This is a genomic window from Enterococcus sp. DIV1304_2 (genome assembly GCF_050555445.1).
In the GTDB taxonomy this organism is placed as follows: Bacteria; Bacillota; Bacilli; order Lactobacillales; family Enterococcaceae; genus Enterococcus_B; species Enterococcus_B pernyi.
In genome coordinates this window covers 2158427-2216097 of sequence record NZ_CP187851.1, presented here as the reverse complement: position 1 = coordinate 2216097, position 57671 = coordinate 2158427, and the positions used below count along the sequence as shown (strand labels likewise).

At 39.6% G+C, this 57671-nt stretch carries 52 protein-coding genes, 1 tRNA gene and 1 other annotated feature (2 of these 54 running past the window's edge); of the genes, 40 read left to right on the top strand and 13 right to left on the bottom strand.

Features of this window, described 5'->3' with window-relative positions; all coding sequences use genetic code 11:
- The 3 genes from IGJ14_RS10210 to IGJ14_RS10200 all read right to left on the bottom strand — a co-directional run.
- Nucleotides 1-520 carry the 5' end (the start) of a 2-hydroxycarboxylate transporter family protein gene (locus IGJ14_RS10210; RefSeq protein WP_195476052.1) on the bottom strand. Its footprint begins 803 nt before the window's first position, so the window shows 520 of its 1323 coding nt (coding positions 1-520); its start codon is at nucleotides 518-520; its stop codon lies beyond the left edge, outside the window.
- Nucleotides 521-784: 264 nt separating this feature from the next.
- Nucleotides 785-2425 carry a malolactic enzyme gene (locus IGJ14_RS10205; protein WP_195476053.1) on the bottom strand — a complete coding sequence of 547 codons (1641 nt, stop codon included), beginning with the start codon at nucleotides 2423-2425 and terminating at the stop codon, nucleotides 785-787.
- Nucleotides 2426-2765: 340 nt separating this feature from the next.
- Nucleotides 2766-4160 carry a PLP-dependent aminotransferase family protein gene (locus IGJ14_RS10200; protein WP_195476071.1) on the bottom strand — a complete coding sequence of 465 codons (1395 nt, stop codon included), beginning with the start codon at nucleotides 4158-4160 and terminating at the stop codon, nucleotides 2766-2768.
- Nucleotides 4161-4252: 92 nt separating this feature from the next.
- Here IGJ14_RS10200 and IGJ14_RS10195 point away from each other — a divergent pair, with 92 nt between their 5' ends.
- Together IGJ14_RS10195 and IGJ14_RS10190 are read left to right on the top strand one after the other, a co-directional pair.
- On the top strand, nucleotides 4253-5212 hold the full coding sequence (locus tag IGJ14_RS10195; RefSeq protein WP_195476055.1) for an ornithine cyclodeaminase family protein: 960 nt from the start codon (nucleotides 4253-4255) through the stop codon (nucleotides 5210-5212).
- Nucleotides 5213-5219: 7 nt separating this feature from the next.
- Complete coding sequence (locus IGJ14_RS10190; RefSeq protein ID WP_065096798.1) at nucleotides 5220-6002, top strand: PhzF family phenazine biosynthesis protein; 783 nt, start codon at nucleotides 5220-5222, stop codon at nucleotides 6000-6002.
- A 202-nt stretch (nucleotides 6003-6204) separates the two neighbouring features.
- Here the strand turns inward: IGJ14_RS10190 and IGJ14_RS10185 are convergent, their stop codons facing one another.
- Entirely contained in the window at nucleotides 6205-7308 is a 1104-nt protein-coding gene (locus tag IGJ14_RS10185) for an alpha-hydroxy-acid oxidizing protein (protein ID WP_010734816.1), read from the bottom strand.
- A gap of 239 nt (nucleotides 7309-7547) precedes the next feature.
- On the bottom strand, nucleotides 7548-8315 hold the full coding sequence (locus tag IGJ14_RS10180) for a DeoR/GlpR family DNA-binding transcription regulator (protein ID WP_065096796.1): 768 nt from the start codon (nucleotides 8313-8315) through the stop codon (nucleotides 7548-7550).
- Between the two features lie 171 nt (nucleotides 8316-8486).
- Here IGJ14_RS10180 and ulaG point away from each other — a divergent pair, with 171 nt between their 5' ends.
- From ulaG to IGJ14_RS10125, 11 genes are all read left to right on the top strand, one after another.
- Nucleotides 8487-9548, top strand: a complete 1062-nt coding sequence (ulaG, locus tag IGJ14_RS10175) for an L-ascorbate 6-phosphate lactonase (protein ID WP_195476057.1) — start codon at nucleotides 8487-8489, stop codon at nucleotides 9546-9548.
- A 170-nt stretch (nucleotides 9549-9718) separates the two neighbouring features.
- Nucleotides 9719-10174, top strand: coding sequence for a PTS sugar transporter subunit IIA (locus tag IGJ14_RS10170; protein ID WP_065096794.1), 456 nt, complete (start codon nucleotides 9719-9721; stop codon nucleotides 10172-10174).
- A 182-nt stretch (nucleotides 10175-10356) separates the two neighbouring features.
- Nucleotides 10357-11847: a PTS ascorbate transporter subunit IIC gene (locus IGJ14_RS10165; protein WP_195476058.1), complete on the top strand. Its 1491-nt coding sequence runs from the start codon at nucleotides 10357-10359 to the stop codon at nucleotides 11845-11847.
- 15 nt (nucleotides 11848-11862) lie between these two features.
- A complete protein-coding gene (locus tag IGJ14_RS10160) occupies nucleotides 11863-12174 on the top strand; it encodes a PTS sugar transporter subunit IIB (protein WP_019722445.1) in 312 nt (103 codons plus the stop codon).
- Complete coding sequence (locus tag IGJ14_RS10155) at nucleotides 12175-12816, top strand: 3-keto-L-gulonate-6-phosphate decarboxylase UlaD (protein ID WP_019722444.1); 642 nt, start codon at nucleotides 12175-12177, stop codon at nucleotides 12814-12816.
- Between the two features lies 1 nt (nucleotide 12817).
- Complete coding sequence (locus tag IGJ14_RS10150) at nucleotides 12818-13669, top strand: L-ribulose-5-phosphate 3-epimerase (protein WP_195274438.1); 852 nt, start codon at nucleotides 12818-12820, stop codon at nucleotides 13667-13669.
- Nucleotides 13670-13838: 169 nt separating this feature from the next.
- The gene (locus IGJ14_RS10145; RefSeq protein WP_010734825.1) at nucleotides 13839-14909 is read left to right on the top strand and encodes an ABC transporter permease; all 1071 of its coding nucleotides are present in this window, start codon (nucleotides 13839-13841) and stop codon (nucleotides 14907-14909) included.
- Nucleotides 14910-14924: 15 nt separating this feature from the next.
- Entirely contained in the window at nucleotides 14925-15593 is a 669-nt protein-coding gene (locus IGJ14_RS10140) for an ABC transporter ATP-binding protein (RefSeq protein ID WP_034687532.1), read from the top strand.
- 17 nt (nucleotides 15594-15610) lie between these two features.
- On the top strand, nucleotides 15611-16186 hold the full coding sequence (locus tag IGJ14_RS10135) for a TetR/AcrR family transcriptional regulator (protein WP_066026381.1): 576 nt from the start codon (nucleotides 15611-15613) through the stop codon (nucleotides 16184-16186).
- 531 nt (nucleotides 16187-16717) lie between these two features.
- Nucleotides 16718-19306 carry a glycosyl hydrolase family 18 protein gene (locus IGJ14_RS10130; protein WP_065095679.1) on the top strand — a complete coding sequence of 863 codons (2589 nt, stop codon included), beginning with the start codon at nucleotides 16718-16720 and terminating at the stop codon, nucleotides 19304-19306.
- Nucleotides 19307-19652: 346 nt separating this feature from the next.
- Entirely contained in the window at nucleotides 19653-21935 is a 2283-nt protein-coding gene (locus IGJ14_RS10125; RefSeq protein WP_065095680.1) for a glycosyl hydrolase family 18 protein, read from the top strand.
- A gap of 127 nt (nucleotides 21936-22062) precedes the next feature.
- Here the strand turns inward: IGJ14_RS10125 and IGJ14_RS10120 are convergent, their stop codons facing one another.
- Together IGJ14_RS10120 and rnhC are read right to left on the bottom strand one after the other, a co-directional pair.
- Nucleotides 22063-22962 (bottom strand): N-acetylmuramoyl-L-alanine amidase, encoded by a 900-nt coding sequence (locus IGJ14_RS10120; RefSeq protein WP_065095681.1) that lies wholly within the window; start codon nucleotides 22960-22962, stop codon nucleotides 22063-22065.
- Between the two features lie 82 nt (nucleotides 22963-23044).
- Complete coding sequence (gene rnhC / locus IGJ14_RS10115; protein ID WP_065095682.1) at nucleotides 23045-23959, bottom strand: ribonuclease HIII; 915 nt, start codon at nucleotides 23957-23959, stop codon at nucleotides 23045-23047.
- A 205-nt stretch (nucleotides 23960-24164) separates the two neighbouring features.
- Between rnhC and zapA the strand changes: the two genes are divergently transcribed.
- From zapA to IGJ14_RS10075, 8 genes are all read left to right on the top strand, one after another.
- On the top strand, nucleotides 24165-24599 hold the full coding sequence (gene zapA, locus IGJ14_RS10110; protein ID WP_010734832.1) for a cell division protein ZapA: 435 nt from the start codon (nucleotides 24165-24167) through the stop codon (nucleotides 24597-24599).
- Nucleotides 24600-24628: 29 nt separating this feature from the next.
- The gene (locus IGJ14_RS10105; RefSeq protein ID WP_065095683.1) at nucleotides 24629-25177 is read left to right on the top strand and encodes a CvpA family protein; all 549 of its coding nucleotides are present in this window, start codon (nucleotides 24629-24631) and stop codon (nucleotides 25175-25177) included.
- A gap of 109 nt (nucleotides 25178-25286) precedes the next feature.
- A complete protein-coding gene (locus tag IGJ14_RS10100; RefSeq protein ID WP_019722436.1) occupies nucleotides 25287-27647 on the top strand; it encodes an endonuclease MutS2 in 2361 nt (786 codons plus the stop codon).
- Nucleotides 27648-27732: 85 nt separating this feature from the next.
- The gene (trxA, locus tag IGJ14_RS10095) at nucleotides 27733-28047 is read left to right on the top strand and encodes a thioredoxin (protein WP_010734835.1); all 315 of its coding nucleotides are present in this window, start codon (nucleotides 27733-27735) and stop codon (nucleotides 28045-28047) included.
- 266 nt (nucleotides 28048-28313) lie between these two features.
- The gene (uvrC, locus tag IGJ14_RS10090; protein ID WP_065095684.1) at nucleotides 28314-30092 is read left to right on the top strand and encodes an excinuclease ABC subunit UvrC; all 1779 of its coding nucleotides are present in this window, start codon (nucleotides 28314-28316) and stop codon (nucleotides 30090-30092) included.
- A 142-nt stretch (nucleotides 30093-30234) separates the two neighbouring features.
- A complete protein-coding gene (locus tag IGJ14_RS10085; RefSeq protein ID WP_019722434.1) occupies nucleotides 30235-31134 on the top strand; it encodes an ABC transporter ATP-binding protein in 900 nt (299 codons plus the stop codon).
- Entirely contained in the window at nucleotides 31127-32389 is a 1263-nt protein-coding gene (locus tag IGJ14_RS10080) for an ABC transporter permease (RefSeq protein ID WP_010734838.1), read from the top strand. Before IGJ14_RS10085 ends, IGJ14_RS10080 begins: the two co-directional genes overlap by 8 nt.
- Before the next feature lie 253 nt (nucleotides 32390-32642).
- A complete protein-coding gene (locus IGJ14_RS10075) occupies nucleotides 32643-34541 on the top strand; it encodes a fructose-1,6-bisphosphatase (protein WP_019722433.1) in 1899 nt (632 codons plus the stop codon).
- Between the two features lie 96 nt (nucleotides 34542-34637).
- On the opposite strand, the gene IGJ14_RS10070 is transcribed toward IGJ14_RS10075, so the two are convergent.
- Nucleotides 34638-35357, bottom strand: coding sequence for a gamma-glutamyl-gamma-aminobutyrate hydrolase family protein (locus tag IGJ14_RS10070; protein ID WP_019722432.1), 720 nt, complete (start codon nucleotides 35355-35357; stop codon nucleotides 34638-34640).
- 218 nt (nucleotides 35358-35575) lie between these two features.
- Nucleotides 35576-35623: a sequence feature (sodium ion sensor (DUF1646 type); this cis-regulatory element may regulate processes involved in with the transportation of sodium ions), on the top strand.
- Nucleotides 35624-35731: 108 nt separating this feature from the next.
- Here IGJ14_RS10070 and IGJ14_RS10065 point away from each other — a divergent pair.
- From IGJ14_RS10065 to IGJ14_RS10020, 10 genes are all read left to right on the top strand, one after another.
- Complete coding sequence (locus tag IGJ14_RS10065; protein WP_019722431.1) at nucleotides 35732-36055, top strand: hypothetical protein; 324 nt, start codon at nucleotides 35732-35734, stop codon at nucleotides 36053-36055.
- Nucleotides 36042-38036: a V-type ATP synthase subunit I gene (locus tag IGJ14_RS10060; RefSeq protein WP_195339221.1), complete on the top strand. Its 1995-nt coding sequence runs from the start codon at nucleotides 36042-36044 to the stop codon at nucleotides 38034-38036. Before IGJ14_RS10065 ends, IGJ14_RS10060 begins: the two co-directional genes overlap by 14 nt.
- Before the next feature lie 23 nt (nucleotides 38037-38059).
- The gene (locus IGJ14_RS10055) at nucleotides 38060-38530 is read left to right on the top strand and encodes a V-type ATP synthase subunit K (RefSeq protein ID WP_010734843.1); all 471 of its coding nucleotides are present in this window, start codon (nucleotides 38060-38062) and stop codon (nucleotides 38528-38530) included.
- Nucleotides 38531-38546: 16 nt separating this feature from the next.
- Nucleotides 38547-39131 (top strand): V-type ATP synthase subunit E, encoded by a 585-nt coding sequence (locus IGJ14_RS10050; protein ID WP_019723170.1) that lies wholly within the window; start codon nucleotides 38547-38549, stop codon nucleotides 39129-39131.
- Between the two features lie 14 nt (nucleotides 39132-39145).
- Nucleotides 39146-40132, top strand: coding sequence for a V-type ATPase subunit (locus tag IGJ14_RS10045; RefSeq protein WP_062804879.1), 987 nt, complete (start codon nucleotides 39146-39148; stop codon nucleotides 40130-40132).
- On the top strand, nucleotides 40122-40433 hold the full coding sequence (locus tag IGJ14_RS10040; RefSeq protein ID WP_019723168.1) for a V-type ATP synthase subunit F: 312 nt from the start codon (nucleotides 40122-40124) through the stop codon (nucleotides 40431-40433). Before IGJ14_RS10045 ends, IGJ14_RS10040 begins: the two co-directional genes overlap by 11 nt.
- A 20-nt stretch (nucleotides 40434-40453) precedes the next feature.
- Entirely contained in the window at nucleotides 40454-42235 is a 1782-nt protein-coding gene (locus IGJ14_RS10035; RefSeq protein WP_019723167.1) for a V-type ATP synthase subunit A, read from the top strand.
- Nucleotides 42228-43604: a V-type ATP synthase subunit B gene (locus tag IGJ14_RS10030; RefSeq protein ID WP_019723166.1), complete on the top strand. Its 1377-nt coding sequence runs from the start codon at nucleotides 42228-42230 to the stop codon at nucleotides 43602-43604. Before IGJ14_RS10035 ends, IGJ14_RS10030 begins: the two co-directional genes overlap by 8 nt.
- Before the next feature lie 7 nt (nucleotides 43605-43611).
- A complete protein-coding gene (locus IGJ14_RS10025) occupies nucleotides 43612-44247 on the top strand; it encodes a V-type ATP synthase subunit D (protein WP_010734849.1) in 636 nt (211 codons plus the stop codon).
- A gap of 374 nt (nucleotides 44248-44621) precedes the next feature.
- The gene (locus IGJ14_RS10020) at nucleotides 44622-45968 is read left to right on the top strand and encodes a TrkH family potassium uptake protein (RefSeq protein WP_019723165.1); all 1347 of its coding nucleotides are present in this window, start codon (nucleotides 44622-44624) and stop codon (nucleotides 45966-45968) included.
- 83 nt (nucleotides 45969-46051) lie between these two features.
- On the opposite strand, the gene gloA is transcribed toward IGJ14_RS10020, so the two are convergent.
- Complete coding sequence (gloA, locus tag IGJ14_RS10015; RefSeq protein WP_010734851.1) at nucleotides 46052-46426, bottom strand: lactoylglutathione lyase; 375 nt, start codon at nucleotides 46424-46426, stop codon at nucleotides 46052-46054.
- Nucleotides 46427-46559: 133 nt separating this feature from the next.
- Here gloA and IGJ14_RS10010 point away from each other — a divergent pair, with 133 nt between their 5' ends.
- Entirely contained in the window at nucleotides 46560-47003 is a 444-nt protein-coding gene (locus tag IGJ14_RS10010; protein WP_019723164.1) for an NUDIX hydrolase, read from the top strand.
- Between the two features lie 70 nt (nucleotides 47004-47073).
- On the opposite strand, the gene yidA is transcribed toward IGJ14_RS10010, so the two are convergent.
- The 3 genes from yidA to IGJ14_RS09995 are packed head-to-tail and all read right to left on the bottom strand — an operon-like array spanning nucleotide 47074 to nucleotide 50085.
- A complete protein-coding gene (gene yidA / locus IGJ14_RS10005) occupies nucleotides 47074-47883 on the bottom strand; it encodes a sugar-phosphatase (RefSeq protein ID WP_010734853.1) in 810 nt (269 codons plus the stop codon).
- 14 nt (nucleotides 47884-47897) lie between these two features.
- Complete coding sequence (locus IGJ14_RS10000; RefSeq protein WP_065095691.1) at nucleotides 47898-49268, bottom strand: HD domain-containing protein; 1371 nt, start codon at nucleotides 49266-49268, stop codon at nucleotides 47898-47900.
- A complete protein-coding gene (locus tag IGJ14_RS09995) occupies nucleotides 49252-50085 on the bottom strand; it encodes a lipoate--protein ligase family protein (protein WP_019723162.1) in 834 nt (277 codons plus the stop codon). The genes IGJ14_RS10000 and IGJ14_RS09995 overlap by 17 nt, the downstream gene beginning before the upstream one ends.
- Nucleotides 50086-50338: 253 nt before the next feature.
- Between IGJ14_RS09995 and IGJ14_RS09990 the strand changes: the two genes are divergently transcribed.
- The 4 genes from IGJ14_RS09990 to IGJ14_RS09975 all read left to right on the top strand — a co-directional run bounded on the left by IGJ14_RS09990 (nucleotide 50339) and on the right by IGJ14_RS09975 (nucleotide 53070).
- A complete protein-coding gene (locus tag IGJ14_RS09990; protein ID WP_019723161.1) occupies nucleotides 50339-50770 on the top strand; it encodes a DUF1934 domain-containing protein in 432 nt (143 codons plus the stop codon).
- A gap of 76 nt (nucleotides 50771-50846) precedes the next feature.
- Complete coding sequence (gene rpoE, locus IGJ14_RS09985; protein ID WP_019723160.1) at nucleotides 50847-51458, top strand: DNA-directed RNA polymerase subunit delta; 612 nt, start codon at nucleotides 50847-50849, stop codon at nucleotides 51456-51458.
- A 280-nt stretch (nucleotides 51459-51738) separates the two neighbouring features.
- Entirely contained in the window at nucleotides 51739-52137 is a 399-nt protein-coding gene (locus IGJ14_RS09980; protein ID WP_010734858.1) for a hypothetical protein, read from the top strand.
- Nucleotides 52138-52440: 303 nt separating this feature from the next.
- Nucleotides 52441-53070: a hypothetical protein gene (locus tag IGJ14_RS09975; RefSeq protein WP_019724552.1), complete on the top strand. Its 630-nt coding sequence runs from the start codon at nucleotides 52441-52443 to the stop codon at nucleotides 53068-53070.
- A 108-nt stretch (nucleotides 53071-53178) separates the two neighbouring features.
- Here the strand turns inward: IGJ14_RS09975 and IGJ14_RS09970 are convergent.
- Nucleotides 53179-53250, bottom strand: a tRNA-Arg gene (locus tag IGJ14_RS09970).
- 59 nt (nucleotides 53251-53309) lie between these two features.
- Between IGJ14_RS09970 and rpoN the strand changes: the two genes are divergently transcribed.
- The 4 genes from rpoN to IGJ14_RS09950 form a co-directional block, all read left to right on the top strand.
- Nucleotides 53310-54638: an RNA polymerase factor sigma-54 gene (gene rpoN / locus IGJ14_RS09965; protein ID WP_195339223.1), complete on the top strand. Its 1329-nt coding sequence runs from the start codon at nucleotides 53310-53312 to the stop codon at nucleotides 54636-54638.
- Between the two features lie 152 nt (nucleotides 54639-54790).
- Complete coding sequence (locus IGJ14_RS09960; RefSeq protein ID WP_171844984.1) at nucleotides 54791-55882, top strand: sugar-binding transcriptional regulator; 1092 nt, start codon at nucleotides 54791-54793, stop codon at nucleotides 55880-55882.
- Between the two features lie 40 nt (nucleotides 55883-55922).
- Nucleotides 55923-56924, top strand: a complete 1002-nt coding sequence (gene gap, locus IGJ14_RS09955) for a type I glyceraldehyde-3-phosphate dehydrogenase (protein WP_010734862.1) — start codon at nucleotides 55923-55925, stop codon at nucleotides 56922-56924.
- A gap of 106 nt (nucleotides 56925-57030) precedes the next feature.
- Nucleotides 57031-57671 carry the 5' portion of a phosphoglycerate kinase gene (locus IGJ14_RS09950; RefSeq protein ID WP_010734863.1) on the top strand. The gene runs 550 nt beyond the window's last position, so the window shows 641 of its 1191 coding nt (coding positions 1-641); it begins with the start codon at nucleotides 57031-57033; the stop codon falls past the right edge of the window.

The following is a 57671-nucleotide window of genomic DNA, read 5'->3' as shown; positions in this document are numbered from 1 at the left end:
AATTAGCGAAGCCATTACCAATCAACATTCCCACTAGTCCAACCGCAAAAAATGAAACAACCATAGAAATAAGTGCAACAGGGATAAAACGAACGGAAGCTTTCATCAATAATTTACGGTTCATTCCTAGAATACTTCCGGTAATCAAAGCAGCGATATAAAAGTCTAAAAAGCCCATGTTGTTGACAAAGTTTTCAGTTGATTTCACGACATAATCAGGTAAAATGCCAAAGGTTGCGATAGCTGCGGAAGCGAAGATCGCAAAAACAGAGCCACCACCTAAATAACTTTTGACGATTGGGATTTTTGTACCGATAAAATGGAATAGATTCCCAAAAATGACGAGCACGGCGATAGGACCGATCATATTTGTTGGTAATTTACCTAATGCCATCGCAATGATCAAAACGAGAACCATGATCAAATAGATAGGTAAACTGACCCCACTGATTTTTGTTTCCCAAAAACCTTCTTTGTTTGTCTTAACGACTGTAGAAGTCGTTTGTTCTTGATGTAACATTCTTACAGATCCTTTCCTTGATTAACGTAAGAGGAGTTCCCTATGAGTTGGAAAATAATCTAAAGCTATTCCTCAACTGGCTCCAGTATTTCTTGGCAAAAAACACCCCTTGGATCAATTCGTTGAAAAATAGTTGGTTTTCCTATTTCTCGGTGAACGAATGATCCAAGGCTTCGATGTTTACCATGCGTATTTTTTACTTTAAGTCTCGTTTTGCTCAGAACTGTTTTAGTAACGAAATATTGTGAAAGAGACTAGCGTGAATTAAGCTTCTAAATCTTGATATTCAGGCACCCATTTAGCTGCTTCGACAGCTGCTTTGATGTCAGTGATTTCTTCACGGTTCAATTGTTGATCCACGACTGATTGAGCGACTGTTTCCGCAATTGTTTGTGAGAATTCAGTGATTCTTGCAACTGATGGTAAAATAGCTGCCCCTGGTTTTGTGACATCAACGATACCACCTAATGCACGACTTGCTTGTGAGATGATCTCAGCGTTGACACGAGTAGCTGTTGAAGCAATCAAACCAAGTCCTAAACCTGGATACATCAATGCGTTGTTTGCTTGTCCGATTTGATAAGTCACGCCATTGTATTCCACATCATCCGCAGGGATACCTGTTCCGACTAATGCTTTTCCATCTGTCCATTCAATCAAATCTTTTGCTTTTGCTTCTGCTAATTTTGTTGGGTTAGACAAAGGCATGATGATTGGTCGTGGGGTATGGCTAGCCATTTCTTTGACGATTTCTTCTGTGAATGCCCCTGGTTGAGTAGATGTACCAATCATGATTGTTGGGTGAATTGCTTTGACAACAGTTTCTAAATTAGTCAATTCTTCACTATTGGCAAATTCTGAACGTTTACGTGCAAAAGGAATTTGTCCAGGTGTCAAGCCTTCAGTATCTTCGAATAATAGTCCTTGTTTATCCACTTGATAGAAGTGTTTACGTGCTTCTTCTTCTGGTACACCTTGACGGATCATTTCATCTAATAAGATATTCGCAATGCCGACTCCAGCTGTTCCAGCTCCGAATGTTAGGATCGTTTGATCTTTCAAGGATTCACCAGAAATATTCAATCCGCCGAGTACGCCAGCTAGTACGACGATCCCTGTTCCTTGGATGTCATCATTGAATGTCGTGATTTTGTCTTCATATTTTTCTAAGATCGTTGCGGCATTGCCACGACCAAAGTCTTCCCAGTGTAACAATAATTCAGGGAATAGTTCTGTAGCAGATGAAACGAATTGGTCGATGAATTCATAGTAAGAATCACCTTCGACACGCGCATGTTTGTTTCCTAGATATAACGGATTATTCAATAACTCTTCATTGTTTGTACCAGCATCGATCGATACAGGTAATACTTGCGCTGGATTGATACCAGCAGCTGCTGTATAAACCATTAGTTTTCCAATTGCGATGTCAACACCATTAACTCCCCAGTCACCCATTCCAAGGATACCTTCTGCATCTGTAACAACGATCAAACGAATATCACGACCAGCTGCGGCATTTTTCAAGCTTTCTTTGATCAATTCTGGTTCATCGATCGAAAGAAATGCAGCATCTTGTGGTTTTAAGAAAATTTCATTGTATTGTTCGATTGCATCTGCAACTACTGGATCATATACTACCGGCATAAATTCTACTAAATGTTGTCCCATCAATTTATAGAAAAGTGTGCGGTTTGTATTGAATAAGTTCATTAAGAAAATACGTTTTTCTAAATCAGTTTGTTTGCTTAGGTATTGGCCATATGCTTGCACAGATTGTTGTTCTAATGTTTGGACTGTGCTAGGAAGCATTCCGGCAATCCCGTATTTTTTACGTTCTTCTTTTGTAAAAGCAGTTCCTTTATTTAAAAATGGATTATTTAATAAGTTTAACCCTGTTAGCATGAATGATTCCTCCTAAGTTTTAATACATACGAAGTATAGGATTCACTCAGGGCTATAGTCAAAATAGGTAGTTATGATAAATTTTATTTATATGACAATAGAAAAAAGAGGAGAGTGGGACATTAGTTCTCTCCTACCACCTAAAACGAATAAACGGCGGAAACAGAAGTAACCTCTTCGGAAATAAGGCGCCATCCACAAAAATTTGAAGAACAATTTTCGGGGATGGCGCCTTATTTCTCGAGGCTGAACACTTCCGTCCCGACCTCTTCTTCGATGGGGATTCGAGCAGTTAAAAACAAAAAGAATGAGTTGGATCATTTTGATTTTATATGATAAGTCATCGTTGAAAGTACACGATTTCTTTTTTGACGATTTCAAGACCTTTCGTTAATACTTCCAAAGGATTAGAGGATAAAGCAATTCGAATAAAAGGATCATGTTGCGGTTGTGTCGTAAAACGATGTGAATGATAGACACGAATCCCTTTATTTAAAAAAGCTTGTTCGATCGTTTCTGGAGACAGATCATTTCGAACAGGGAGATTTCGATAAAAAGGAAGTGGATTGGTCGGTCGAGGCAAGTTGAAAAGTGTATCGAATCGTTCATTTGCTTGTTTTGTATAGTTGGATTTTGTTTCGAGTATGTCCTGTGCGGTTTCTGAACATAAGATTTGCGTGACAATCTCAGCATCTAAACTTGCGGTTTTGACATTGATATTGAAAATCGCCTGTTGGATGTTTGGTTTGTACTTTTCGGGAAATACTAGAAAGGCAACACGCATGCCTGCACAGATAAACTTGGTCATTCCGGCAAGATAAATGGTTTGTTCAGGAAGTAACTGCTGGAATGAGGGAATGGGTATTTTTTGATTATAGGTAGTCAAAAAAGAATGGATGTCGTCTTCGATCACGATCAATTGTTGCTTTGTAATGACTTCTTTTAGCTGTTGCCTCCGTTTTGCAGATAGTTGAAACCCAATAGGATTGTTACATGAAGGCATCAGAAAAATACCGTGGATTGCTTTTTTCCGACATTCTTGTTCAAGTAATTCGGGAAGCATACCCTCCGCATCAAAATCAATCGGCACGATTTCCATATGGTAAAGGTGAGCAAGCTCAATAAAATTTGAATAAGTATAGCGATCGACTGCCAAACGATCTCCTGGAGAAAACAAAGCAGCTAGCGTGATCGCCAAGCCGTTTTGGACACCTGAAACAATAGCAATCTGTTCCCTTGAAGCATAGACACCTTGTGTTTCCAACCATTTTTTGGCAATCGTCAATTGATAGGTTGTCCCTAATGGTTCACGGTAGCTAAGAAGTCCGTTCGTCGCATGATTTTGTGAAACAGCTTGAATAAAAGGAGTGATCATTTCGTTGCATTCATCAAATGAACTGACTAACCCAAAATCAATGACATGATCAGGTACTTGATCAGAAGAAATAGTGATGGAGGTAAACGCATTTGGGGAAACAAATGTCCCACTCCCGATACTTGTATAGAGTAACCCTTTTTCTAGACCCAACTTATAAGCTTGACCAACTGTTGTGAAATTGATGTCTAAAAAATCAGCTAGTTCTCTTTGGGAAGGTAACCTTGTATTTTTTTGTAATTTATTTGATAAGATATCAGCTTCTAGCTGCGTGATAAGTGATTGGTAGATTGGGCGATGTAACTTTTTTTTATCTGGACGCCAAGTCAGTGGATAATTCTCATAAGAGTTGATCGACATACTCGTTCCTTCTTTCAAAAATTGTATTCCATACAATTATATCATTGAATGTATTGTTTTCGGGCGCTAGGATAGAAAAAAGGAGGGGAAATATGCAAATCATCGATAGTCATAAAGTAATCACCCATTTTAGTTTTACAGAAGCAATCAACGTAATGGAACAGTGTTTTAAAGATTTTCAAGTCGGAAAGATTTCTCAAGAGAAGCGAATGGTCCAACAATTACCAGATGGCGAGGAACAAAATATCTTTGCGATGATGCCCGCTTATTTAGGAAGAAACCGGTACTTTGGTTCAAAAATAATCACGGCTTTTCCAAGCAATCACAAACAAAAGCTACCATCACATTTAGGTGAAATCATGCTCTTCGATTCAAAAAACGGGCAACCAGTCGCAATGATCGATGCGAATGCCGTGACTTGGATACGAACAGCAGCAGTTTCAGCATTAGCCACAGATTATCTAGCAAAGCCATCAGCAGATACACTCACATTGATCGGAACTGGACAACAAGCAGTTTCACATCTAGCCGCAATTACCTGTGTCCGAAAGATTCACCGTGTGTATGTCTATGATTTAGATGAAACACGACGAAAACAATTTATCTTAGAACAGCAAACTAATTATCCAAAACTGCGTTTTATTGATTGCTCGACATTGGCTGAAGCGACTATAGAAGCAGATATTATCTGTACTTTAACACCTAGTAAACATGCTTTTTTATCAAAAAAAGAGGTTAAACCAGGCACACATATCAATGCAATCGGAACATTTACACCAGATACCCGTGAATTAACAAGTGATTTGATGGCATCTGGACAATTGTATGTAGATGATTACCAAGCGGTCAAAAGGGAAAGTGGCGACTATTTGATCCCCTTGTCAGAAGGGAAAATTGATCAGACAAACATTCTCGGTTCTCTAGGTGAATTAGTCACCCAGCAGAAGACAGGGAGAACAGACGAACAAGCGATCACGATCTTTGATGCGGTTGGCTTAGCAGTGGAAGATTTATGTTGTGCCGAATATATTTATCAAAAAGTAAAGGAGTAGTTTATAAATGAATTTACCCTATTATGTAGTTGACGCCTTCACCAATGAAGTGTTTAAAGGAAATCCTGCTGCGGTCTTTGTGTTAGATGAATGGCTACCTGATGATACCATGCAAAAAATCGCCATCGAAAATAACCTATCCGAAACAGCCTTTACCGTTAGAAAAGAGAAAGGTTATGAATTACGTTGGTTTACCCCTGATCGTGAAATCGACTTATGTGGTCATGCGACCTTGGCAACCGCATTTGTATTGTTCCACTTCTATGGTATCAGTGAATCCATGATTTCATTTTCAACGCAAAGTGGGAACCTATTTGTCACAAAAAAAGAGCAAAAATATGCGATGGATTTTCCGAGTATTTTACCGCAACCAATTGCTATATTACCAGCATACGAACAAGCAATCGGCACAAGAATAAAAGAGGCTTATCTGGCAAGGGACTTATTTTTTGTTTTAGAAGACGAAGAGACAGTGGCAAAGCTGACGCCTGATTATACTGCAATGAGGGAATTAGAAGAAGGCGTCGGCGTGATTGTCACAGCGAAAGGAAAGAACGAAGATTTTGTTTCTAGGACCTTTTTTCCAAAACTAACGATCAATGAAGATCCAGTGTGTGGCTCGGCTCATGCGAATTTGATTCCTTACTGGGCACAAAAGCTTGGAAAGGACGACTTGGTTGCTCAACAACTTTCTGCCAGAGGTGGGTTCTTGACTTGCAAGTGGTTAGGTGAACGCGTGATGATCAGTGGCGAAGCAACCTTGTTTGCAAAAGGTGAAGCGTACATTTAGAAAATCCATCCAACCAGGTAGGATACAGAGTGCAATAAATAGCATACAGCTCTGAAAAATAAGCAAGAAGACCCGAAATTTATTCAAATTTTTGGGTCTTCTTGCTTACTTTAAAGGTTTTTTTTTGATGTTCGTTTATTTGGATTCAAAAGTGCGAGATGACTATGGAAACTGCGCTTGTTTTATTTGAGATTTTCTCAACTTAGAAGAAACGATTTTCCCGTAATGTCACATTTTTGATATCTTCGATGGTTTGCGTCCCAGCTAATTGCATGACCATTTCTAATTCTTTTTTGAAGAAGTCGAATACTTGTTGGATGCCTGTACTTCCACCGAGAGCTAAACCGTAAATGGCAGGACGACCGATCGCGACTAGATCGGCACCAGAAGCAATGGCTTTAAAGACATGCTGACCACGACGAACACCACTATCAAAGACGATAGGGACACGTTTGTCGACGGCTTCTGCTACATATTTCAAAGAATCAAAGGCTGCTGGCCCACCATCTAATTGACGACCGCCATGATTCGATACCCAGATGCCATTTGCCCCCGCATCTAATGAACGATAAACATCGTCTTCTGATTGCACACCTTTTACATAAACGGGTAAGTCAGAATGAGCGGCAATAAATTCCACATCTTTTGGACTTAACTTTTGTTTGGAGGATTTATAAACTGCGTCCATCGTTTGTCCAACCCCTGATTGATAGGCTTGAACGATCGGCATTGGCAAAGGAAAAGTGAAGCCATTGCGAAGGTCGGTCTCTCGATTCCCACCAACGGTTGCATCAGCTGTCAAAACGATTGCTTTTGCGCCATTACGTTTGGCCATCTCTAGAATATCTAAATTGATCCCATTGTCTTTACTCATGTAAAACTGGAACCATTGTGGTGCATCTGGACCACCGGCCTCGCGGATTTCTTCTAATGTACAGGAAGCGTAAGAACTCGCCGTATAGATCGTATGAAAATCGGCAACTCCTTTAGCTGAAGCTTTTTCTGCATGTGTATGAGCTAAACCATGAGCTGCAATGGGCGCCATGATGATTGGCGCAGTTAATGTTTCTTGGTCAAAGTAAGTCGTTGTATCTGGAATTTCCACGTCTTTTAAAACATGAGGAATAATCAATTGATGATTGAATGATTGCACGTTTTCTTGATACGTAAAGAGATCTCCAGCACCACTACTGATATAGCCGTATCCGCCAGTAGGAATCACTTGAGCTGCCGCCATTTCTAAGTCTTCTGTATTAATAAAACTGATTTGACCTTCTTGTGAGCCAGCTTGATAAATCATTTCCATAAAACAAACCTTCTTTCGTAGTATCGATCAATAAATAATATTGAATTTGTCAGCGTTTACATTTTTATACTACGCCTTGTTTTTAAAACAGGCAAATAATCTGTTTTATTTTATTTAACTGAACGAAGAGTTACCGCTATGCAAGAGTATAGTCACGCTTTGAATACTTGACTAAAAGAAGAAAATTGAATGATAGCTGTTTTTTATCTGTTAGCAACTTTGATGAAATTTACTTTCTTTTACAAACTTACTCGAATAACAGTGACACCTAGTTGTTCGATTTTTTTGGCAAGTTTAGGTGAACAATGCTGATCGGTGATCAAATAATCAAAGGCAGAGATATCGGCAATCTTAAACTGTGAAGTCCGGCCAATCTTACGATGGTCTGCAACAAGGATACGACATTTGATACTCTTTTTGATCATCCATTCGTTGATTTTAGATTCGTTTAAAATTTTTGTCGTCACACCATTCTCTAAATCTACTCCGCTACATCCAATAATACAGACATCTGCATTCATATCTGCTAATGTGCGAGCGGCAATATCTCCTACCAAGATTTCTTTCGGTACGCGTAATTCGCCACCAGTGAGAATATACGTATAATTTCCTTGTCTGACACAAGAAACGACCTTTAAATTATTCGTTACGACGGTGACATGATTCGATTCTAAATAATCGAGTGTAGCTAAGGCAGTGGAACTTGAATTGATAAATACGGTGGCATAGTCTCCAATATATTGACTAGCACAACGAGCAATTTGATGTTTGATCCACGTTGGTCCTGAAAGATCGAAATTTGTTTGATTGTCATAGTTGAAGAGGCAATAGCCATGTTCACGAATAATCTCATTTTTTTCTTCTAATAATCTAAGGTCTCGACGAATAGTGCTGAGTGATACGTGAAGCTTTTCAGACAGTTCAATCGTGGTCATTTTTGTGTACCTTTGTAATAGATCAAGAATTTCATTACGTCTTTTTTTAATCGTCAACAGAGAATTTTTCATTGTTATCCTTCCTTTTCAATCAATTTGTTTCTCTATATGACTAATTATAGCTAAACGAGCATAAAAAAATGGAAACGATCACATAAAGTAATAACAGTCATATAAAGCTATTCCAATCATTTTGATAGCGCTTTATCATTTATATATACCTAATAAAGAGGAGGATGGCACATGAATATAACAGAAGTAACAAAGGAAAGTTGGTTGCGTTCGACTTTTCCAGAATGGGGAACCTATCTGAACGAAGAAATCGAAATGGAACAAGTAAAAGAAAAAAGCGTATCTATATGGTGGCTAGGATGTACAGGTATATGGCTGAAGTCACATGAAGGTACAAATATCCTTTGTGACTTATGGTGTGGGACAGGAAAACGAACACACGGGAATGGACAGATGAAAAAAGGCCACCAGATGATGCGTATGAGCGGTACAGAAAAGATGCAACCGAATTTACGAACGCAACCTTTTGTGATCGATCCATTTGCGATCAAAAATGTGGATGCATTAGTGGTGACACATATCCATTCCGATCATCTGGATATCCACACTGCCGCAGCTGTTCATCAAAATTGTCCGGAGGCGCTATTTATTGGCCCCAAAGCAGTAGTGGAAACATGGCTCTCTTGGGGGATACCACAAGAAAAGACCCAAGTAGTCAAACCCGGCGATATCGCTTTGATCAATGAAGTAGAGATCGTTGCGTTGGAAGCCTTTGATCGGACGGCATTGATCACACATGATGATCCTAATGTGCAATTAAAAGATCAGTTGCCACAAGAAATGGATACGATCGCTGTCAATTATCTTTTCAAAACATCGGGAGGGAACATCTATCACGCAGGGGATTCGCATTATTCCAACCTTTTTGCCAAACATGGCAATGAACATCAAATCGATGTTTGTCTAGGTGCATATGGTGAAAATCCGCGTGGTATCACTGATAAGATGACCGCCAGTGATTTGTTGAGAATGGCAGAATCGTTGAGAGCTCAAGTCGTGATCCCAGTCCATTATGATATTTGGTCAAATTTTATGGCTGATCCTAGCGAGATCACTCAATTATGGCGCATAAAAAAAGATCGATTGGCTTATCAGTTTTCCCCTTATATTTGGCAAGTAGGTGGGAAGTATACGTACCCAGATAATAGAAAAGACTTGGCATTCAATTTCGATCGTGGCTTCCATGATGTCTTCACCCAAGAAAATGATACGCCGTTTCCATCATTTTTGTAGAAGCCCAAGAGAGATATGACAATAAATCAGCTGAACTGAGAATTTTTTAACAAAAGCAAAAGCGAGGAGGGAGAACGTATCAAAGCAAGTGAACGTAAGACAAAGTCATCTCTTGATAAGAATGGGCTATTGTCAAACAACGGGTTGACTGCTTGATACTGTTTGTAAATATGTTGAGATATTTCTATGAGAATGACTTAGTCAATTATGTAGAAACTACGATAAATGATTGGCGAGTAGCAATCGAGGAGAGCAGTCGTCACTTATTAGAAAAAAGAATCATTGATCATGTATATGTAGAAGAAATGATCCGCAATGTCGAAGAACATGGGGCATATATCCTGATCGCCCCACACGTTGCGATGCCTCATGCCATGCAAGGTGGCTCACATGTTTTCGATACGACGATTTCATTTACCAAAATGAACGCACCAGTTCCTTTTGAGGAAGGGACAAAGTCTGCCAGCCTTTTCTTCACCTTAGCAGCTAAAGAGCCAAAGCAACACTTAGAAAATATTCAATCATTATCAGAATTACTGATGCAAGATGGGTTGATCGAAGAATTACTTGCGACAGAAACAATCGAAGACTATCAAATGGTCATGGAGAAATACGAGCCACTATAGGTAGAGGTAGTCTTTTGCTTGCTAGGTATGGCCAGTGAGGACCATTCGGTACAAAGCAAATAGATATAAAAGATAAATTATCAACTAAAAAATACGAGGTAAGGGAGGGAGTCCGTTTACATGAAAACCATGATAACTTGCATCGTTTGAGGAGTTGTTCTGGTTTTTGGTAACGGAAAAATATGGGAGCTATCTTGATGGAGATATGGACGTATTTTGCGACAAATATTTTAACGCAGCCAGCTTATTTGATCGGTTCGATCGTTTTATTAGGGTATATACTTCTTGGCCGACCATTATACGAATGTATAGCTGGATTTTTGAAAGCCACTGTAGGTTATCTGATTTTAGCTGTTGGTTCAGGTGGATTAGTAAACAATTTCCGACCGATCTTAGTTGGTTTAAAGGATCGTTTTGATCTTGAGGCGATGGTGACTGATCCCTATTTTGGTCAAAATGCTGTAGATGCAGGATTGATGGAGACTTTTGGGCGAACATTCAGTGATGTGATGATTTTATTATTGATTGCATTTGTATTGAATATCCTGTTAGTTCGTTTCCAAAAATATACGAAGTTGCGAGCTGTTTTTACGACAGGAAATGTCCAGATCCAGCAAGCAGCTACAGCTTTTTGGATCTTACTTTTCTGTTTTCCTGAATTAGGAAGAGTAGAAGTATTAGTATTTATGGGAATCATTTTAGGGTGTTACTGGGCAGTTGCTTCTAATTTAACTGTTGGCGTGACACAAGAATTGACAGACGGAGCTGGTTTTGCGATTGCGCACCAACAGATGTTTGGGGTGTACCTATTTTCTACCTTAGCGAAGTGGTGGCAAAAGAGTAGTCGTAAAAAAAGTGAGAATAGAAAAGCCGATAAAAAGCTTGAAGATATGGAGCTTCCGGGTTTCTTATCCATTTTCAACGAAAACATGGTGGCGACTTCTTTATTGATGCTGTTCTTCTTTGGCATCATCTTATTAGTATTAGGACAGGAGTATTTGATTGAGGCAGAATTTATGGTGGCAGGACAAAGTTTTCTATTCTACGTACTGACCACTTCTTTGAACTTTGCTGTGTATTTAGCCATTTTACAGCTTGGTGTCCGGACCTTTGTGGACGAGTTGACACAATCTTTCCAAGGAATCTCAAATACTATTTTACCAGGAGCTGTGCCAGGGATCGATGTGGCTGCAACTTTTGGCTTCGGATCACCAAATGCAGTCACGATCGGGTTTTTATTTGGTGCATTAGGACAATTCTTGATGATCATCTTATTGATCGTCTTCCGATCACCAACGATCGTGATCGCTGGATTTATCCCACTATTTTTTGACAATGCGGTCATCGCTGTGTTTTCTAATAATCGGGGTGGGTTCAAGGCAGCATGTTTGTTCCCTTTCTTATCTGGGCTGATCCAAGTCGGTGGTTCTGCACTCTTTGCGACATGGATCGGGTTGTCTAGTTACGGAGGGTACATTGGTATGTTTGATTGGGCGACTGCTTGGCCATTCTTTACTGTTTTGATGAAATTTTTTGGATATGCAGGTGTTGCACTAGTGGTCGTCGGTTTGTTGCTAATTCCACAACTACAATATCGAAAAAATCCAGAAGGATATTTTTTGATTGTTGAGGATTATCAAAAATATAAAGAAAAGTTTGGAGACAGTAATTAATAGGAGGGAAAGTAAATGAGAATTTTAGTTTCGTGTGCCAATGGTTCTGGTACAAGTTTAATGATGATGCGTAGTGTAGAAAAGGCAATGAGAGAATTAAATATTACAGTGAGTAAAATCCATCATTGCCCGATCTCTGAAGGTAAAAGTTCGGCAAGTCAATATGATGTTGTCTTTACGCCACTAAATTTTATGCCGATGTTCATGCAAGCAATTGAGCGAGGTGTGACTGTCGTGGGGATCAAAAATGTGATGTCACCTACTGAGATCTGTGAGAAATTCAAAGAAACAACAATGTACAAAGAATTGAAATCAAAGGAGAATTAGATGAAACGACCAAAATTACAAATTGCTCTGGATCATAACACGTTAGCGTCTGCGTTGGCAGATGTGAAAAAAATTGGAGAAATCGTCGATGTGATCGAAGTAGGCACCATTCTTTGTCTTCAAGAAGGAAGCAAACCAATCGAATGTATGAGAAAAATGTTTCCAGAAAAAACGATCGTTGCGGATACAAAATGTGCCGACGCAGGAGAAACTGTGGCTGGTAATGTAGCGCAGGCTGGGGCAGATTTCATGACAGTGATCTGCTGTGCCTCTCTTGCTACCATGCAAGCCGCACAAAAGAAAGTCAAAGCGCTTCAAGTAGAACTATACGGAGAATGGACGATGGAACAAGCAAAAAAATGGCGAGAAATTGGGATTTCTCAGGTCGTCTATCATCAAAGTAGGGATGCCTTGTTAGCTGGAGAAGTTTGGGGAGAAAAGGATCTGAAGCTCGTCCAACAATTGATTGATTTAGGTTTTCAAGTCTCAGTAACTGGTGGGCTGTCAATTTCAACGTTAGCCTTGTTCCAAGGGATGCCGATCTTTCATTTTATTGTCGGTCGAGGATTGACGGCATGTGCAGATCCTATCATACAAGCCCAAGCATTCCAAAACGAGATCAAGCGACTGTGGGGAGAATGAGATGGCGAGAATCGGACTTTATGAAAAGGCACTGCCTAGCGGATGGTCGTGGCAAGAGCGGTTAGATGCAGTAAAAGAATTGGGGTTTGATTTTCTGGAAATATCGATTGACGAAAGCGAGGAACGATTGGCTCGTTTAGCTTGGACGAATGAACAAATCGCTGAGTTAAAAGAAGCGATAGCGGTTTCGGGGATTGCTATCCATTCGCTTTGTTTAAGTGGGCATCGGCGTTTCCCATTCGGTTCAGCGGATATCAAAAAACAAGAAAAAGCCTTATCTATGATGAAAAAGGCGATACAGCTTGCGTATCGGTTAGGTATCAGGATCATACAAGTGGCAGGATACGATGTATACTATGAAAAAAAATCAATAGAGACAAGAGAAGCGTTTATCAGAGGATTGCGTGCCAGTATCAAAGAGGCAGCACAGTTTGGGATAATCTTGTCGATTGAAGTCATGGATGACCCATTTATGAATTCCATTCGTAAATTCATGGAGATAAAAAAACAACTCCCTTCTCCTTATTTACAAGTGTATCCTGACTTAGGAAATCTATCCGCGTGGCCAGAAAATAATGTGGCGATTGAACTTGAACAAGGCATCGAATATATTACTTCGATCCACCTAAAAGATACGCAACCAGTAACAGCTAGTAGTAAAGGTAAGTTCAGAGACGTTCCGTTTGGTCAAGGTTGTGTGGATTTTTCTGGCTTATTTAAAACATTGAAACGTGTAAATTACGAAGGGCCATTCTTGATTGAAATGTGGAGTGGTCAGGATAAGGATTATGAAAGTCAGATCTTACAAGCGAAAGAATATCTATTGCCAAAGTTAAAAGAATCGGGATTTTAACCTCAATTTTTGATGAAACTTAGAAATAAACGACTGACATATTCCTTATTGAATATGATCAACTCAATTGTTTTTTCTTTTATTGATTATTCTGAGCAGATTATTCCTCTAAAAATTTATCAAGTGATAAGATATATTTATCAGTTGATAAATTTTTAGGGGGAATTTTATGTTTTTAGCATTAAATGAAATCATTCATTCAAAATTACGCTATGCCTTAGTGACAGGCGTCATGTTTCTAATTGCGTACCTTGTCTTTTTTTTGACAGGATTAGCCTATGGGTTGGCACAAGACAATCGAACTGCTGTAGATAAATGGGAGGCAGATACCATTGTTTTATCAAAAGACGCCAATACAAACTTAGGGATGTCGATGATCACGAAAAAGATGGCAGAAGAAGTGAAAGGTGATCAAGTCGCTTATTTAGCTCAAACACCTGGAGTAGTCACGAGTCCAGATCGTCCAGATGCTGATAAAGTCAATGTTAGTTTTTTTGGAATCGATCAAAACCAATTCATCATGCCGAATATCGTGGAAGGAGAAGAATTCCAGTCAAATGATGAAGCAGTCGGTGATATTAGTTTAAAAGAAGAATATGGCTTAGACATTGGAGATACGATCAAATTATCAGGAAGCGACAAGACATTTAAATTGACTGGATTTACTGAGAATGCCAAATTCAATGTCTCTCCTGTCGTCTATACAACAATCAATGCGTACCAAGAGATACGATTTGAGAAACAAGATGCAACTGATAATGCTCGTATCAATGCAGTGGTCGTGCGAGGAGATGTGGATAGCTTACCGGATGATCTAGAGAAAATCAGTATTTCGACATTCATCAATGAACTACCAGGGTACAATGCACAAGTATTGACGTTTGGTTTCATGATCGGCTTTTTGATTGTGATTGCAGCAATCGTAATCGGTATTTTCATTTATGTATTGACCATGCAAAAAATCAATATTTTTGGTGTACTGAAAGCCCAAGGCGTTACTGGTGGATTTATTGCACGTTCAGTAGTTGCCCAAACGTTCTTACTTTCATTTTTCGGTGTTGCTCTTGGATTGTTTGGAACGTTCGTCACTTCACTGGTGCTACCAGATGCTGTGCCATTCCAAAGTAACTGGTTGTTTTTCGGTGTTATAAGTGTGATGATGTTGATCGTTGCTATTTTAGGGGCACTTTTCTCTGTTAGAACGATCGTCAAAATTGATCCATTAAAAGCAATCGGATAGAAAGGAGAATGGGAAATGAAAGCAATTGAATTTATAGATGTTGAAAAAAGTTTTAAAGATGGTGATCAAACCGTCCAAGCATTGAAAAAAACAAATGTCAGTGTCGATAAAGGGGAGTTTGTCGCAATCATTGGACCATCTGGTTCTGGAAAGAGTACCTTCTTAACGATTGCAGGCGGTTTACAGACACCAAATAAAGGAACCGTCAAGATCAATGGAGAAGATTTCAGTGAACAACCGGAGAAAAAACGAGTAAAATTACGGTTTAAGGAAATCGGATTTATTCTTCAAGCTTCCAATCTAGTTCCATTTTTGACCGTCAAAAAACAATTAGTACTGGTCGATAAGATCAAGCATGAAAATCGACAAGAGGAGGCAAAAGAATTATTCCAACAACTTGGGGTGGATAAACTTCTTAATAAGTATCCAGAAGATCTTTCAGGTGGTGAACGACAAAGAGTGGCAATTGCCCGAGCGCTATATAACGATCCTTCGATCATTTTGGCAGATGAGCCAACAGCTAGTTTGGATTCAGAAAAAGCAGTAGAAGTTGTAGATATTTTAGCAAAAGAATCCAAGGAAAAAAATAAAGCAATCATAATGGTCACTCATGATACCCGACTTATTGACAGATGTGATAAAGTATTTATGATAGAAGATGGTGTCTTTCGAGAAAAAAAATAAGTCAGAGGGTGTAAAAGTTGGTCCATCGATACAATAAGGATACACAAGAGAAAATTTTAAAAGAAGCCAATCGTTTGTTTATGTCAAAAGGTTATCAAGGAACTTCAACACGCGAGATTGCTAAAAATGCTGGAATCACGCAACCAAATCTTTATCATTACTTTAGCGATAAAGAAAAGTTATATTGTGCAGTCTTAGAAGAGCATTTGAGTACTGTAGGTACAGACTTAAGAGCAATCTTAGAAGAGAACAAACTTGATTTTAAACAATCTTTGACTAAAATGACGAAGTATTTGATCGATACCCATCTTTTAGACCTATTTATGATGCACCATGATTTAAAATCAAACCTTTCGGCAGAGACACGAAATCATCTTTTTACCTTGTGGAAAAAAAGTTATCGTGAACCATTTGAAGTGATTTTTTCGAAAAATAAATCTTTGATGCGCGAACATGTCACGACAGAAATTGCGGCAAAGCACTTTTTTCTTTTGTTAGCACCTTATATCACCGAATCTTCGAACTCACTTGAAAATCCATTTAGTGTGGAACGACTGATCGATTTATACCTTCATGGTGTGGTAGCTGATTAAATGCGGTTGTGACAGAAGTATCCAGATCTGAGAAAAAAGCCGAGAAACCCAAAAATTGTTTTTCAAATTTTGGGTTTCTCGGCTTTTTATGAAGGAGTTACTTCTGTAACTTCGTTTATTTGATTTTTAAGATTAGAAACAAAAATCAATTTAATTTCTTGTCCTCTACGCCTTTTTGTTATTATATTTTCTCGAATTGTTATTTTTTAATTAAAATAATGAGGGATATTTAATTTTTCTGGCAATTGAGAAAAAGAGGTGAAAAGCAAGTGATATAAAGATTTTTAATAATAACGATTATAAAATAGATAAATAACCAAGGTGATTTAATTTGTTTTTTAAATAATTTCAGGAAAACGGTTGAAAAAGCCATTTTCAGGTGATAATATTCTGTTAGCAACAAAAGTTTCACTGAGTTTAACTCACTATTTTAGAGAAATAGAGGGGGAATGAATAACATATTTTCGTGTTTATTTTGTTACATAATTGTTTTTTGAAAAGTGAATAGTGTAAAAAGGGGAGAATTTAAAAATGAAAAGTGTTAAAAAAATTGGGTTGGCAGCAATGTTATTTTCTTCTGTTGTCTCAACGGCGCTTCCGACAATTGGGGAATTGTCTATCGTCAATGCAGAAGAAATCCAACAAACAGAACAACAAGCAACTTATAGAAACGTAATGTACTATGGTGACTGGTCGATTTGGGGCGGCGAAGGTAACTTTTATCCAAAAGATATCCCAGCAGATCAATTGACTCACTTGAATTTTGCCTTTTTAGATTTTGATAGTAATGGCGAACTAGTCTTTACTGATGCAGACGCAGCGACAGGCGCACCTGTAGGATTACCGGGCGTACAATGGAACTCTGCTAGTTCTGGTATCTTAAATGCGATTCAAGATTTACGTGGAAAAAATCCAAACATGAAAATTGGTGTTTCATTAGGTGGTTGGTCTAAATCAGGAGATTTCTCTGAAGTAGCAGCAAACCCTACGAAACGTAAGAACCTTGTAGATAATGTAGCAAAATTTATTAAATATACAAATATGGACTTTGTCGATGTTGACTGGGAATTCCCGGCAGATGTACGTCAACCAGATCTAGTGGATAACGTAAATGACGAAGGAACACCAAATGCAAAACCTGAAGATAAAGAAAATTACATAAAATTATTAGATGAAATTCGCGAAACAATTGATAAACAAGGCGAAGAATTAGGAAAAACATATGAACTATCTGTTGCATTGCCAGCAGCTCAAGGTAAATTAGATTCAGGTATCGACGTGAAACGACTATTTGATGTTGTCGATTTCGCAAACATCATGACTTATGACTTAACTGGTGCATGGTCAGATACAAGTGGTCACCATTCAGCACTTTACGGGAATCCAGCTGATCCTAATTATGATGAAGGCTTCTCAGTAGATCAAACAGTAGAATACCTACGTGAGAAAGGTGCGGCTTCAGAAAAAATCGTTATTGGAGCAGCATTCTATACTCGTGGATGGAACGAAGTGGCAAAAGGGGATAATGAAGAGGCACCGGGATTATTCCAAAAAGCAGAATTATCAAGTCAAGATGCCGATCAAACACCAAGTTATGGAGCGAAAAACAAAAATCCATTAAAAGTAGGTGACGGTGGACGTGCCAGTGGTGTATGGCCATATCGAGATATTGAAACGTTACTTGGTAATACATCTGGATTGAAAGAGTATTGGGATGACGTAGCGAAAGCACCATTTATGTACAGCGAAACAACTGGTGAATTCTTTACTTACGAAAATGAAAAATCAGTGACTTATAAAGCTGAATATGTAAAAGAAAACCAACTTGGTGGAATCATTTCATGGCAACAATCACAAGATAAAGAAACAACTGGAACAAAACGTGATGAGTTGACCAATGCAATCAAAGAAGGATTGTTAGGTAGTGAGAAACTTCCAGAGTTTGAAATCAAGAGCACACCATTGAATGTGGATGTTGAGATCTCAACTTATACACAATATGGCGTTAGTGGTTACGACGTAAAAATTACCAACAATGAAAAAATGGAAGAAACTTCTTCTGTATTGAAATTAGTTGAATTTTCACAAGAAACAATCAAATTACCTAAATTAGTGATTCCAATGGCGACAAATGAAAAGCTTGGCGCTGGTGATTACAAAGCAGGTACTGTAACAAATGTTGATGGCGCTGCAATCGTTGATTTGTCTTCTGTATATGATGGCAAAGAAATCGCACCAGGTGCATCTTATGAGTTCAGATTGAGTTCAAATGCTGCTGAAGCAGATGTCGCTGTTGACAATATCGACTCAATCACATTAAGCCAACGAATTGGTGACGAAGGTATCGAAATCAATAAACAAGTGATCTTTGGTGAAGGGTCAACGACTGAACCCGGAACTCCGGATACAGAAGCACCTTCAGTACCAACAGAACTAACAGCTTCAACAATCGGTGAAACAAACGTTTCTCTATCATGGACAAAATCAACTGACGACAAAGGGGTCGCAGGATACTACGTTTTCCGTGATGGCAAACAAGTGGGTCAATCAGCAACAACTTCATTTACTGACGCTGGTTTAACTGCAGATACAGAATATTCATATACAGTAAAAGCATTTGACCGTGCCGGAAATGTTTCAGAAGAAAGTAAAGCATTAGTTGTTAAAACGTTAGAAAAAGCACCAGTAGATACAGAAGCACCTTCAATTCCATTAGACTTGAAAGCTTCAACGATCGGTGAGAAAAATGTCTCATTGTCTTGGACTCGTTCAACTGACAATGTTGCAGTAGCAGGATACTATGTTTTCCGTGATGGCAAACAAGTGGGTCAATCAGCAACAACTTCATTTGCTGATGCTGGGTTAACACCGAATACGGAATACTCATATACAGTAAAAGCGTTTGATGCAGCCGGAAATGTTTCAGAAGAAAGCAAAGCATTAGTTGTCACAACTTTAGAAGAAACAACTCCGCCAGCTGAAGGCGAATGGGATGCGAACAAAGTCTATGATTTAGGTGATGTAGTAACTCATAAAGGAAATACTTATCGTGCGAAATGGTGGACACAAGGTGATGAGCCAGGAACTGAACAATGGGGTCCATGGGAACTAATTGGTTAATTTAGATAAAAAAGAACAGGGCAGATTGCCTTGTTCTTTTTTTTTATAATGTTATTCTTTCATTGTTATTTATCTTATTTACTCGAATTCACTGAAAAAAACATGTTAGTTAAAAAATAAACAAAATCATATGGTTTAAAAATAACTTGAAACACGATAAGTGTAATCGATTGCAATTAGTTGCATTAAAAATAAATAAATGTTAAATTCATATTTGTAAGATATTTCTAATTAAAATTTAGCTGATTTCTAATTTTTTAGGAGTGATAAAATAACTTTTAATCTGTGATTTGGACGCGTTTGTTTTTTCGTAAAAAAACTGAGAAAAAAAGGAGATGAGATTGATATGAAAAGAATTAAGAGTATTAGTTTAGTTGCTTTGTTATTTTCTTCGATTGTTGCAATGACTTTACCAGCATTTAATGAGTCGCCAGAGGTTCATGCTGAAGAGGTGCGAGAAACTCAGGTCGCGCCTTATCGCAATGTCATGTACTATGGCGATTGGTCGATTTGGGGTGGAGAAGGAAATTTCTATCCTAAAGATATTCCAGCTGATCAAATCACTCATTTGAATTTTGCCTTTTTAGATTTTGATAGTAATGGCGATTTAGAATTTACAGATACGGATGCTGCTGTTGGTGCGCCTGTAGGACAAACAGGGGTTCAATGGAATTCAGCAAGCTCGGGTATCTTGAATGCGATCCAAGATCTACGTGGGAAAAATCCCAATATGAAAATTGGTGTCTCTTTGGGGGGCTGGTCTAAATCAGGTGATTTTTCTGAAGTAGCGGCTGATCCAGTGAAACGACAAAATCTAGTGGAAAACGTCACCCGATTCATCAAATATACGAATATGGATTTTGTTGATGTCGATTGGGAGTATCCTGCAGATGTTCGACAACCTGACTTGGTAGATAATGTCAATGATGAAGGAACGCCATATGCAGTACCTGAAGATAAAGAAAACTATATCATTTTGCTAAATGAGATTCGTGAGTCGATTGATGAACAAGGCGAAGAACTAGGAAAGACCTATGAATTATCAGTTGCGCTACCTGCATCTCAAAGTAAATTATCTTCAGGGATAGACATTGATGGTTTATTTGAAGTTGTTGATTTTGCAAATATCATGACCTATGATATGAACGGTGGTTGGGGAGACCGCAGTGGACATCATACAGCGCTTTATGGGAATCCTGCTGATCCTAATTATGACCAAGGACTTTCGGTAGATCAAACGGTTCAGTTTTTAAGGGATGAAGGTGCGCCAGCTGAAAAAATCGTGATTGGGGCAGCTTTTTATACTCGTGGTTGGCATGAAGTGGCAGAAGGCAATGATCCGTTACTACCGGGATTGTTCCAAACGGCTGAACAGAGTAATCGAAATGCTGACCTATCGGCAACATACGGGGCGAAAAACAAAGGTCCATTAGTTGTAGGGGATGGTGGTAGAGCCGGTGGTGTCTGGCCTTATCGAAATATTCCAGATTTGATCAGTGCAACGAGTGGATTGACTGAATACTGGGATGATGTAGCGAAGGCCCCTTACATGTATAGTACAGAAACTGGCGAATTTTTCAGTTTTGATAACGTACGCTCGATCGGTTATAAAACACAATATGTACAGGAAGAACAATTAGGCGGTGTGATTTCTTGGATGCAATCACAAGACAAGGAAACGACAAGTACAAAACGTGACGAACTGACGAACGCGATCAAAGAAGGATTATTTGGGAATACGCCATTACCGCAGCACGAAATCGTTAGTACACCATTAGACATCTCTGTGGATATCACCCCTTATACAGAGAATAATGTAAGCGGGTACGAAATCACAGTGACAAATAATGAAACATTGACAGAATCATCTACTGTATTAAGCGCTGTTGAGGCTGCACAGAAAACAGTCAAGTTGCCTAAATTTACGATCGACTTGAATAGCAATGAAACATTAAGTGCAGGAAACTATAAAGCTGGAACTGTTTCTATGGATAATGGCACAGTGACAGTTGATCTATCTTCCGTTTATGATGGCAGAGAGATTGCGCCTGGGGATTCTTATGATTTCCGATTACAATCTGATACGTCACAGGTTTTGGTTGATCATATTGATACGATCACTTTAAGTCAACGAATTGGGACTGAAGGCATTGAAATCAATCACCAAGTGATCTTTGGTACAGAAGAGCCAGACCCATCAGATGTTGAGGCACCGTCGATTCCAACAAATGTTGCAGCGACAACGATCACTGCAACAGAAGTGACATTGAACTGGATGGCTTCGACCGATAATCAGCGAGTAGCAGGTTACTATGTTTACCGTGATGGACAATTAGTCGGACAACCAAGAACACCAACATTTACAGATACGGGATTAACACCTGATACAGAGTATACGTATACTGTCAAAGCATTCGATGCGTCAAGCAATGTTTCGGCTGCTAGTCAATCAGTGATCGTTCAAACCTTGGAAGACAGTGTGCCTGGATATGCGGCATGGGATTCAGGAACAGTCTATCTTATGGGAGATAGAGTCACTCATCTAGGCAATACGTATCAGGCAAAATGGTGGACACAAGGCGATGAACCTGGAACTCAACAATGGGGACCATGGGAATTGATCAATTAGATCGTTTAAATATAAACAGATTCAGGGGTGACCATTTACTGACAACTGGTTGCTGATGAAATTGAAGAACCTCGTTGGGCTTGATGAAACATCAATACCTAACGAGGTTCTTGCGTCTAGAAAAAAATTACTGATTGAAATAAGTGAGCAACGCTTGTGTGATCGATTGCGCCAACTGTTGTTGATAGTTAACGGTAGCCAATGTAGCTAAATCTTCGTCATTATTCATATAGCCCATTTCGATCAAGAGGGATGGCTGAAGGTTTTCTCTTAACACCTGATAGTTCCCTGTAGCAGTTCCACGAGATGTAATGGGCAGATCCGCCAGTTCATCAGAAACAGTTTCCGCTAGACGTTGGTCTCTATTGTAATAATAATAAGTGGTGGTACCAGTTGCTTCATTGGGCGATTCAGTCGAATCAGCATGTAAGCTGATAAAAAGGTCAGCGGCTTTTTCTTCGCTAAATGAACAGATGTCATCTAAAGAAATGTAGTCATCTGTTTCATGTGTCAAATAAACCGTTGCGCCAGCGGCTTCTAAACTCGTTTGTAACTGTTTTGCGGCAGCGAGTGTCACTGTTTTTTCTTCTGTATGTCCATCTGTGCTAAGCGCGCCTGTATCGTCGCCTCCGTGTCCAGGATCTAGTACGATCACTGCTTCTGATAGGTCACTCGGTAGCTCTTGTGTCGAGCGAGTCAGTGATGAGCCGTCCGTAAGTGATAAATAGCCCGTTTCACCATCATTCGTGGTAATTTTGTAGGCGTTGGCTGTAGTTGAAAGAAGCGTAACCAGTTCACCAGCGTTGACGGAAATAAGCGGTTCACTTAATGACGAATCTGCATACAATGTGGCATCTTCTTTTCCGATTTTTATGAGGGTCTCTGAAGAAGAATCAGTTGTTATGATGCTAGAGACACTGTTACTTGTCTGTTGTCTCGCATTTGTTTCTTGATTGCTAAGACCAAATTTGAAAAGGGCAATGATCCCGATTATACATAAAATAATAATAATTCGCATTTTTTTCATCGTTTTCACCTCTTGAACATGAGGATAAACAACAAAACTTAAATCGAACTTAAAGAAAAGCGGAACAAGCTAAAACGGATAGTTAGTTGACTAATTTTTTGGCTTTTTCTGTATTCGCAAAATGCAATTTTGCATAGTTTGCTAACAAGGCTTCGCCACCTTTTTTTAAAATCGTTGCAGCGACTTGGTCGGATTTTGTACCTGCACCAGAAGGAAGCGTGAGACCAAGTTCAGCAGATTCTTTGTTCAACTCTTCTAAAAAGCTTGCGCGACTAATGATCGAAGCGGCAGCAACAGCTAAATGATATTGTTCACCTTTTGTAACAAAGTAGAGTTTTTCGGTGAGTTGATTTTTTTCTAAACGCGCGTATTTTTTAAAGTTGGCTTCCGGTGTGAACTGGTCGATCAAAATAGCATCCGGCTTGACTGGTGCTATTTTTTGTAACAATAAGTGGATAGCTTGATTGTGTAAAGCGACCTTCATTCTCACTGCATTATACGTAGGTTGGATCTCATTGTATTTTTTTGGTGGCAAGACCAGTAATTGATATGGGATCGTTTCCTTTAATACTTTGGCTAATTGAATGATTTGTCCATCTTTTAATTCTTTTGAATCTTTGACGCCTAACGTGCGTAATTCTTTCAATTGTGTTTGATCGACATAGGCAGCACAAACAGTCAGTGGGCCAAAGTAACTACCGTTGCCGACTTCGTCACTCCCTAAAACAGATAGTGTTTGTAGATCTTTGGGTAAGGAAGAAGAATTAGTTTGTGTCGCTTTTTTTGCTGTAAGTGGATTTCCCCATTTTGCTGCTTCTTGTTCGGCGCCGGTGCCTTGAAACATCACTTTTCCAGAAGTATAGGCAGTGATCGTTGTGCCATTTTTTTTTGCTGAAAAAAGAGTATATGGAATCGGTTTTTGTACTAGAAATGGGCGATACGCCTCTTTCATCTTATTCATTTGATTTGTCGTTACTTTTAAGATAATGTTACTCATGTTTTCCTCCTGTTGCGATCCAGTCGTAAGAAAAGTTGTATTTGACTAGATCCAGCTGATTTGAAATCAATGCACACATAGCATTTTTGCAAAGTTTATCATATAATAGTAAAGTATTTATAATGAAGTTTTTCGTGTACGGTTAATTGCTTAACTATATGGTACACTAGTTAATATTTTTGGCAATAGGAGGAGACAGATTCATATGGCACATGAAAAAACACGCTATAAAGCGGTGATTGCGGACCAAACGTATACTATTATCGGGCAAGAATCAAAACAGCATATGGATATGGTCACAAAATTAATCAATGAACAATTAGCTGAACTGAAAGAATTGTCCCCTCAATTAGACAATGAACAAGCAGCTATTTTATTAGCAGTCAATGCATTTTCCGATCAATTGAAAAGACAGGAAAAAAATTTGAATTTAATAAAAGAAGTCACAGAACTGAAACAAAAAATGGTGAGATTCACAGAAATGGAAAATCGGATCAAACGAATCGAAGCGATTGAAAACGAAGCACGAGCAGTATTGAAAGAAAATGGAAGTGACCATGAGATCAAAAATCATGTGGAAGCACAACAGATTCTAAATGAAAAACGAAAAGGTCAAATCAAACAAAGATCTTCAAATTGATATTATTATAGAAGAGAAAGGAAGAATGTATGCTTAGTCTTTTGATTTTATTTATTTTGCTGATTGCATTTTTTTCTGGAGCCAGTCGTGGTTTTGCGCTACAGGGGATTTATCTGGTTGGCTATTTTGTCTCATTTCTAGCAGCACAAACCTATTACAAAACATTAGCCAATCATCTGCAATTATATATTCCTTATCCTGCGGTAACAGCCAATTCTAACTTAGTTTTTTTTGATCAAGCTTTTTCATTTAAATTAGATGAAGCATTTTATGCAGGGGTGGCTTTCTTGATCATTTTATTTATTGGTTGGCTAGTCACACGATTCATTGGGGTATTCGCTCATGGGTTGACGTTTATTCCTGTACTAAAGCAATTAGACTGGGTGGCTGGCGGGATTTTATCCGTGATCATCACCTATATTTCCTTGGTTCTAGTTTTACGTTTACTGACGTTTATTCCGGTGGGATTTATCCAAAACCAATTTAGTGGCAATAATCTTGCAACATTTATGGTTGAACGAACACCTATTTTAGCAAATAAAATATATGATCTATGGGTGACACAAGTGATTAACTAAGTAAGAGATGATTTTTTGTCAATGACAGAGGCTATGAAGATGTTGGTTAGTCTTGAAGACTGCTTAGCCATCTATCGGCCTCTTTTTTAGTGAAAGTAAGGTGAAAAAAATGAACAAACGCATTCTAGAAACATTAGAGTTTGAAAAAGTAAAACAACAAGTACGACAGTTTGTGATCACAGCACAAGGGCAAGAAGAATTAGCCCAGCTTGTGCCAGTGAATGAAGCAGAGACGATCAGATATTGGTTGGAAGAAACAGAAGATGGTCTAAAAGTCCAACGATTGCGTGGCGGTATCCCAATCCCCAAATTAGAGAATATCCGTCCGCATATGAAACGGATCGAAATCGGTGCGGATCTGAATGGGGTCGAGTTAGCACAAGTTTCTCGTGTCTTATCTACTACTAGTGAGTTGCGACGTTTTATTGATGATTTAGCAGATAGCGAGATTGAATTTGCGCGTCTTTATTTTTGGACAGATCAATTAGTCGCTATCCCATCCTTGAGCCGTCGTTTGAAAGAAGCAATCGATGATGATGGGCGAGTGACGGATGATGCCTCTCCAGAGTTGAAGACGATCCGCCATAATATCCGTAGAAGCGAACAAGCAGTCAGAGAACAATTAGATGGGATCGTTCGTGGGAAAAATGCCAAATACCTAAGCGATGCCATCATTACGATGAGAAACGACCGCTATGTTATTCCAGTAAAACAAGAATATCGTGGTGTGTTTGGCGGAGTCGTCCATGATCAAAGTTCTTCGGGACAAACACTATTCGTTGAACCAAAACAAGTCGTGGAATTGAACAATCGCTTGCGTCAATATCAAATTGCCGAACGCAATGAGATCCAACGTATTCTAAGTGAGTTGTCGGCGGAGTTAGTTCCTCATCGCCAAGAAATCATCCACAATGCGTATGTCATTGGAAAAATGGACTTGATGAATGCGAAAGCACGCTTTGGGAAAGAACTAAAGGCAATCGTACCGACGATCAGTACAGAAAACATTGTTGATTTGAAGCAAGCCAGACATCCATTGATCGATCAAGAAAAAGTCGTGCCAAATGATATTTCGATTGGGGAAAACTATCAAGCAATCGTCATTACTGGACCAAATACTGGTGGGAAAACCATCACGTTGAAAACATTAGGCTTATTGCAATTGATGGGGCAAGCAGGGTTACCGATCCCGGCGGATGAAGAAAGTCAGATCGGGATCTTTGAAGATATTTTTGCTGATATCGGAGATGAACAATCGATTGAGCAAAGTTTATCGACCTTCTCCTCACATATGACAAATACCGTGGATATCCTTTCCAAAGTCAATGAAAAAAGCTTAGTTTTATTTGACGAACTAGGTGCGGGGACTGATCCTCAAGAAGGAGCAGCGCTAGCCATTGCTATTTTAGATGATCTAGGAAAGAAATCTGCCTATGTGATGGCAACAACACATTATCCGGAACTGAAAGTCTACGGCTACAATCGTTCGAATACCATCAATGCGAGTATGGAATTCAACGTTGACACCCTTAGCCCCACTTACCGCTTGTTGATCGGCGTGCCAGGTAGAAGTAATGCCTTTGAGATTTCAAGTCGTTTAGGATTAGACAACCAAGTCATTGATGAAGCCAAGCAATTGATGAACGATGAAAGTCAAGACTTGAATGAAATGATCACTGATTTAGAGAATCGTCGAAAAATGGCAGAAACAGAGTATTTAGAGATGCGTCATTATGTCGATGAAGCGCAACGTCTGTACAATGATTTGAAAGAAGCTTATAGCTACTTCTTTGAAGAGCGCGAACAAGAAATGGCGAAAGCCAAACAAAAAGCCAATGCACTTGTTTCTGAAGCAGAAGAAAAGGCAGAAAAAATCATCGCAGATATTCGCAATTTACAAAAACAAGTGGGGCAAGGTACGGTCAAAGAGCATCAATTGATCGATGCCAAATCACAGTTAGCCAACTTGCATCAAGAAGAACAATTAAAGAAAAATAAAGTCTTGAAAAAAGCGAAAGAACAGAAAACATTGAAACCAGGTGACGAAGTACTCGTGACGACTTATGGGCAACGTGGAACATTGTTACGCAAAAATGGCAACCAATGGCAAGTGGAGATCGGTATCTTGAAGATGAACGTTTCGGAAAGTGAATTGACACCGATCGCTCCCCAAAAAGAACCACAACAACGTGTGATCCATACGGTACGCTCAGATGCGCATTCGACGGTCTCCAATCAACTTGATCTTCGAGGGAAACGTTATGAAGAAGCATTAAATGAAGTCGATCTATATTTAGATGCGGCAATTTTGGCTGGCTACCCTCAAGTGACGATCGTTCATGGAAAAGGCACAGGCGCACTAAGAACCGGGATCACCGATTATTTAAAAAATCATCGTAGCGTCAAGAGCTTCGATTTTGCTCCTGGAAATCAAGGGGGCAATGGTGCGACAATTGTTAAATTTAAATAAAGCTTACTAAAGGTAAGCAAATAGCTCGAATCTAGGTACCAATAGTGCTATACTTAGAGTAGACTAATAAATGGAGGTCTTTGATATGGCTCAAGTAATTACAGATGCAACATTCAACGAAGAAACAGATAAAGGGTTAGTTTTAATCGACTTTTGGGCAACTTGGTGTGGACCTTGTCGAATGCAAGCGCCAATTTTAGACCAGTTAGAAGAAGAATATGACGAAGACGAATTCAGAATCGTGAAGATGGATGTTGATGAAAATCCTGAAACACCACAACAATTTGGGATCATGAGTATTCCAACATTACTTTTGAAAAAAGACGGCGAAGTAGTAGAAAAAGCAATCGGTGTTCAATCAAAAGATCAATTACGTCAAATGATTGCCCAACACTTATAAGATTAAGTAACTAACACATCAGACTGAGACAACAATCATATGGATTGCTGTCTCGGTTTTTTTGCGACTAATCAAGTCGTGAAACTGAACAGAGAAGTGGAACAAAAAAGTCATAGATGAAGAGAATAGTATCTATTTTTGGAGACAAGCTACTTAAAAATTTATACAATGAACTGCGCAAAATTTTTCTTATGTCTCTTCGCTTGATACTTCTCTCTCAACCTCTGTTATAATAGCGATATCAGAAATATAAAGGAGCAGTCACCATGAATGAACGAATAAAAAATAAACTTGCATTACTTCCTGATCAGCCTGGCTGCTATTTGATGAAAGACAAAAACGGCACGATCATTTATGTGGGAAAAGCCAAAGTCTTGAAAAATCGCGTGCGTTCCTATTTTACTGGAAGTCATAACACGAAAACGGAGCGATTAGTCAGTGAGATCGAGGACTTTGAGTACATTGTGACAGAATCCAACATTGAAGCATTACTGCTAGAAATCAATCTGATTAAAAAGAATGATCCAAAATACAATATCATGTTAAAGGATGATAAAACTTATCCTTTTTTAAAAATCACGAATGAACAATATCCTCGTTTGGTGATCACTCGTAAAGTATTAAAAGACAAAGCCTTTTATTTTGGGCCTTACCCGGATGTTGGGGCTGCGAATGAAACAAAAAAGATTTTAGATCGTTTATTCCCTTTACGGAAGTGTAAACCAAGTCAGACAAAAGAACCTTGTCTTTATTACCATTTAGGTCAATGCTTATGTCCCTACTATTTTGATGTAGATCCAGCGGAATATACAAGTATCGTGAACGAAGTCAAACGCTTTTTGAATGGTGGTCATGAGACGATCGAAGCTGAGATCAAAGAGAAAATGGCTAAGGCTGCAGAAAATATGGAATTTGAAAAAGCAGCAGAGTATCGTGATCAAATCAGAGCTATTGAAACGATCATGACAAGACAAAAAATGACAAACACTGATTTGATTGATCGAGATGTGTTTGGTTATGCCATTGATAAAGGCTGGATGTGTGTCCAAGTATTCTTTGTACGTCAAGGAAAGCTGATTGAACGAGATGTATCGATCATTCCTTTTTATAATGAAGCAGAAGAGGATTTCTTAACCTATATCGGACAGTTTTATCAAGAAAATGAACATTTCATTCCAAAAGAAGTGGTGATCCCTGATACGATCGATCAACCGAGTGTTGAGGCGTTATTATCGACAAAAGTCATCCAGCCCAAACGTGGTGAGAAGAAAAAATTAGTCGAACTAGCCAATAAAAATGCAAGGGTGGCATTGAACGAACGCTTTGATTTGATCGTGAGGAAACAAGAACGAACGATCGGAGCGATCGAGCGCCTTGGTAATGCGATGAACATTCCAGCACCCATTCGGATCGAGTCTTTTGATAACTCTAATATCATGGGAACCGATCCAGTAGCGGCGATGGTGGTATTCATCGATGGAAAACCAGCAAAAAAAGAATACCGTAAATACAAAATCAAAACGGTCGTTGGACCAGACGACTATGCTTCGATGCGAGAAGTCATCTACCGTCGCTACGCACGTGTGATACGAGAAGAACTGCCCTTGCCTGACCTGATTTTAATCGATGGGGGGAAAGGGCAAGTCGATGTAGCGAAGGATGTACTAGAAAATCAATTGGGAATCGATATCCCGGTCGCTGGAATGGCTAAGAATGATAAGCATAAAACCAATGAGTTGTTATTTGGGAATGAATTAGAAGTGGTTCCGCTTGAACGAAATTCACCAGAATTCTTTTTATTGCAACGTATCCAAGACGAAGTCCATCGCTTTGCAATCACGTTTCATCGTCAGTTACGTAGTAAAAATAGTTTTGCGTCGCGCTTAGATGAAATTGAAGGGTTAGGGCCAAAACGGAAAAAAATGTTGTTGAAAGAGTTCAAATCGTTAAAAAACATCACCGCTGCGTCAATTGAGGAGTTACAAGAAGTTGGTCTACCAAAAAATGTCGCACAAAATGTTTTCGATAAACTGCATAAAAATTGAACTGAGGGCGCTTTACAAAACCTGTAAAGTGTCCTATCATTTTCATATGTACAATAAAAAACAATAACATAAGTTCTTATGTATAAGTTATTTTATATCGTACAGTAAAGGATAGAGGAATTTAGGATGAAGGAGTGAGAAAATGCTAGAAGTAAAGGATTTGGTTAAGACATTTGGCAGTTATACAGCTGTTGATCATGTTTCTTTTCAAATACCTGATGGGAAAATCATGGGATTGATTGGGCAAAACGGGGCAGGAAAAACAACGACTTTTCGTTTGATTTTAGATTTTTTGACGCAAGATCAAGGAGAAGTACTATGGAACGGCCATCATTTGAGTGAAAAAGATTATGACATCATTGGGTATTTACCGGAAGAACGAGGGCTTTATCCCAAGGTATCGATCCAAGAACAGTTGATCTATTTTGCCGCATTACGGGGAAAAACAAAAAAAGAAATTGAACCTAAGATCGATTTTTGGATGGAGAAATTTCAAGTAAAAGGGAAAAAAACAGATAAAGTTAAGTCCTTGTCAAAAGGAAATCAACAAAAGGTACAACTGATTGCAACACTGATCCACGAACCCAAGTTGATTATTTTAGATGAACCTTTTAGTGGGTTGGACCCAGTGAATGCTGAGCTACTCAAAGACGGGATCATCGAATTGAAGAAAAACGGCTCATGTGTCATTTTTTCTAGTCACAACATGGATAATGTTGAAAAGATTTGTGACCACTTGATCATGCTTCGAAATGGGGAGATGGTACTAGATGGGAAAGTCCACGAGATTCGAGAAGCATTTGGCAGAACAAAGCTATTTTTGGAGTCTGGATTGTCACAACAAGAAGTAGAGGAAATCGCTGGGGTCCAAAAAGTGGTGGTTCGTGAGGATCAATCGTTGGAAATCACGTTGGATCATCCAGATGTAGGGAAAGAAATTTTTACCCGTGCGACACAATTTGGCTATATTCCAATGTTCAATCAACAACCGCCTACTTTAGAAGAAATCTTCAAGATGAAAGCAGGTGAACTACATGGGTAAATTTTGGATCATCACAAAAGATGTCTATTTGAAAAATGTCAAATCGATTTCTTTTATTATTATGATATTAGTCCCGTTTGTCTTGATGGGTGTGATTTACTTAGCAGGTAATTTTGCTCAACAAAACAGTGAAACAGATAAAATCGGTGTGATTGCTGAAGACCAACAAATCACTGATTATTTGAGTCAATCCGATATGGGGGATTTCCACTTTGAAGCTTTTTCATCGGAGGATGAAGCCAAAAGTAAGTTATCTGACGAAAAGATCGATGCGTACATGGTAGTCACGACAGATAATGGAGAAGTATCCGGAGAATTATTTAGTGAAAACTCATTAGGCCAAGCAACACAACTGTTGATTCAACAGCAGTTGACTGGTTTACAGTCGATGATGCGGGCAAGTAGCTTAGGGATCTCTCCTGAAGAAGTGGCTGCATTAAGTCAACCGGCTGGATTTTCACGACAAAAAGTCAGTTTTGACGCCAATGGTGAAATGACGATAGGAGAAGATAACTCAGCTGTTCAATATGCAGTCAGTTATGTCGCAACGATCATTCTATTCATCATCATCTTGACGTATGCACAAATCATCGCGCAAGAGATTGCTTCAGAAAAAGGGACAAGAATCATGGAAGTGATCTTGTCTAGTACCACTGCACAAAAACATTTTTATGGAAAACTAACAGGAGTTCTGCTAGTGGCAGTCACTCAAATGGCTTTATACGGTATCATCTTTGCAGTAGGATTCAATCAGTTCAAAGATATGGAAATCGTTAAAAGTGTACTGGATGGGATTTCTTTGGATAGTATTTTCGGGCCATTCTTATGGTACTCTTTACTATTTATGTTCTTTGGGATCTTGATCTACGCCGTGTTAGCTGCCTTATGTGGCTCACTAGTCAACAAAGCCGAAGATACAGCAAAAGCGATTTTACCAGTGACGTACCTTTCTTTAGGTGGTTATATGCTAGGATTGATCCTTGGTGCATCTGATCCGAATAATATCGTGATCCGCATCACTTCATACATTCCATTCCTATCTTCATATATCATGCCGATCCGCTTGGCAAATGAAACGGTTGAAATAAGTGGCGTATTGATTTCTTTGATCGTCCTAGTGATCATCACATTCGTATTGATGTTCATGTCCGCAAATATGTACAAATCAAACGTGCTTGTTTACAGTGAAGGTGGTATTTGGACGTCATTGAAACAATCGATTTCAATCATGAGAAATGAACGCAAAAAGAAATAAATGTTGAAGTTGTAACAGAAATATTCAATGATGAGAAATAAGCTGAGACACCCGAAAGTTGAAGAACAATTTTCGGGTGTCTCGGCTTATTTTCATAAGAGTTGCTTTTAGACGTATACCTAGAGTGCTTTTGTTTGATTTGAAAAATCCACGATTTTATATGTACCTATTTTTGATTTAGTAAAGTAATTTTGTTGTAAATATCCATTGTGTGTCCTATAATTTTAGGTATACCAATTTTGGAGGCGTTTGGATGGATCAATATTTAGAATTATTGTCAGAAAAATTCCCAACAAAAGAAGAAGTCATTACGGAGATCATCAACTTAGAAGCAATCCTACAACTACCAAAAGGAACCGAATTATTTTTAAGTGATATCCATGGAGAGTTTCCAGCATTTGATCATATATTGAGAAATGGTTCAGGGAATCTACGAGAGAAAATCAAAGATTTATTTCAAGAATGTTTAAGTGAAGAAGAGATGAAACGATTAACGATTTTTGTTGCATATCCGGAATACGCATTAGCGACTGACTGGTACAAAAAACAAGACAAAACAACGTTGATCCATCAATTGATCGAGTTATTGCGATTCACTTCTGTTAAGTATACGAGATCAAAAGTAAGAAAAGCCTTGCCTAAAGAATATAGTTATATCATTGAGGAATTATTGTATGTCGATGATCGTGTGCAAGGGAAAAAATCTTATGTGAGTAAAATCGTTGATCAGTTGCTTGAGATGAATGAAGAAGAGCGCTTTTTAAAAAAGTTAGCGCAGACGATTCAACGAATGGTGATCGATCATGTTCACGTGGTCGGAGACATCTTTGATCGGGGGACACAAGCCGCCAAAGTGATGGACCGCTTGATGGAGATCCATTCAATCGATATCCAATGGGGCAACCATGATATTTTATGGCTGGGGGCATATTGTGGCTCGGAAACTTGTTTGTTGACCTTATTGCGTATCGCTGCGCGGTATAATTATTTATTCGAGTTGGAAAAAGAGTACGCGTTGAATCTGCGTTCCCTTTGTTCGTTTGCGACAGAAACTTATCAGACAAACCCTTTGTTTACACCTAAGAATAGCCAAGACGCAACGGAACGCGAAAGAGAAGAGATGGAAAAAATCCATCAAGCGCTTGCGATCATGCAATTCAAACTAGAATCGCAATTACTGAAACGACGGCCAGAATTTGAGATGGCGGATCGGGATATGTTAGCGAATATCGATTATGAAAAAAATGAGTTGTTTCTGGATGGTCAAAAGTACAAGATCCATCACCCATGTTTCCAGACGATTTCTGCGCAGGAACCGGATCGTTTAACGGCAGACGAACGACGAGTGATCGATATGTTGCTGTATTCTTTTCAACATTCACTCCGAATGCAAAAACATATGGATTTCCTTTTAGAAAAAGGTAGGATGTATCTTGTCACGAACCAAAGTATCTTGTTTCATGGCTGTATGCCGGTAGATGAACATGGTGAGTTTCTAAGTTTTAAACTTGGGAGTGAGACGTATCAAGGAAAGCAATTGATGGCATTTTTTGAAGAACAGATTCGTGAAAGTGCTAAATCACTGAAGAAAAAAGAAGACCTAGCGACTGATTTGATTTGGTACGCATGGAGTGGGCCATACTCGCCGTTGTTTGGTAAAAGTAAGATGGCTACGTTTGAGCGTTATTATTTAGCAGAAAAAGAAACGCATGTGGAAGTCAGCAATGCTTACTATCGATTACGAGACAAAGAATGGTTGAGTCAAAAAGTAAGGCGTGAGTTCGGTGTACCTGTCTATGGTTCAGTGATCATCAATGGACATACACCAGTCAAAGTGAAAAAAGGGGAGTCACCAATCAAAGCGGACGGAACAGTTTTCGTGATTGACGGTGGTTTATCAAAGGCCTATCAACGAACAACGGGTATTGCAGGGTATTCGTTGCTATGTAACTCTTATGGCTTTCAAATCGTGACCCACTACCCATTTTTAGGCATCGAGGAACAATTTGAAACAGCCAATGGCTTGGCAGAAGTCAAAAAGGTCATTGATCAACAGTTGCCACGAAAATTAAATCGTGATACGACAAAAGGGAGCGAATTGCAGCGACAAATCGAGCAATTGAAACAGCTGCTTGAGTATCGTAGAAGTTAACTGCAGATCGATGTTCCTTGCATAAAATGAATGAAAGCCCGTCTAGCCGAAACAACATGTTCCTGCTAGACGGGCTTTTCATTTCGTTTGTAACGATCATAACGATTGTACAAAATAATCAAATAATTTTTGATCGAGTGGATTTTTTTGGTGAATAAGCTCAGGATGCCATTGAACACCAAGTATTCGTTGGTCGGATCCTTTACTTTCAACAGCTTCCACCAATCCATCAGGAGAATACGCTGTTGCTTTTAGTGTGGGAGCAAGATCCCTGATTGCTTGGTGATGATAAGAATTTACAAAATAAGAAGTAGGTAATACTTCGTGGAGGATACTATCTGGTTCGACGGTGATTTCATGCGTAGCAAATTGTGGGGGAGTTGGTTGTTGTTCATGTTTCACTGACCAATTTGGATATAACGTAAGGTCTTGGTAAAGATTCCCCCCTAACGTTACATTCAATAATTGCATCCCACGACACACAGCTAAGATCGGTTTATTTTGTTTTAATGCTTCATTGATCAACGCCTGTTCAAATAGATCCCGATTCAGGTTTGTTTCTGTCAATTTAGGGTGAGGCGCTTCGTTGTAGAGCGAAGGACTGACATCCTGACCGCCAGCTAGGAGTAGCTTATCGACGAGCTGAATGTAGTCACGAGCGCTTTCTGTGGAAGAAATAGGGAGAAGCAAAGGCAAGCCCCCTGCTTGCTGTACCGCATTAACAAAACCTTGCGGGGTGTAAGTGACTTGATTTCCTTGAAATGTTTCTGTAGCCCGCAGTAATTGATTGGCCGCGATACCAATTTTTTGATCCATACGATTTCCTCCATTCATAAACTACTTCTATTTTAGCAATAGTTTAAAAAAAATTAAAATATTTGTTTTGGAAAACGTACGTAATTATATAATAGGTAGAATGTTTATCTAAAGTTGCTCATTTACTGTCAGTTGTGAACTTTCTGAAAGGAAAAAGAGATCTGTTAGTTGAAATTTTACCTGAATTTGTTATACTTGTAAGTAAGAAATATATAAATGGTTGGGCGCAAGCTTCAAGGATCTAGTTCTTCAAGGGGTGAGAAGAACATTTTTTTGAAAGTGCCTAGATTATCTGAAGTTATTTTTAGAGGGACATACTTTCAATGAAAAAAGAAAGGATGTCCCTCTTTTTTTAGAGAAAGGAAGTGGGGAATGTGCTAGAAGCCTTAGAAAAAATCAAACAAGCTGAAAAAGAAAATGAACAAGCGATGAAAAAGCTTCAGCAAGAGTTAAAAGATTATAAAGAAGCAAAAGCTGTCGAATTGGATCAACTTCGTGCAAGTCAAAAACAACATTTGGAACAGTTGTTTGAAGAAAAAAAACGAGCGGAGCAGCAACAAGCGATTGCTGAAAAAAATAAATTGAACGAAGACGCTAGACGATTGCAATCCATCGTACAAGAACAATATGAGAAGCAACGTCAGCAAGCGGTTGACGCGATCATTGAAAGGGTGAAAGAAACCTATGGCCGTCACTAAGATGGAAAAAGTGACTCTTATTTCCGATAAACAAAATCAGGATGCTTTATTACAAGCAATCCAAGGCATCCAAAATGTAGAGATTCGCGATCTTTTTCAAGAAACGACAAATAATCAATGGGTGGATACTTATTTTCCTAAGGCAGCGATTTTTGAAAAAGAACCGATCGTCAATGCGCTTACTAGTCGGATCATGCAAACAAGAGAAGCTGTTCAGTTCATTGATCATCATGGGGACAAGCAACAAAAGAAACAACACCTCAAACGAAGAGAAGTGACCTTGCAGGAACTAGAAGCAAATTATTCGGAAGAAGATTTTACGAAGCGTTTAACTGAAATATTAGGCTTAAAGAAACAATGGGAAACATTGGCAGAACAACGAGAACAACTGTCAGAGCAGGAAGACTGGTTGACACATTGGGCAAATCTGGATGTTATACCGCAAAGCTTTAGTAGTCACCAAACAACAGTTGAGATGGGAACGATCAGTGTTGCTAATGCAACAGAATTTAGAGAAGCATTAGCAAAAGTTCCAGAGGTCTATGTGGAAGAAGTCAGCGAAACAGATCACTTCGTTTACTTGACTTACGTGGTGCTCAAAACTTCAGCATCTATTGTCGATGAGATTGCTACTCGTTATGGTTTTGTCAAAGAAGCGTATCCTTATAAGCAAACGCCAAAAGAACAGCTACAGGAAATCAAGCAAGAGTTGCAAGCTTGTTACGAAGCACAAAAACAATTAGCGATCAAAATCGGTCGTTGTAGCAGTTACATCCAAGAATTGGAATGGGCAGAAGAAATCCTCTTGGCAATGGCAGAACGAGAAGCAGTGAAGGATCGATTTGTCATGGCGCCTTACCTGATCGTTGTCCAAGGATGGGTCGGCGAGGACGAAAAGCAAGAATTGATCCAGCAGGTAGAAAATACGTTGTCTGCTGATGAAGTCTTTCTTAGCTTTGAAGCGCCCACCGAAGAAGAGATCGATCAAGAAGTACCAACGAAATTGAAGAACCATCCAATCGTGGCACCTTTTGAAATGCTGACGGAAATGTACAGTTTACCTAAGTATCATGAAATTGATCCGACACCATGGATGACGCCATTTTATCTTGTCTTTTTCGGGATGATGGTGGCTGATATTGGTTATGGTTTACTCATGCTTATAGGCGCAATCATTGCGCAAAAATTGTTGGTATTACCTCGAGGGATGCAGCGATTTGCTAAGTTTTTCGAAATCTTAGCGATTCCGTCGATCATCTGGGGATTTATTTATAGTTCCTTCTTTGGACAAGCGTTACCGACCGAAGTATTAGGTATCCACTTACCCTTCCCGTTGTTGTCTACAACAGATGATGTCAATACGATTTTAGTCTTGTCTGTCATTTTTGGGCTTATCCAAATCTTAGTCGGATTGTTTCTTGCAGCAAAAGAGCATATCAAGCGCAAAGATTACGTGGATGCGATCAATGATGGATTTGCCTGGCAAGGGATTTTAGTGGGAGTCGTCCTTTTATTACTTGGTAGTATGATCGTCAAGAACCCGATTTTTGTTTACCTAGGTGCAGGATTAGCGATTTTATCAGCGCTATGTATTTTGGTCATTCCGATTTTCCAATCTTCATCCAAAGCCAAAGGTGCTGCAAAAGGAGCCTATAATTTGTATGGTTTGACTGGTTATATCGGTGATCTAGTGAGTTACACACGATTGATGGCTTTGGGGATCTCTGGTGGGAGTATCGGCGCTGCCTTCAATATGTTGGTTGCTTTCATGCCGCCAGCCGCGCGCTTTAGTGTCGGGATCTTATTGATCATCGCTTTACATGCGTTGAATATGTTCTTGACCTTGCTTAGTGCCTACGTGCATGGCGCGAGATTGCAATATGTCGAATTTTTCGGCAAGTTTTATACCGGAGGCGGACGGGCCTTCGATCCACTGAAAACAGCGGAAAAATATGTCAATATCAATCATAAGAAAAAGTAAAAAAATTGGAGGAATTTTAAAAAATGATGGATTACTTAATTGCTCAAAATGGTGGAATGGTGTTTGCGGTATTAGCGATGGCAACAGCCACGATCTTTTCAGGGATCGGATCAGCGAAAGGTGTAGGGATGACTGGTGAAGCCGCAGCTGCATTGACGACAAGTCAACCGGAAAAATTCGGACAAGCGTTGATTTTACAATTACTTCCCGGAACACAGGGACTTTATGGCTTCGTAATCGCCTTCTTGATCTTTATCAATTTAAATGCAGATATGTCGGTTGTCCAAGGGCTGAATTTTTTAGGCGCATCTTTACCGATTGCCTTTACAGGATTGTTTTCTGGAATTGCTCAGGGGAAAGTATCTGCTGCAGGTATCCAGATCTTAGCGAAAAAACCAGAACACGCAACTAAAGGAATTATCTTTGCCGCAATGGTTGAAACTTACGCAATCTTAGGCTTCGTTATTTCTTTCTTATTAGTATTGAATGCTTAAACAAGGAGGAAAAACAATGAACGCCATTGATAATATCATTCGTCAAATGAATGAAACAGCTGAAGCAGAACGAGCGGCGTTTGAAAAAGCAGAACGTGAAAAAATCGATCAGCAGTTCAAAATCGAGCGTGCGCGTTTAGAAGCAGACGATGAAAAGCAAAAATCTAAAGAACTTGAAGAAATCGAAAAGAGTTACCGTCAATTAAGAAATCGCCAACAGGTGGAAGTGCGTCAAGCAATACTCAATGAAAAACAAGAATTTTTACATCGTTTGTTTGCTGAAGCACGCCAAGAATTAGAAAGTTGGCCAGCAGAAGATCAACTTTCATTGATGTTCAATATGGTGCAGAATTTATCCTTATCTGGTGATGTTACTTTATTAGCCGGAGAAAAATCTGCTGCCATTTTAACCAATGAAGTAGTGACAAAGTGGAATCAACAGTTGCCCTTCACCTTGCATCTAAGTGACCGAAGGATTGCCAAAGAAGCAGGATTTATGATTGATGACCAAGGCGTACAATACAACTTTGTCTATAGTGATCTAGTACAAGAAGTGCAAGAACAAATGCGCTTTGAAATTGCGAAACAACTATTCGAGTAAGGAGGGATCGGTGAATGGATTATCATGAATTAAATCCCTTGATTCGTGGAAGAGAATTAGAACTTTTATCAAAAGAAGATTTTGATCGCATGATCCAGACGAAATCATTGGACGCATTAGGCGAAATGTTAAAAACAACGATTTATCATCCTTATATCTACGAAGGGTTTGAACGGGACTTTGAGGAAAATCTGTTGGCTGAGTCGGGCAAACTATTTACCTGGTTGAAAGAATCGGCGCCAGAACCTGAAGTCGTTTGGGTCTATACGATGCGTTATACGTTCCATAATTTAAAAGTCCTGACAAAAGCTGAGATGACGGGTAAAAATCTAGATCATCTGTACCGTAATGATGGTTTTTATTCATGCGAAGCGTTAAAGCAAGCAATCCATACACAAGCCTCTACAGAATTGCCTTCGCAGTTGATGGATAGTATTCGTGAAGTCCATGAATACTGCGAAGAATCCTCTGTGTTACAAGGAATCGATGTTATCTATGATCGCTATTTCTTGACAGAACAACGCCGTCTTGGAGAGAAACTTGGATATCCGGAATTACTGGAAGAAATCATTGCGTTTATTGATTTGACTAATATCACGACGATGGCACGCGGTATCTTGCAACAACGATCCAGCGGTTTTATGACTGCAGTACTTTCAAGTTCTGGCAGTATCCCGAAAGAAACGTTTTTGAGTTTCGTCAAAAGCGAGTTGGATACCTATTTGAACTTTCTGCAAACAACAGATTATCGTCAATTGATCGAACCTGCAATCCATGAAGGAGAACTAGATTTTGTTCGATTAGAACAAATCAAAGACGATTACTTATCTTCGCTGTATGAAGCCGCACAAACGCAGGCTTTTGGCCCGTTGCCTTTACTTGCTTTCTTGAATGCAAAAGAAATTGAGAGTAAAAATCTTCGGTTATTAGTGATCGGTAAGAAAAATCACTTTGATAATGAAACGATCAGAGAAAGGGTGAGACAAGTCTATGACGCATAAAATCGGTGTCGTTGGCGACAAAGATTCTGTTTTACCATTTAAATTATTTGGGTTTGATGTGCACTATGCGACAGAGCCACAAGAAGTGAGGCGCGCAATCGAACAAATGGCAAAAAGCGCCTATGGAGTGATCTATGTCACAGAACAATCGGCGGCGATGACACCTGAGACGATAGAACGTTACAAAGAATCGATGACGCCAGCAATTGTCCTAATCCCTAGCCATCAAGGAACGATGGGGATCGGCGTAGCAGAGATCCAAAAGAGTGTGGAAAAAGCAGTTGGACAAAATATCTTATAGAATGTAAAGGAGATAGTGCATTGCAAATTGGAAAAATCATAAAAGTCTCCGGCCCTCTCGTGATGGCAAAAAATATGTCAGATGCAAGTATCCAAGATATGTGCTTAGTGGGAGAGCTAGGAGTCATCGGCGAAATCATTGAGATGCGCGGAGATGTCGCATCGATACAAGTATACGAAGAAACTTCAGGGATCGGCCCTGGTGAACCCGTTCGTTCAACAGGTGAAGCGTTGTCTGTTGAGTTGGCGCCTGGGATCATTTCACAAATGTTTGATGGGATCCAACGGCCATTGGATACGTTCATGGCGATCACGCAAAGCAACTTTTTAAGTCGTGGTGTCCAATTACCAGCGTTAGACCATGAAAAAAAATGGTGGTTTGAAGCAACTGCTGAAGTCGGGCAAGAAGTCAGTACCGGAGATGTTCTAGGTGTGGTGGATGAAACAAAGATCATCCAACACAAAATCATGGTACCTCATGGCGTCAAAGGAAAAATCAAAAAAATCGAAGCGGGATCATTTACAATCGATGAAGTGGTTTGTGTCATCGAAACAGAAGACGGTTTGCGAGAATTGACGATGTTGCAAAAATGGCCTGTTAGACGGAGTCGTCCGATCAAAGCAAAATTGAATCCGGACGCGCCAATGATCACGGGGCAACGTGTTATCGATACCTTTTTCCCAGTGACAAAAGGCGGAGCTGCCGCTGTACCTGGCCCTTTTGGTGCTGGTAAAACAGTTGTTCAGCACCAAATTGCTAAATGGGCAGATGTCGATATGGTCGTTTATGTTGGTTGTGGTGAACGTGGTAATGAGATGACGGACGTACTGAATGAGTTTCCAGAATTGATTGATCCTAATACAGGTGAATCATTGATGGAACGTACCGTATTGATTGCCAATACATCAAATATGCCAGTAGCTGCACGGGAAGCATCGATCTATACAGGGATCACTATTGCGGAATATTTCCGTGATATGGGATATGATGTGGCGATCATGGCAGATTCCACTTCTCGTTGGGCAGAGGCATTGCGAGAAATGAGTGGACGTTTAGAAGAAATGCCTGGTGATGAAGGCTATCCTGCATATTTAGGTTCTCGTTTAGCAGAATACTATGAACGTTCTGGACGTGTCATTGCTTTAGGTAGTGAAGAACGTGAAGGAAGCATTACAGCGATCAGTGCGGTCTCACCATCTGGTGGAGATGTTTCTGAACCAGTGACGCAAAATACGTTGCGCGTCGTGAAAGTATTCTGGGGATTAGATTCCAGTCTGGCGCAGAAGCGTCATTTTCCATCCATCAATTGGATTCAAAGCTATTCTCTTTATTCGTCAGAAGTGGGACGTTATATGGATCAGATCCTACAAGCGAATTGGGCAGAGATGGTGGCAGAAGGAATGCGTATCTTGCAACAAGAAGAGCAATTGAATGAAATCGTGCGTCTTGTTGGTGTCGATTCACTTTCAGATAATGATCGCTTGACGCTTGAAGTAGCAAAATCCATTCGTGAAGATTACTTACAACAAAATGCGTTTGATGACGTGGATACATTTACTTCTAGAGAAAAGCAATTCAAGATGTTGAAATTGATCCTATCTTTTGGTGAAGAAGCACGTCAGGCGATTTCATTAGGTGCTTATCTCAGTGAGATCATGAAAGGAACTGTGGGATTGAGAGAACGAATCGGTCGTAGTAAATTCGTGCCAGAAACAGAATTAGAGAAATTAGATGAAATCCAAGCGAATATCAAACCAACGATCCAAGCAATCGTTTCAGAAGGAGGAATGACCGATGATTAAAGAATATCGAACAATTGGCGAAGTGGTCGGACCTTTGATGGCGGTCGAGAAAGTCGCTGGGGTGAAATACGAAGAATTGATCGAAGTTCGAATGCAAAATGGCGAGATTCGTCGTGGACAAGTACTTGAAGTACAAGAAGACAAAGCGATGGTCCAAATTTTTGAAGGAACTAGTGGGATCAATCTGAGAGATTCAACGGTCCGCTTTTTAGGGCACCCATTAGAGTTGGGGGTTTCTGAAGACATGATCGGTCGCGTATTCGACGGGTTAGGTCGTCCAAAAGACAATGGGCCAGAAATCCTACCAGAAAAATACTTGGACATCAATGGAGAAGTCATCAACCCGGTGGCTCGTGATTATCCTGATGAGTTTATCCAAACAGGTATCTCAGCAATCGATCACCTGAATACTTTGGTCAGAGGACAAAAATTGCCGGTATTTTCCGGCTCTGGTTTGCCACACAAAGAATTAGCTGCTCAAATTGCGAGACAAGCGACGGTATTAGACTCTTCTGATGATTTTGCAGTTGTTTTTGCTGCCATTGGAATCACCTTTGAAGAAGCAGAATTCTTTATGGAAGACTTCCGCCAGACGGGAGCAATAGATCGTTCGGTGATGTTCATGAACTTAGCGAATGATCCAGCCATCGAACGGATCGCAACACCTCGCATGGCATTGACTGCGGCTGAATATCTTGCTTATGAAAAAGGGATGCACGTGTTAGTCATCATGACAGATATGACCAACTACGCCGAAGCATTACGCGAAATCTCTGCTGCCCGTCGTGAAGTGCCTGGTCGTCGTGGCTATCCAGGGTATCTTTATACGAACTTAGCAACTTTATATGAACGAGCTGGTCGAATCCGTGGGTTGAAGGGTTCTGTGACACAGATCCCGATCTTGACTATGCCAGAAGACGATAAGACCCATCCGATCCCTGATTTGACCGGCTATATCACAGAAGGACAAATCATTTTGACGAGGGAATTGTACAAGAGCGGCATCCAACCACCGATCGATGTCTTGCCTTCACTTTCACGTTTGAAAGATAAAGGGACAGGTGAAGGGAAAACTAGAAAAGATCATGCAGCAACGATGAACCAATTGTTTGCGGCGTATGCTCAAGGCAAACAAGCCAAAGAATTAGCTGTTGTCTTAGGGGAATCGGCGTTGTCAGATGTGGACAAGATCTACGCAAAATTTGCGGAACGTTTTGAAAAAGAATATGTCAATCAAGGTTTTTATACCAATCGCTCGATCGCTGAAACGCTGGATCTAGGATGGGAACTTTTAGCCATGCTTCCACGAACGGAATTAAAACGGATCAAAGACGATCTGCTTGACCAGTACCTGCCAGAAGGGGAGTGAGTGTCAGATGGTTCGATTAAATGTTAATCCGACACGAATGGAATTGACACGACTCAAAAAACAATTGACGACTGCAACAAGAGGACACAAATTGTTGAAGGATAAGCAGGATGAATTGATGCGTCAATTCATCCTACTGATCCGTAAGAACAATGAACTGCGCCAAGTAGTAGAAAAAGAAATGACAGCAGCTATGAGCGATTTTGTCCTTGCGAAAGCTTCATTACCTGAAGCCTTCATTGATGAATTGTTTGTACTACCGGCTGAAAATGTCGAGTTAGCTGTTATCGAAAAAAACATTATGAGCGTCAAAGTACCGATCATGAATTTTGAATATGACGAACAGCTAGGCGAAGCACCGGTGGATTATGGCTATTTGAATTCCAATGCAGAATTAGACCGTTCGATCGATCGTTTTACCTCATTTCTGCCTAAGCTCCTTGAGTTGACAGAGATCGAGAAAACCTGTCAACTGATGGCGGGCGAGATCGAAAAAACACGGCGCAGAGTGAATGCGTTAGAGTACATGACGATCCCACAATTAGAAGAAACGATCTATTATATCAAGATGAAGTTAGAAGAAAATGAACGTGCGGAAGTTACTCGCTTGATCAAAGTGAAAAATATGGGGAACGCTGATTAGCTAAGTCATCTGAGCAAATTAGTAACGTTGGTCGTTCATCCGAGCTACAGTTCTAAGCTCCGAAGAATAGGCCGTAAACGTCGAAAAATATCTTTAACTAATTTCGGACGTTTATGGCTTATTATCTGGAGTTTTTTCTTTTTGTAGAGCTCATTTGAGCGTTCCTATTGTTTGTTCGAAAGCAGGTGTATCAAACGAACAGGTATAAGGGAGAAAAAAGACTCATATTCTTTGCTGGAAGAAGAAAAACAGGGTAAGATAAGGGATGAAAAGAGAGCGAGCGTTTGGCGGACTTACTTTTACATCCGTGAGAGCAATAGCTACTTCATTTGTTCGTTGCGAAGGTAGCTAACGGTCTTAGAGGAGTGATTCGAATGAAACAGAGGATAACAAAACAACTGTCACCAGTTCAATTGATTGCTGTTGGCTTTTTTCTTTTGATCTTAGTTGGTGGCAGTTTACTTACTTTGCCTTTCTTTAGTAAAAGTGGCGAACCGACGAATTATATTGATGCATTATTTACTGCAACTTCAGCCGTCTGTGTCACTGGCTTGACTACATTGAACACTGCGGCGCATTGGAATGAAGCCGGTCAGTTTCTGATCATGGTTTTGATCGAGATCGGTGGTTTAGGTTTTATGATGATCCCCATTATTTTCTTTGCAGTAGCGAAGAAAAAAGTCAGCTTTAGTATGCGGATCTTACTAAAAGAAGCATTGAATCTTGAAATCATGTCAGGTGTTATGAGTTTGATGCTCTATATCTTGAAATTCGCAATGGTCATCCAAGGGCTGGGAGCACTTGCCTTGAGTTTTACATTTGTGCCGACTTACGGATGGACAAAAGGGATTTGGTACAGCATCTTCCATGCCGTATCAAGTTTTTGTAATGCTGGGTTTGATTTGTTAGGGGATAGCTTAGCAAATGATCAGCCAAACATCTATCTCTTAATGGTGGTCTCTGCGCTGATCATTGCTGGTGGGTTAGGTTTCATTGTTTGGCGGGATCTACTTAGTTATCATAAAGTAAAGAAAATCACTCTCCACTCAAAAATTGCATTGATTGTCACTGGTGGCTTATTGGTGGGCGGTTTTATCGTCTTTTTCTTTACCGAACAAAATGCGATCCATCTAGTTGAAGGAACTTATCTTGAACGTTTAGCAAATACGTTCTTCATGAGTGTCACACCAAGAACAGCTGGTTACTACTCCATCGACTATTTACAAATGAGCCATGCCGGCTTGATGTTGACAATGATCTTGATGTATATCGGTGGAACATCCGGTTCAACAGCAGGTGGGTTAAAGACCACTACTTTGGGCATCCTATTGATTCAAATGCATGCGACATTTAACGGGAAAACCAGAGCTGAAGCTTTCGGACGAACGATTCGCCCAGCAGCAGTACTTCGCGCACTGACATTGTTTTTCGTTACATTGTCTTTATGTATGTTGGCGATCATGGTCTTGTCTGTGACTGAGACGATCCCAGAAACTTCAGGCATCGAATATATTGCTTTTGAAGTGTTCTCAGCTTTTGGAACAGTTGGGTTGACAATGGGGTTGACGCCAGATTTGACAGAAGTCGGGAAACTGATCATCATGTCATTGATGTATATCGGACGTGTAGGGATTTTAACCGTCTTTTTCTCTATTCTTGTAAAAGGAAATCAAGTAGGGACGAAGTACAAATATCCAGAAGAGAGCGTATTGATCGGTTAACAGTAAGAGGTTTTAAGAACAGAAAAAAACAGAGGAAGTTGACACGCGGTGTTCACATCCTCTGTTTTTTAGTGTTGCTCTATTTATTTTGTACGAATCACTTCGATTTTGTAACCATCAGGATCAACAACGAAGTAATAAGACGGAGCTGTTCCTGGCAGTCCTTTCAAGTCAGTCACGTTGAAGCCTGCTGCTTGATGTTTTTCATGAAGTGCTTCTAAGTCTTCAACTGAAATAGCGATATGACCGTAGCCATTTCCTAAATCATAGCCTTCATGATCATAGTTGTAAGTCAACTCTAATTCGTAATCATCTCCTGGTAAAGTCAAGTAAACCAGCGTGAACTTGTTTTCTGGAAAATCGCGACGACGACTTTCTTCAAAGCCGAATGCTGTTTGATAGAATTTTAAAGAAGCGTCAAGATCTTTAACGCGGACGCAAGTGTGAGCCATTTTCATAAGTATATCTTCCTTTCTTTTTTACCTTTTCCACATTATCATATCAAAAATTTCAAGTACGCTATGGGTTTGTGCTTGTTTATGAGAAAACTCTCATGTAGAATAGAAAGAAAAAGATGAAGGGACAATACCTATGGAAAACCCAATGTTTGGCGAAAAAGACGAGTCTGCAAATTACCAAGACCGTTACGCAGCGTATATCATTGTCGAAACACATGGGAAAATCGCAATGATCGAAGCGCCAAATGGTGCCTTTTTTTTGCCAGGCGGTGAAAAAGAGGGACAGGAAACAAATGAAGAAGCGATTTCTCGTGAATTACTGGAGGAAATGGGGATCAGCGCAGAGATTGCTTGTTATCTAGGGGAAGCAGCGGAATATTTTTACTCAAACCATCGAAAAACTTACTTCCACAATCCTGGCTATTTTTATGTAGCAAAGAGTTGGCAAAAGGTAGGGGAACCAACCGAAAAAGACCAATCGATCTGGTGGGTCACTCCTGAAACTGCCTTAGAAAAATTAAAACGAGGAAGTCATCGTTGGGCAGTGGAAAAATGGTTAGCGATGAAGCAAAATTGAACAAAAAAACAGCTCATAAGAAAGAGCCGATACTTCGGTCTTCGAAATGAGCTGTTTTTATTCATTACTTTTACAAGACATATTTTTTGATTGCTTCGGCCACACCGTGTTCATCGTTGGTTGCAGTGACCACATTAGCCGCTTCTTTTATCAACGGAACGGCATTTCCCATCGCCACGCCTAATCCAGCGTATTCGATCATCGACAAATCATTTTCGTTGTCACCGATTGCCATGATCTCCTCTTGTTTGATTCCTAGATGTTGGGCTAAGTTAGCAACAGCAGCGCCTTTACTAGCTTCTTTGTTCAAGATCTCAAAGTAGAAAGGTGAACTCTTGACAGTTGTATATTTTTCGCGGAAAGTTTGTGGTAAACGAGCGATGGCAGCATCTAGGATCGCTGGTTCATCGATCATCATCATCTTCACGATACTCATATCAGGTGTCATTTCATCAGCTGTCCGATATTTCAATGGCATGTTGACTAAAAAAGCTTCATGGACAGTATAGGGACTGATATCACGATTTGTTGTATAGATCGTTTGATCATCGATCGAATGCAAATGACTTCCCACACGTCTGGCCATGACTTCGATCTCCAAGAAATCTTCATAAGTCAAGCCATGACGAGCAATGATCTTGCCGGATTTTGTTTGTTGGACTAACGCACCGTTATAAGTGATCACATAATCGTTGTCTTGGTATAATCCCAATTCATTCAATTGGTTTTTGACTCCTGGAAGCGGACGACCTGTACATAGTACGATTGCCACATTTTTTTCCACAGCGCTTGCAATTGCTTCTTTTACTTCTTGTGTGATTTCTCTTTTTTCGTTTAAAAGGGTGCCATCGATATCGATAGCGACTAATTTGATAGACATAACATTCTCCTTAGTTAGTTTATTTCTTCAATCAATGCGCCATTATGGATATGACGCGCAAATTCTTGGTAGGTTTCATCAAAAAGATCATAGTGATTACGCAAGGTAGGATCGACCATTTCTTTCGGAAAGAAGAAGCGTTCATCTCCTTGTTCTTGCCCTGCGAGTGCAGCAACTAATTGACTGACCTCTGATAATTCTACCAAAGTTCCGTCATTTCGCAAGATTTCAATTTGTGTGCGATGTCTGCCTTCTTCTGGACGGTAAAAATCATAAGGCAGGTCATAGCTTGAATTGATGGCTGTATAATAGTTTGGATTGTAGCCCACTTTTTCGACCAAAGAGGTCAATTCAGCAATCAGTGGGGACTGACGATCACCAGAAAACATTGCTGATTTCAATGGTTTACGATTTAAGAAGCGTTTGGCTAAGTCACTAAGGATTGGATCAGATGAATCCGTCCATTGACTGAAACACGTATTCAAGACGCCATCATCCAGCTTTAAGTACTCATCTAAACTAAATGTGCCATCTAAAAATGGCAACAGTAACTGTGAATGACGTGCAAAACTATCATCATCTTGGTGATAAAGTTCATGGGCACGATGCAACAGATGCTCCAAGACGACTTCCATTCCCCGAGAAACTGGATGAAAGTATACTTGGACATACATCTGATAGCGACTGACGATATAATCCTCTACTGCGTGCATCCCATTCATGGAGAAGGCGATTCCACCTTGATAGGGGCGAATCACACGCAAAATCCTTGTCAGATCGAACGTTCCATATTCTGTACCTGTAAAATAGGCATCACGTAAAAGGTAATCCATACGATCGGCATCGATTTGGCTAGAGATCATTTGGACGACTTGTGGATTTGGATACGTTTTTTGGATCACACTAGCCACTTTCTCAGGAAAACCTTCTTCGACACGATTCAAAATCTGATAGACTTCCGTTTCTGGCGAAGTAATGATCTCTACAGTGATTGCTTCATGATTGGTCTGGAAAATATGTTCAAAGGTATGTGAATAAGGCCCATGGCCAATATCATGGAGTAAGGCGGCACATAAAGTCACGAGACGTTCCCGATCATCCCAACCAGAAGGGCCGATTTTTTCAATGGAGAAATTTCTTGAAAAAATGTCACAGATGCGTCGGGAGATTTCGTATACACCGAGTGAATGAGTGAAACGGCTATGCTCTGCGCCATGGAAAGTAAATGACGAAGTTCCGAGTTGTTTGATCCGTCGTAATCGCTGGACTTCTTTCGAATTGATCAAGTCTAAAATCACTTGATGTTGCACGTGGATGTAGTTATGCACTGGATCTCTAAAGACTTTTTCCATTGGTAACAGTTTGTATTTATAAGGTGTTGTCATAAGCCATCTCCTTTAGTACATTTCGTTGGTTCATACGCTCGATTTGTGCTTGCCACTCATCTGGTGAGACATTGGCTTTTTGCCAAGCGTCAGAATCCATCGAAATACTTGTTGGATACATTGTATCAAATGCCTTGATAAATGACTCTTTTACTTGCACGACCGTCAATGACGTAGCGAATAACTCTTCTAATGTCTCCATACTTGTTGGTCTCACGGCAGGGTAGCCATCCGTACCAAACTGTTCTTTCAACGCTTGTTGATAAAACTGTCGCATCAGTTCGCCTCGTTTTTCTTGATCCCCATTCACGCTAAGGTACATCATGACTGAAATCCCGTTTTTAATGCGACGTTGGGCAATCCCGGCAAATTTTTTACCATCGATACTAAGGTCATACGTACCTGGACAGTAGGACTCTTTGATTTCATAGGCTTCTATTTTGTCGGCGTAAACAGGAAAAGCTTGGCGAGTCAGAGCGAGCATCTTTTCGTAGCCTTCATCGATCGAGATCCTATTCTCATCCTCTTGCGGGAAAATCAATGAGATATTCAAGATTCCTTGATCGGAAATGATGCCAAGTCCACCGGCATTACGAATCACTGGGGTAAATCCCGCATGTTGGATAACCTTTATCCCATCAGCTAAAAAGGGTGTCCGAGTATCTTTCATACCAAGAATAACTGTCTGTTGATATTGCCAAAAATGTAGAAAAGTTTGTTGCTTTTTTTTTGAATTCTCTGTTAAAATATCCGTTAAAGCAAACGGAGAAAAATCGTTTGTGTGGTAGACTTCTTGATCCAAAATGATGGATGTCATGTACTCAGCTCCTAGTTAAATCTGTTTGAGAACGGGTGCTTTACCTATCTTTTATTTGAACTTAGGTGTGACGAGAGGATCATGTCACAGCCCCCAAATCGTTATAATACAATAGGAGTCTCACGCCCACTTCCTTCATTATACTCCAAATTATTAAAGAAGAGAGGAAAAAGTTATCTGCTCTTTAGACCTGTCGGTTGACAAATCAATGGAAAGTGGGAACAATGTAGCTATGAGAAAAGGAGAATGTCAAATGGAACGATCTGGATTACCGATTTCGATACAATTACGTACAAAAGTGAAACAACAAGGAGAGCAACAAGATTTTTATTTTGATCTGAAAGGACAAATGGTCAAAATTGGCGATACCTTATACATACGCTATAAAGAGATCCAAGAAGGACAAGAAGAAATTCCTGTCACGATCAAGATCATGCCAGATGGTCACGTGCAATTGATCCGTGCTGGTGAAATGCGTATGCGTTTGAAATTTGCCTATCGTGAACGCTTGGAGACTCATTATCGGACCCCTTACGGAATGATCCAAGTCGACACATACACAAAAGAACTACATGTCAGTCTAAAAGATCGTCCAACCGCTGGCAAAGTCATGATCGAGTACGATTTATTCATGGGAATAGAAAAAATAGGTGAATATGAGATGGTCTTAGATTTTACTGCATAAAATAGCAAAGAAACGTTTGATTTTTTACCTGTGATTTTGTATGATAAGGAGTAGACTGTGAAAGGACGTGTCCTGATTGGAAATTAGTGTATTTGAAGGTGCAAACAAAAACGAATTATCAATGATCGAAGTCGCACACGCGATCTTAGAGCAGCGTGGTGATGTGATGGACTTTTCTGATTTAGCAAATGAGATTCAAACATATCTTGGCAAATCAGATAGTGACATTCGTGATTCACTCGCACAATTTTATACTGACTTAAATATCGACGGTAGCTTTATTTCATTAGGCGACAATCGTTGGGGCTTGCGTTCATGGTATGCCATCGATTCGATCGATGAAGAAGTCAACCATGGAATCGACGAAGAAGACGAGGATACACCACGTCGTCGTAAACGCAAAAAAGTCAATGCCTTTATCAATGATGACGAAGATGCCATCGATTATAACGATGATGACCCAGAAGATACTGATCTGTCTGACGAAGACGATGATGATCTTTTTGAAGATGAAGATGACGATGATGAAGAAATCGCTGCATACAATTCAGACTTACAAGAAATTGGTGCAGATACTGGAGACGACGAAGAAGAAATCCCAGGAAACATCGAAGAAGATCTAAGCATTATCGAAGACGATGACGAAGAAGACGAAGAATTTGAAGACGAAGATTTCCCAGAAGAATAAGTAAGAGAAATCACAAAAAACTGCAAGTTACTTGTAAAAGTAGCCTTGCAGTTTTTTGTATTAGAATAAAAGAAAAAGTCCTAAAGAGTAAGGCAGAACGTCAACTAGAAACCAAAAGTGTTTCTCCTTAAGGATGAAGGGATATTTCTGTGATTTATAGAAATGTTTCAGAGAAAAGCATTAGGTGATATCAGCGAATCTTTTTTCATTTGTTGTAAAAAAGAGTATGATGAAAGTGAAACTGAGGCATGACAATCAAATATAAAAGGAGACGATCGATATGTTAGATGATCAATTAAAATGTCCCAATTGTCAGACCAAATTCTATTATAATGAAGTACGTCACATTGTGAAGCATCGAGAAAAAGAAATGCCGATCCGCTGTCCTGAATGCAATGAAGTAGTCGAACGGAAACTTTCTCATGGCTATTTCGTGACATACAAAGAAACAGATTTTTCAAAGTTGGATCAGGAAGTGGAGGAAACACCGAAGCAATACAAAAGCTTGAAAACCGGTGCGGTGATCAGTGCAGATGAATACCGGGAAATGATTGAACGTCATGATTTATCTTTAAACGGACCAATGAGTTCGGAATTGATGGGCGGTATGAACTATTTTATTGAAAATGAAGCCTTGAACAACGAAGAAAGTTACGAAGATTATGTTCCTTATGATTGATAAAAAATGAAAGAGCGTGGGACAATAGTCCTCTCGTACCACTTAAAATCGAATAAACGGCGGAAACAGAAGTAACTCTTCGAAAAATAAGACGCCATCCACCAAAATTTAAAAAATAATTTTCGTGGATGGCGCCTTATTTTTTGAGGCTAAACACTGCTGTAGTGACTTCTTGAGGAAACAGGTTATAGAATCAAGTCGGAAAATAAAAAAACGTTCGTTTTTTATAAAAACTCTTTGCTTCATGGGCTATTTCCGATTATGATTATAGACAGAAGAATAACAAATAAATAGGAGTAATCAATGAAAAAGTCAATACGAATAAAAGTAATCGGTTTTCTTGTGATTTTATTTGGGTTGTTTCTCTTGGTCCATTCATCACCAAAAGAGCAAACCTCTTTGAATCTTTCAACGAAAAATGAAGAAAATACATATCGTACAATGTCCAGTAAGTTGGACTTTCAGCAACTGCTTCGTGTCATTTCGAGAGAATATCAACTAACCGAAGAAGAAGCTAAAAAACAGCTCGGCTATACTGAGCAAATGGTGCAAAGCGCAATACATAATGGGGCAATCTACCGTATCTTTTCTCAAAACATAACTGTCAACAGAGTATACCAACCAAATTTATTGTTATACTGTGAAACGAGTGAAAGTGGAAATTTCCGAGCAATCAAGTCGATTTTATCCGTTCAGTTGAAATCCGCTGATCAAGGATTGGAAAAACATTTTACAGGAGATGTATTTGCTTATTTAGAGGACCCTAACCGAATATTTTATCTCATCAATGGTGATTTTTATGATCAAAAAACAGCCACTTTAAGAAACGGTTTAACGCTTCGTCAAGGTGAGGGTGTGACAGAGCGCTATACTCCTGGACCTTTAACGAATCATTTCTACTATAGTTACATAGAAGATTGGTTTACTTTTTGAAATACCATGAAGAAATCAAAAAAAGCAGTTTTCCTAGATAGGAAAACCGCTTTTTTTCTTAGAAATTTGAAAGCAAAATCTTCACAAATATGCTAAGATAACAATAGACGCGTCCTGAGGGAATCGAACCCCCGTCTCAAGAACCGGAATCTTACGTGATATCCACTACACTAAGGACGCAAGCACTGCAACAATTGTATCGAAATCAAAAATAAATTACAAGGGGAATGGACAAAAAAATGAAATTTGAACAAAATTTTTCACAAAAACAACAACAAACACAAAAACTTGCCATGACACAACAGCTCCAACAGTCCATCCAAGTCTTGCAGTATAACAGCGAAGAGCTACTGGCTTTTGTTGAAAATCAGGCGTTGGAAAACCCCTTAGTAGAAGTGATCGAACCGGATTGGCAACCCGATTACCAAAAACGTAATGCCAGTTATGAGGGAGAAGAGACGAGCTACTTGAATCAAATTCCTGATACAACAGGCTCACTTTTTGAATCATTGATCGAACAAGTCCATTTGAATTACCGAGATACTTTCTTACGTAAGTTGATTTTATATTTGATCGAATATATCGACCTGAATGGTTTTTTGACTATTTCTTTAGAAGACGCCATCCAACAAACGAATGCGACACCGATCCAAATGCTTGACGCATTGACGCTGATCCAGCAGTTAGAGCCAGCAGGTGTTGGGGCGCGAAGTTTACAAGAATGTTTGATGTTACAAACCGAAAGAGACGATTATGCGCCCGAATTGGCTTACATCGTCTTGGAAGAATGGTTTGATCAATTAGTCGAACGCAAATGGAAAGAGATCGCCCAACATTTTGCGATTCCATTAAGCGATGTACAACGGATCTTTGACTATATCCAAACCCTTAGTCCAAGTCCTGGACGAGTCTTTGACCATAGTAGCGGTTTGTATATCATTCCCGATGTCAAAGTTGTCGTAATAAGTGAAGAAGTCCAAGTCATCTCAAATCGAGGCAACCAGCCGAATGTACGTTTTCAAGAAGCCTATTTTCAACAGATGCAAAAAAAAGCAGATAAAGAGACTCAAGCCTATTTGAAAGAACGAAAACAAGAATTTGAATGGCTACAAAAAACGATTTTGCAACGCGGTGATACGATCATGCGTGTGGCGCAAATCATTGTTTCTCGGCAAAAAGAATTCTTTACAAATGTCGCACGACCGATCCGCCCATTGACCTTAAAAGAAGTCGCAGAAGAAATCGACGTCCACGAATCAACGGTCAGTCGAGCAGTCAATGGCAAGTATCTTGAAACCGATTTTGGTGTCTTCGAATTGAAAAAGTTCTTTACGACGAGACTCCAACCTACAAATGCAGAGAGTACTGAAGACCTATCAGCAGATACCGCAAAGAAAAAAGTCCAAGAACTAGTGGATGCGGAAGATAAAAGCAAACCATTATCTGACCAAAAATTAGTAGAACTACTGAAAAATGACAAAATTTCGATTTCTCGACGAACAGTCGCCAAATATCGTGACTTGTTAGGAATCCCTAGTTCATCGAAAAGAAAACGGTATGATAAATAATTGAATGAAAGACTGGAAGAATCTTAAACATTTTTCTAGTCTTTTTTTGTTGATAAATACGGACAAAACTGTTAGACTATGTCATGTGAGGTTGAGATTTTCCTAGTAGAAAACGTGCAAGTTGGAAAGTCCGATTTATTTTTTTAGATCACATGGGTCGTTTTGAGTCTACATTGGACGAAAAATGTCCAACTAAGGAGATCGCTATGTTAGATGAATTGAAACTGATTGAAGCTGTTGCGCCAGACATCATGGATGTTTTGCAAGAACGCTATAAGATTTTGCGCAATATTTACTGGATGCAGCCAATTGGTCGTCGTAGTTTATCGGAAAGCATGGGCATGACCGAACGTGTCTTACGAACAGAAACGGATCTGCTCAAACAACTTGAACTGATCAACGCCTCTAAAAGTGGTATGACGCTGACGAAAAAAGGAGAGGAAGTCTATCAAAGCCTCGAAGGCTTTATGGACCAACTTTTAGGAATGCATCAGATTGAAATGAAACTATCTGAGTATTTTGGGAACCAGCGCTGTATCGTTGTTTCTGGAAACAGTGAACAACAACCAAAAGTAGCAGATGCTTTTGGCGAAGCCTTGGACGAATCACTGAATCTACTACTTCCGGAAGGTGATAATATCATCGCAGTCATGGGAGGAACGACGATGGCGATCGTTGCAGAGCAACTGACTAGCTTAGAAAATAGCAAGCGCCATAACTTGTTTGTTCCTGCGCGAGGTGGGATCGGCGAGGCGATTACTGTACAAGCGAACTCAGTCAGTGCTAGAATGGCTACAAAGGCAAATGGAAAACACCGAGCACTATATGTGCCGGAACAATTAAGCTTGGCTACTTACAATTCATTACTCAATGAGCCGTCTATACAAGAAGTTTTAAACTTGATAAGTCAGGCGAATTGTGTTATTCATAGTATTGGACGGGCGTTGCATATGGCAGCGCGACGAAAGATGAATGAAGAAGAATTGCTGATGTTGAAACAAGCCAATGCCGTTGCGGAATCTTTTGGCTATTTCTTCAATGAAAAAGGAGAAGTCGTTTATAAAGTCCCACGAATCGGCATCGAATTAAAAGACTTAGCTAAAGTCCCGATCATTCTTGCGGTTGCAGGAGGGAAAGCCAAAGCCAAAGCAATTCGAGCGTATATGAATAATGCACCAAAACAAACGTGGCTCATCACAGATGAAGCCGCTGCTAATGAGATTTTAAAAGGGGTATCCCTTTAAAATAAATATTTTTTTGATTTTCATAAGGAGGAAATCTTAAATGACAGTTAAAGTAGGTATTAATGGTTTTGGACGTATTGGACGTCTAGCGTTCCGTCGTATCCAAGATGTAGATGGAATCGAAGTAGTAGCAATCAACGATTTGACAGATGCTAAAATGTTGGCACACTTGTTAAAATACGATACAACTCAAGGACGTTTCAACGGAACAGTTGAAGTTCACGAAGGTTCATTCAACGTAAACGGAAAAGAAGTTAAAGTATTAGCTAACCGTAACCCTGAAGAATTACCTTGGGGCGAACTAGGCGTAGACATCGTTCTAGAATGTACTGGTTTCTTCACTTCAAAATCAGCTGCTGAAAAACATTTAACAGCTGGTGCTAAACGTGTTGTTATCTCAGCTCCTGGTGGAGACGATGTACCAACAATCGTTTACAACACAAACCATGAAACATTAACTGGTAAAGAAACAGTTATCTCTGGTGCTTCATGTACAACTAACTGTTTAGCTCCTATGGCTAAAACATTGAACGACAAATTTGGTGTTGTTGAAGGATTAATGACAACTATCCACGCTTACACAGGTGACCAAATGACTCTTGACGGACCTCATCCTAAAGGTGACTTCCGCCGTGCACGCGCTGCTGCTGCAAACATCGTTCCTAACTCAACAGGTGCTGCTAAAGCAATCGGTTTAGTAATCCCTGAATTGAACGGTAAATTAGACGGAGCTGCTCAACGTGTACCAATCGCAACTGGTTCATTAACAGAATTAGTTACAGTTCTTGATAAAAACGTAACAGTTGATGAAGTAAATGCTGCAATGGAAGAAGCAGCTAACGAATCTTACGGTTACAACACAGACGAAATCGTTTCTTCAGATATCGTTGGTATGACTTACGGTTCATTATTTGATGCTACTCAAACAAAAGTAATGACTGTTGGCGACAAACAATTAGTTAAAACTGTTGCTTGGTACGACAACGAAATGTCATACACTGCACAATTAGTACGTACTTTAGAATACTTCGCTAACTTATAAGATAAATCGTACAAGTGTAACCTATATCCATGTACACTTAAAAGCGGGGAAGCAATCGCGCTTCTCCGCTTTTTTTGATAAGATGTTTATTTTAGGAGGAAATCAAATGGCTAAGAAAACAGTCAAAGATATTGATTTAAAAGATAAAAAAGTCCTTGTCCGTGTTGACTTCAACGTTCCTTTGAAAGACGGCGTCATCACTGATGATACACGTATCAAAGCTGCGTTACCAACAATCAATTATGTGTTGGAGCAAGGCGGAAAAGCGATTCTTTTCTCTCACCTTGGACGTGTGAAAACAGAAGAAGACAAAGAAGGAAAATCTTTGGCACCAGTGGCAAAACGTTTAGGCGAATTGCTAGGTAAAGAAGTAACTTTCGTTCCTGAAACTCGTGGTTCAGAATTAGAAACAGCAATTGCTGACATGAAAGACGGAGACGTAGTTGTTTTTGAAAACACTCGTTTTGAAGACATCGACGGCAAAAAAGAAAGCAAAAATGATGCTGACCTAGGTAAATACTGGGCTTCTTTAGGTGATGTATTTGTCAATGATGCGTTTGGTACAGCTCACCGTGCCCATGCTTCTAACGTAGGGATCGCTTCAACAGGTATCCCAACAGTTGCTGGATTCTTGATGGATAAAGAAATCAAGTTCATTGGCGAAGCAGTTGAAGAACCAAAACGTCCGATGATCGCGATCTTAGGTGGAGCGAAAGTTTCAGATAAAATCGGTGTCATCGAAAACTT

Excerpts from the sequence above, each read along its gene's own strand:
- IGJ14_RS10000 (WP_065095691.1), bottom strand. The coding sequence starts at position 49,268 with ATGACAACACCTTATAAATACAAACTGTTACCAATGGAAAAAGTCTTT.
- IGJ14_RS10125 (WP_065095680.1), top strand. The coding sequence starts at position 19,653 with ATGAAAAGAATTAAGAGTATTAGTTTAGTTGCTTTGTTATTTTCTTCG.
- IGJ14_RS10045 (WP_062804879.1), top strand. The coding sequence starts at position 39,146 with ATGGATTATCATGAATTAAATCCCTTGATTCGTGGAAGAGAATTAGAA.
- rpoN (WP_195339223.1), top strand. The coding sequence starts at position 53,310 with ATGAAATTTGAACAAAATTTTTCACAAAAACAACAACAAACACAAAAA.
- IGJ14_RS10190 (WP_065096798.1), top strand. The coding sequence starts at position 5,220 with ATGAATTTACCCTATTATGTAGTTGACGCCTTCACCAATGAAGTGTTT.
- rnhC (WP_065095682.1), bottom strand. The coding sequence starts at position 23,959 with ATGAGTAACATTATCTTAAAAGTAACGACAAATCAAATGAATAAGATG.
- IGJ14_RS10185 (WP_010734816.1), bottom strand. The coding sequence starts at position 7,308 with ATGGAAATGATTTATCAAGCTGGCTCACAAGAAGGTCAAATCAGTTTT.
- IGJ14_RS10060 (WP_195339221.1), top strand. The coding sequence starts at position 36,042 with ATGGCCGTCACTAAGATGGAAAAAGTGACTCTTATTTCCGATAAACAA.
- IGJ14_RS10140 (WP_034687532.1), top strand. The coding sequence starts at position 14,925 with ATGAAAGCAATTGAATTTATAGATGTTGAAAAAAGTTTTAAAGATGGT.
- gloA (WP_010734851.1), bottom strand. The coding sequence starts at position 46,426 with ATGAAAATGGCTCACACTTGCGTCCGCGTTAAAGATCTTGACGCTTCT.
- IGJ14_RS10030 (WP_019723166.1), top strand. The coding sequence starts at position 42,228 with ATGATTAAAGAATATCGAACAATTGGCGAAGTGGTCGGACCTTTGATG.
- zapA (WP_010734832.1), top strand. The coding sequence starts at position 24,165 with ATGGCACATGAAAAAACACGCTATAAAGCGGTGATTGCGGACCAAACG.
- IGJ14_RS10020 (WP_019723165.1), top strand. The coding sequence starts at position 44,622 with ATGAAACAGAGGATAACAAAACAACTGTCACCAGTTCAATTGATTGCT.
- IGJ14_RS10025 (WP_010734849.1), top strand. The coding sequence starts at position 43,612 with ATGGTTCGATTAAATGTTAATCCGACACGAATGGAATTGACACGACTC.
- IGJ14_RS10180 (WP_065096796.1), bottom strand. The coding sequence starts at position 8,315 with ATGAAAAATTCTCTGTTGACGATTAAAAAAAGACGTAATGAAATTCTT.
- IGJ14_RS10075 (WP_019722433.1), top strand. The coding sequence starts at position 32,643 with ATGGATCAATATTTAGAATTATTGTCAGAAAAATTCCCAACAAAAGAA.
- IGJ14_RS09960 (WP_171844984.1), top strand. The coding sequence starts at position 54,791 with ATGGGTCGTTTTGAGTCTACATTGGACGAAAAATGTCCAACTAAGGAG.
- IGJ14_RS10165 (WP_195476058.1), top strand. The coding sequence starts at position 10,357 with ATGGGAGCTATCTTGATGGAGATATGGACGTATTTTGCGACAAATATT.
- IGJ14_RS10010 (WP_019723164.1), top strand. The coding sequence starts at position 46,560 with ATGGAAAACCCAATGTTTGGCGAAAAAGACGAGTCTGCAAATTACCAA.
- IGJ14_RS10195 (WP_195476055.1), top strand. The coding sequence starts at position 4,253 with ATGCAAATCATCGATAGTCATAAAGTAATCACCCATTTTAGTTTTACA.
- IGJ14_RS10085 (WP_019722434.1), top strand. The coding sequence starts at position 30,235 with ATGCTAGAAGTAAAGGATTTGGTTAAGACATTTGGCAGTTATACAGCT.
- ulaG (WP_195476057.1), top strand. The coding sequence starts at position 8,487 with ATGAATATAACAGAAGTAACAAAGGAAAGTTGGTTGCGTTCGACTTTT.
- IGJ14_RS10130 (WP_065095679.1), top strand. The coding sequence starts at position 16,718 with ATGAAAAGTGTTAAAAAAATTGGGTTGGCAGCAATGTTATTTTCTTCT.
- IGJ14_RS10155 (WP_019722444.1), top strand. The coding sequence starts at position 12,175 with ATGAAACGACCAAAATTACAAATTGCTCTGGATCATAACACGTTAGCG.
- IGJ14_RS10150 (WP_195274438.1), top strand. The coding sequence starts at position 12,818 with ATGGCGAGAATCGGACTTTATGAAAAGGCACTGCCTAGCGGATGGTCG.
- IGJ14_RS10040 (WP_019723168.1), top strand. The coding sequence starts at position 40,122 with ATGACGCATAAAATCGGTGTCGTTGGCGACAAAGATTCTGTTTTACCA.
- IGJ14_RS10160 (WP_019722445.1), top strand. The coding sequence starts at position 11,863 with ATGAGAATTTTAGTTTCGTGTGCCAATGGTTCTGGTACAAGTTTAATG.
- IGJ14_RS10170 (WP_065096794.1), top strand. The coding sequence starts at position 9,719 with ATGTTGAGATATTTCTATGAGAATGACTTAGTCAATTATGTAGAAACT.
- IGJ14_RS10145 (WP_010734825.1), top strand. The coding sequence starts at position 13,839 with ATGTTTTTAGCATTAAATGAAATCATTCATTCAAAATTACGCTATGCC.
- IGJ14_RS10120 (WP_065095681.1), bottom strand. The coding sequence starts at position 22,962 with ATGAAAAAAATGCGAATTATTATTATTTTATGTATAATCGGGATCATT.
- IGJ14_RS10100 (WP_019722436.1), top strand. The coding sequence starts at position 25,287 with ATGAACAAACGCATTCTAGAAACATTAGAGTTTGAAAAAGTAAAACAA.
- IGJ14_RS09990 (WP_019723161.1), top strand. The coding sequence starts at position 50,339 with ATGGAACGATCTGGATTACCGATTTCGATACAATTACGTACAAAAGTG.
- IGJ14_RS10070 (WP_019722432.1), bottom strand. The coding sequence starts at position 35,357 with ATGGATCAAAAAATTGGTATCGCGGCCAATCAATTACTGCGGGCTACA.
- IGJ14_RS10080 (WP_010734838.1), top strand. The coding sequence starts at position 31,127 with ATGGGTAAATTTTGGATCATCACAAAAGATGTCTATTTGAAAAATGTC.
- IGJ14_RS09995 (WP_019723162.1), bottom strand. The coding sequence starts at position 50,085 with ATGACATCCATCATTTTGGATCAAGAAGTCTACCACACAAACGATTTT.
- IGJ14_RS10200 (WP_195476071.1), bottom strand. The coding sequence starts at position 4,160 with ATGTCGATCAACTCTTATGAGAATTATCCACTGACTTGGCGTCCAGAT.
- gap (WP_010734862.1), top strand. The coding sequence starts at position 55,923 with ATGACAGTTAAAGTAGGTATTAATGGTTTTGGACGTATTGGACGTCTA.
- trxA (WP_010734835.1), top strand. The coding sequence starts at position 27,733 with ATGGCTCAAGTAATTACAGATGCAACATTCAACGAAGAAACAGATAAA.
- IGJ14_RS10105 (WP_065095683.1), top strand. The coding sequence starts at position 24,629 with ATGCTTAGTCTTTTGATTTTATTTATTTTGCTGATTGCATTTTTTTCT.
- IGJ14_RS10055 (WP_010734843.1), top strand. The coding sequence starts at position 38,060 with ATGATGGATTACTTAATTGCTCAAAATGGTGGAATGGTGTTTGCGGTA.
- uvrC (WP_065095684.1), top strand. The coding sequence starts at position 28,314 with ATGAATGAACGAATAAAAAATAAACTTGCATTACTTCCTGATCAGCCT.
- IGJ14_RS10050 (WP_019723170.1), top strand. The coding sequence starts at position 38,547 with ATGAACGCCATTGATAATATCATTCGTCAAATGAATGAAACAGCTGAA.
- IGJ14_RS09980 (WP_010734858.1), top strand. The coding sequence starts at position 51,739 with ATGTTAGATGATCAATTAAAATGTCCCAATTGTCAGACCAAATTCTAT.
- IGJ14_RS10205 (WP_195476053.1), bottom strand. The coding sequence starts at position 2,425 with ATGCTAACAGGGTTAAACTTATTAAATAATCCATTTTTAAATAAAGGA.
- yidA (WP_010734853.1), bottom strand. The coding sequence starts at position 47,883 with ATGTCTATCAAATTAGTCGCTATCGATATCGATGGCACCCTTTTAAAC.
- IGJ14_RS09975 (WP_019724552.1), top strand. The coding sequence starts at position 52,441 with ATGAAAAAGTCAATACGAATAAAAGTAATCGGTTTTCTTGTGATTTTA.